The sequence below is a fragment of the Thermohalobaculum sediminis genome (assembly GCF_023487995.1).
Lineage (GTDB): Bacteria > Pseudomonadota > Alphaproteobacteria > Rhodobacterales > Rhodobacteraceae > Thermohalobaculum > Thermohalobaculum sediminis.
In genome coordinates this window covers 169,184-225,258 of sequence record NZ_JAMFKN010000004.1, presented here as the reverse complement: position 1 = coordinate 225,258, position 56,075 = coordinate 169,184, and the positions used below count along the sequence as shown (strand labels likewise).

50 protein-coding genes and 6 pseudogenes (2 of these 56 running past the window's edge) are annotated in these 56,075 nt (G+C 68.5%); 25 read left to right on the top strand and 31 right to left on the bottom strand.

Annotated features, from left to right (window positions below):
- From M1105_RS10785 to M1105_RS10765, 5 genes are all read right to left on the bottom strand, one after another.
- Positions 1-716, bottom strand: partial view of an isoprenyl transferase gene (locus M1105_RS10785; protein WP_249580370.1) — the 5' portion only. 28 nt of this gene lie to the left of the window's left edge; the window shows 716 of its 744 coding nt (coding positions 1-716); its start codon is at positions 714-716; its stop codon lies off the left edge, out of view.
- Positions 717-788: 72 nt separating this feature from the next.
- On the bottom strand, positions 789-1,352 hold the full coding sequence (frr, locus tag M1105_RS10780) for a ribosome recycling factor (protein ID WP_249580369.1): 564 nt from the start codon (positions 1,350-1,352) through the stop codon (positions 789-791).
- A gap of 36 nt (positions 1,353-1,388) precedes the next feature.
- Complete coding sequence (gene pyrH / locus M1105_RS10775; protein WP_249580368.1) at positions 1,389-2,129, bottom strand: UMP kinase; 741 nt, start codon at positions 2,127-2,129, stop codon at positions 1,389-1,391.
- Between the two features lie 83 nt (positions 2,130-2,212).
- Positions 2,213-3,160, bottom strand: a complete 948-nt coding sequence (locus M1105_RS10770) for an aminotransferase class IV (RefSeq protein WP_249580367.1) — start codon at positions 3,158-3,160, stop codon at positions 2,213-2,215.
- Positions 3,161-3,196: 36 nt separating this feature from the next.
- A complete protein-coding gene (locus M1105_RS10765) occupies positions 3,197-3,595 on the bottom strand; it encodes a hypothetical protein (protein WP_249580366.1) in 399 nt (132 codons plus the stop codon).
- 137 nt (positions 3,596-3,732) lie between these two features.
- Here M1105_RS10765 and M1105_RS10760 point away from each other — a divergent pair, with 137 nt between their 5' ends.
- From M1105_RS10760 to modC, 5 genes are all read left to right on the top strand, one after another.
- A complete protein-coding gene (locus M1105_RS10760; RefSeq protein WP_249580365.1) occupies positions 3,733-4,749 on the top strand; it encodes an Ldh family oxidoreductase in 1,017 nt (338 codons plus the stop codon).
- Positions 4,746-5,117, top strand: a complete 372-nt coding sequence (locus M1105_RS10755; RefSeq protein ID WP_249580364.1) for a winged helix-turn-helix domain-containing protein — start codon at positions 4,746-4,748, stop codon at positions 5,115-5,117. The genes M1105_RS10760 and M1105_RS10755 overlap by 4 nt, the downstream gene beginning before the upstream one ends.
- Before the next feature lie 66 nt (positions 5,118-5,183).
- Positions 5,184-5,966: a molybdate ABC transporter substrate-binding protein gene (gene modA / locus M1105_RS10750; RefSeq protein WP_249580363.1), complete on the top strand. Its 783-nt coding sequence runs from the start codon at positions 5,184-5,186 to the stop codon at positions 5,964-5,966.
- Between the two features lie 16 nt (positions 5,967-5,982).
- On the top strand, positions 5,983-6,660 hold the full coding sequence (gene modB / locus M1105_RS10745) for a molybdate ABC transporter permease subunit (RefSeq protein ID WP_249580362.1): 678 nt from the start codon (positions 5,983-5,985) through the stop codon (positions 6,658-6,660).
- Entirely contained in the window at positions 6,660-7,778 is a 1,119-nt protein-coding gene (gene modC, locus M1105_RS10740; RefSeq protein ID WP_249580361.1) for a molybdenum ABC transporter ATP-binding protein, read from the top strand. Before modB ends, modC begins: the two co-directional genes overlap by 1 nt.
- Here the strand turns inward: modC and M1105_RS10735 are convergent.
- On the bottom strand, positions 7,766-8,215 hold the full coding sequence (locus tag M1105_RS10735; RefSeq protein ID WP_249580360.1) for a MaoC family dehydratase: 450 nt from the start codon (positions 8,213-8,215) through the stop codon (positions 7,766-7,768). The two genes, modC and M1105_RS10735, sit on opposite strands and share 13 nt — an antisense overlap.
- The gene (locus M1105_RS10730) at positions 8,212-8,982 is read right to left on the bottom strand and encodes an SDR family oxidoreductase (RefSeq protein WP_249580359.1); all 771 of its coding nucleotides are present in this window, start codon (positions 8,980-8,982) and stop codon (positions 8,212-8,214) included. The genes M1105_RS10735 and M1105_RS10730 overlap by 4 nt, the downstream gene beginning before the upstream one ends.
- A gap of 171 nt (positions 8,983-9,153) precedes the next feature.
- On the opposite strand from M1105_RS10730, the gene M1105_RS10725 reads away from it, so the two are divergent.
- Together M1105_RS10725 and M1105_RS10720 are read left to right on the top strand one after the other, a co-directional pair.
- The gene (locus M1105_RS10725) at positions 9,154-9,612 is read left to right on the top strand and encodes a c-type cytochrome (RefSeq protein ID WP_249580358.1); all 459 of its coding nucleotides are present in this window, start codon (positions 9,154-9,156) and stop codon (positions 9,610-9,612) included.
- A complete protein-coding gene (locus tag M1105_RS10720; RefSeq protein WP_249580357.1) occupies positions 9,609-9,932 on the top strand; it encodes a c-type cytochrome in 324 nt (107 codons plus the stop codon). The genes M1105_RS10725 and M1105_RS10720 overlap by 4 nt, the downstream gene beginning before the upstream one ends.
- 10 nt (positions 9,933-9,942) lie before the next feature.
- On the opposite strand, the gene M1105_RS10715 is transcribed toward M1105_RS10720, so the two are convergent.
- Positions 9,943-10,410, bottom strand: coding sequence for a DNA polymerase III subunit chi (locus M1105_RS10715; protein WP_249580356.1), 468 nt, complete (start codon positions 10,408-10,410; stop codon positions 9,943-9,945).
- Between the two features lie 8 nt (positions 10,411-10,418).
- On the bottom strand, positions 10,419-11,909 hold the full coding sequence (locus M1105_RS10710) for a leucyl aminopeptidase (protein WP_249580355.1): 1,491 nt from the start codon (positions 11,907-11,909) through the stop codon (positions 10,419-10,421).
- Positions 11,910-12,095: 186 nt separating this feature from the next.
- Between M1105_RS10710 and lptF the strand changes: the two genes are divergently transcribed.
- From lptF to M1105_RS10680, 6 genes and pseudogenes are all read left to right on the top strand, one after another.
- The gene (gene lptF, locus M1105_RS10705; protein ID WP_249580354.1) at positions 12,096-13,244 is read left to right on the top strand and encodes an LPS export ABC transporter permease LptF; all 1,149 of its coding nucleotides are present in this window, start codon (positions 12,096-12,098) and stop codon (positions 13,242-13,244) included.
- On the top strand, positions 13,241-14,368 hold the full coding sequence (gene lptG, locus M1105_RS10700) for an LPS export ABC transporter permease LptG (protein ID WP_249580353.1): 1,128 nt from the start codon (positions 13,241-13,243) through the stop codon (positions 14,366-14,368). Before lptF ends, lptG begins: the two co-directional genes overlap by 4 nt.
- Before the next feature lie 54 nt (positions 14,369-14,422).
- Positions 14,423-16,663, top strand: a complete 2,241-nt coding sequence (locus M1105_RS10695) for an LPS-assembly protein LptD (RefSeq protein ID WP_249580352.1) — start codon at positions 14,423-14,425, stop codon at positions 16,661-16,663.
- 227 nt (positions 16,664-16,890) lie between these two features.
- A protein-coding gene (locus tag M1105_RS10690) for an IS630 family transposase (protein ID WP_249580351.1) occupies positions 16,891-17,948 on the top strand; the annotation gives its coding sequence in 2 pieces (ribosomal slippage) (positions 16,891-17,383 and positions 17,383-17,948; 1,059 coding nt in all).
- A 69-nt stretch (positions 17,949-18,017) separates the two neighbouring features.
- Positions 18,018-19,007 (top strand): annotated as a pseudogene (locus M1105_RS10685) (IS481 family transposase).
- Between the two features lie 256 nt (positions 19,008-19,263).
- On the top strand, positions 19,264-20,334 hold the full coding sequence (locus M1105_RS10680; protein WP_249580350.1) for a glycosyltransferase family 4 protein: 1,071 nt from the start codon (positions 19,264-19,266) through the stop codon (positions 20,332-20,334).
- Between the two features lie 18 nt (positions 20,335-20,352).
- Here M1105_RS10680 and M1105_RS10675 read toward each other — a convergent pair.
- A pseudogene (locus M1105_RS10675) lies at positions 20,353-20,649 on the bottom strand (integrase core domain-containing protein); the annotation flags it as partial.
- Here M1105_RS10675 and M1105_RS10670 point away from each other — a divergent pair.
- Positions 20,648-20,848: pseudogene (locus M1105_RS10670) on the top strand (IS110 family transposase); the annotation flags it as partial. The pseudogenes M1105_RS10675 and M1105_RS10670 sit on opposite strands and share 2 nt — an antisense overlap.
- A gap of 341 nt (positions 20,849-21,189) precedes the next feature.
- On the opposite strand, the gene M1105_RS10665 reads toward M1105_RS10670, so the two are convergent.
- From M1105_RS10665 to M1105_RS10655, 3 genes and pseudogenes are all read right to left on the bottom strand, one after another.
- Entirely contained in the window at positions 21,190-25,962 is a 4,773-nt protein-coding gene (locus M1105_RS10665; RefSeq protein WP_249580349.1) for a glycoside hydrolase family 99-like domain-containing protein, read from the bottom strand.
- A 388-nt stretch (positions 25,963-26,350) separates the two neighbouring features.
- Positions 26,351-26,569 (bottom strand): annotated as a pseudogene (locus M1105_RS10660) (transposase); the annotation flags it as partial.
- A gap of 89 nt (positions 26,570-26,658) precedes the next feature.
- Positions 26,659-26,784 (bottom strand): annotated as a pseudogene (locus M1105_RS10655) (IS3 family transposase); the annotation flags it as partial.
- 207 nt (positions 26,785-26,991) lie between these two features.
- Here M1105_RS10655 and M1105_RS10650 point away from each other — a divergent pair.
- The 4 genes from M1105_RS10650 to M1105_RS10640 all read left to right on the top strand — a co-directional run bounded on the left by M1105_RS10650 (position 26,992) and on the right by M1105_RS10640 (position 30,578).
- Positions 26,992-27,717: a class I SAM-dependent methyltransferase gene (locus M1105_RS10650; protein WP_249580348.1), complete on the top strand. Its 726-nt coding sequence runs from the start codon at positions 26,992-26,994 to the stop codon at positions 27,715-27,717.
- The gene (locus M1105_RS20960) at positions 27,714-27,806 is read left to right on the top strand and encodes a cytidylyltransferase domain-containing protein (RefSeq protein WP_406600616.1); all 93 of its coding nucleotides are present in this window, start codon (positions 27,714-27,716) and stop codon (positions 27,804-27,806) included. The genes M1105_RS10650 and M1105_RS20960 overlap by 4 nt, the downstream gene beginning before the upstream one ends.
- Positions 27,807-27,882: 76 nt before the next feature.
- Entirely contained in the window at positions 27,883-29,439 is a 1,557-nt protein-coding gene (locus M1105_RS10645) for a methyltransferase domain-containing protein (protein WP_249580347.1), read from the top strand.
- Positions 29,436-30,578 (top strand): acyltransferase family protein, encoded by a 1,143-nt coding sequence (locus tag M1105_RS10640; RefSeq protein WP_249580346.1) that lies wholly within the window; start codon positions 29,436-29,438, stop codon positions 30,576-30,578. The genes M1105_RS10645 and M1105_RS10640 overlap by 4 nt, the downstream gene beginning before the upstream one ends.
- 68 nt (positions 30,579-30,646) lie before the next feature.
- On the opposite strand, the pseudogene M1105_RS10635 reads toward M1105_RS10640, so the two are convergent.
- Positions 30,647-31,238: pseudogene (locus M1105_RS10635) on the bottom strand (IS3 family transposase); the annotation flags it as partial.
- 359 nt (positions 31,239-31,597) lie between these two features.
- Here M1105_RS10635 and M1105_RS10630 point away from each other — a divergent pair.
- A complete protein-coding gene (locus tag M1105_RS10630) occupies positions 31,598-32,452 on the top strand; it encodes a glycosyltransferase family 2 protein (protein WP_249580345.1) in 855 nt (284 codons plus the stop codon).
- 170 nt (positions 32,453-32,622) lie between these two features.
- Positions 32,623-34,392, top strand: coding sequence for an ABC transporter ATP-binding protein (locus M1105_RS10625; protein ID WP_249580344.1), 1,770 nt, complete (start codon positions 32,623-32,625; stop codon positions 34,390-34,392).
- Between the two features lie 16 nt (positions 34,393-34,408).
- On the opposite strand, the gene rfbA is transcribed toward M1105_RS10625, so the two are convergent.
- Genes rfbA through rfbC form a run of 4 tightly spaced genes read right to left on the bottom strand, consistent with a single transcriptional unit; the run spans position 34,409 to position 37,837 of the window.
- A complete protein-coding gene (gene rfbA, locus M1105_RS10620; RefSeq protein ID WP_264759585.1) occupies positions 34,409-35,341 on the bottom strand; it encodes a glucose-1-phosphate thymidylyltransferase RfbA in 933 nt (310 codons plus the stop codon).
- Positions 35,338-36,219: a dTDP-4-dehydrorhamnose reductase gene (gene rfbD / locus M1105_RS10615; protein WP_249580343.1), complete on the bottom strand. Its 882-nt coding sequence runs from the start codon at positions 36,217-36,219 to the stop codon at positions 35,338-35,340. The genes rfbA and rfbD overlap by 4 nt, the downstream gene beginning before the upstream one ends.
- Positions 36,216-37,268 (bottom strand): dTDP-glucose 4,6-dehydratase, encoded by a 1,053-nt coding sequence (gene rfbB, locus M1105_RS10610; protein WP_249580342.1) that lies wholly within the window; start codon positions 37,266-37,268, stop codon positions 36,216-36,218. The genes rfbD and rfbB overlap by 4 nt, the downstream gene beginning before the upstream one ends.
- Positions 37,268-37,837 (bottom strand): dTDP-4-dehydrorhamnose 3,5-epimerase, encoded by a 570-nt coding sequence (rfbC, locus tag M1105_RS10605; protein ID WP_249580341.1) that lies wholly within the window; start codon positions 37,835-37,837, stop codon positions 37,268-37,270. The genes rfbB and rfbC overlap by 1 nt, the downstream gene beginning before the upstream one ends.
- Before the next feature lie 694 nt (positions 37,838-38,531).
- Here rfbC and M1105_RS10600 point away from each other — a divergent pair.
- From M1105_RS10600 to rsmA, 3 genes are read left to right on the top strand one after another with little or no spacing between them, the layout of a single operon-like run.
- Positions 38,532-39,485 (top strand): peptidylprolyl isomerase, encoded by a 954-nt coding sequence (locus M1105_RS10600; protein ID WP_249580340.1) that lies wholly within the window; start codon positions 38,532-38,534, stop codon positions 39,483-39,485.
- Positions 39,482-40,486, top strand: coding sequence for a 4-hydroxythreonine-4-phosphate dehydrogenase PdxA (gene pdxA / locus M1105_RS10595; RefSeq protein ID WP_249580339.1), 1,005 nt, complete (start codon positions 39,482-39,484; stop codon positions 40,484-40,486). The genes M1105_RS10600 and pdxA overlap by 4 nt, the downstream gene beginning before the upstream one ends.
- Positions 40,483-41,328 carry a 16S rRNA (adenine(1518)-N(6)/adenine(1519)-N(6))-dimethyltransferase RsmA gene (gene rsmA, locus M1105_RS10590; protein ID WP_249580338.1) on the top strand — a complete coding sequence of 282 codons (846 nt, stop codon included), beginning with the start codon at positions 40,483-40,485 and terminating at the stop codon, positions 41,326-41,328. Before pdxA ends, rsmA begins: the two co-directional genes overlap by 4 nt.
- A 7-nt stretch (positions 41,329-41,335) precedes the next feature.
- Here rsmA and M1105_RS10585 read toward each other — a convergent pair whose 3' ends face one another.
- The 6 genes from M1105_RS10585 to M1105_RS10560 form a co-directional block, all read right to left on the bottom strand.
- Positions 41,336-41,887 carry a GNAT family N-acetyltransferase gene (locus tag M1105_RS10585; RefSeq protein ID WP_249580337.1) on the bottom strand — a complete coding sequence of 184 codons (552 nt, stop codon included), beginning with the start codon at positions 41,885-41,887 and terminating at the stop codon, positions 41,336-41,338.
- A gap of 3 nt (positions 41,888-41,890) precedes the next feature.
- A complete protein-coding gene (sseA, locus tag M1105_RS10580) occupies positions 41,891-42,742 on the bottom strand; it encodes a 3-mercaptopyruvate sulfurtransferase (protein WP_249580336.1) in 852 nt (283 codons plus the stop codon).
- A gap of 88 nt (positions 42,743-42,830) precedes the next feature.
- Entirely contained in the window at positions 42,831-43,553 is a 723-nt protein-coding gene (locus tag M1105_RS10575; RefSeq protein ID WP_249580335.1) for an alanyl-tRNA editing protein, read from the bottom strand.
- 42 nt (positions 43,554-43,595) lie between these two features.
- Complete coding sequence (locus M1105_RS10570) at positions 43,596-46,118, bottom strand: mechanosensitive ion channel family protein (protein WP_249580334.1); 2,523 nt, start codon at positions 46,116-46,118, stop codon at positions 43,596-43,598.
- 58 nt (positions 46,119-46,176) lie between these two features.
- Complete coding sequence (locus M1105_RS10565) at positions 46,177-47,220, bottom strand: cysteine synthase A (protein WP_249580333.1); 1,044 nt, start codon at positions 47,218-47,220, stop codon at positions 46,177-46,179.
- Between the two features lie 94 nt (positions 47,221-47,314).
- Entirely contained in the window at positions 47,315-48,451 is a 1,137-nt protein-coding gene (locus M1105_RS10560; protein WP_249580332.1) for an NUDIX domain-containing protein, read from the bottom strand.
- 191 nt (positions 48,452-48,642) lie between these two features.
- Here M1105_RS10560 and M1105_RS10555 point away from each other — a divergent pair, with 191 nt between their 5' ends.
- Entirely contained in the window at positions 48,643-49,344 is a 702-nt protein-coding gene (locus M1105_RS10555) for a ChrR family anti-sigma-E factor (RefSeq protein WP_249580331.1), read from the top strand.
- A gap of 48 nt (positions 49,345-49,392) precedes the next feature.
- On the opposite strand, the gene M1105_RS10550 is transcribed toward M1105_RS10555, so the two are convergent.
- The 3 genes from M1105_RS10550 to M1105_RS10540 form a co-directional block, all read right to left on the bottom strand.
- Positions 49,393-49,866 (bottom strand): hypothetical protein, encoded by a 474-nt coding sequence (locus tag M1105_RS10550; RefSeq protein ID WP_249580330.1) that lies wholly within the window; start codon positions 49,864-49,866, stop codon positions 49,393-49,395.
- Positions 49,867-49,961: 95 nt separating this feature from the next.
- On the bottom strand, positions 49,962-51,170 hold the full coding sequence (locus M1105_RS10545) for an SAM-dependent methyltransferase (RefSeq protein ID WP_249580329.1): 1,209 nt from the start codon (positions 51,168-51,170) through the stop codon (positions 49,962-49,964).
- A gap of 83 nt (positions 51,171-51,253) precedes the next feature.
- On the bottom strand, positions 51,254-52,711 hold the full coding sequence (locus M1105_RS10540) for a cryptochrome/photolyase family protein (RefSeq protein WP_249580328.1): 1,458 nt from the start codon (positions 52,709-52,711) through the stop codon (positions 51,254-51,256).
- A gap of 174 nt (positions 52,712-52,885) precedes the next feature.
- Here M1105_RS10540 and M1105_RS10535 point away from each other — a divergent pair, with 174 nt between their 5' ends.
- The gene (locus M1105_RS10535; protein ID WP_249580327.1) at positions 52,886-53,134 is read left to right on the top strand and encodes a hypothetical protein; all 249 of its coding nucleotides are present in this window, start codon (positions 52,886-52,888) and stop codon (positions 53,132-53,134) included.
- A gap of 139 nt (positions 53,135-53,273) precedes the next feature.
- Here the strand turns inward: M1105_RS10535 and rlmJ are convergent, their stop codons facing one another.
- The 4 genes from rlmJ to M1105_RS10515 all read right to left on the bottom strand — a co-directional run.
- Positions 53,274-54,050 carry a 23S rRNA (adenine(2030)-N(6))-methyltransferase RlmJ gene (gene rlmJ / locus M1105_RS10530; protein ID WP_249580326.1) on the bottom strand — a complete coding sequence of 259 codons (777 nt, stop codon included), beginning with the start codon at positions 54,048-54,050 and terminating at the stop codon, positions 53,274-53,276.
- 143 nt (positions 54,051-54,193) lie between these two features.
- Positions 54,194-54,781, bottom strand: a complete 588-nt coding sequence (locus M1105_RS10525; protein ID WP_249580325.1) for a GNAT family N-acetyltransferase — start codon at positions 54,779-54,781, stop codon at positions 54,194-54,196.
- Positions 54,778-55,179: a ketosteroid isomerase-related protein gene (locus M1105_RS10520; RefSeq protein ID WP_249580324.1), complete on the bottom strand. Its 402-nt coding sequence runs from the start codon at positions 55,177-55,179 to the stop codon at positions 54,778-54,780. Before M1105_RS10520 ends, M1105_RS10525 begins: the two co-directional genes overlap by 4 nt.
- Positions 55,180-55,266: 87 nt before the next feature.
- A protein-coding gene (locus M1105_RS10515; protein WP_249580323.1) for a hydantoinase/oxoprolinase family protein crosses the window boundary here: on the bottom strand, positions 55,267-56,075 show its end. 1,315 nt of this gene lie beyond the right edge of the window; the window shows 809 of its 2,124 coding nt (coding positions 1,316-2,124); the start codon falls outside the window, past its right edge; it ends in the stop codon at positions 55,267-55,269.

Genomic DNA, 56,075 nt, shown 5'->3' with positions numbered 1-56,075 from the left:
CGGCGCTCGCGGGCCGCGAAGTCCTCGAGCACCTCGCGGAACCGCTCGGGCGTGAAGTCGGGCCAGCATTCCTCGACGAAGGCGTATTCGGCATAGGCCGACTGCCACAGCAGGAAGTTCGAGATCCGCATCTCGCCGCTGGTGCGGATCACGAGGTCGGGGTCGCCGACCCCCGCGGTCCAGAGATGGCGCGCGATCGTCTCCTCGGTGATCGCCTCCGGATCGAGCCGGCCCTCTGCCGTCTCGGCGGCGATGGCGCGCATGGCGTCGAGCAACTCGGCCCGCGAGCCGTACGAAACCGCGATCTGGAGCACGAGCCCCGGGTTCCGTGCGGTCCGCATCTCCAACTGCGCCATGGTGCGCCGCAGATCCGCGGGCAAGCGGTCGCGCTGACCGATGAAGCGCACGCGGGCGCGCATTTGGTCGAGTTCGTCCACCTCGCGCACGACGAAGCGCCGGAAGAGGCGCATGAGCACCTGCACCTCGTAGTCGGGCCGCCGCCAGTTCTCGGTCGAGAAGGCGAACACCGTGAGCGAGCGAAGCCCGAGGTTCGAGGCCGTGCGCACGATCTCGCGCAGGCGGTTCACGCCGGCGAGATGCCCTGCCGAGCGCGGCAGGCCGCGCCGCTGCGCCCAGCGCCCGTTGCCGTCCATGATGATCGCGACATTTGCCGGCATGCCGACCTTGCCCGGCGCCGCGGTCTCGTCAAGCTGCATCCTGCCCACCCTGGTCCCGGCCCGGCCGCCTGCACCGACGCCGACCGCGAGGGCCGGGCGATGCGCGAGGCGTCAGACCTGCATGATCTCGGCCTGCTTCGTCTCGAGCGCGTGGTCGACCTTCTTAATCGCCGCATCGGTCATGGACTGGATCTCGTCGTGCCACAGCTTCTGGTCGTCCTCGGACATGCCCTGCGCCTTGGCCTTCTTGATCTGGTCCATGCCATCGCGGCGAATGTTCCGAATCGCGACACGCGCCTGTTCGGCATACTGGCCGGCAACTTTGGTCAATTCGCGGCGGCGCTCCTCGTTCAGCTCGGGGATCGGCAGGCGCAGCAGCGTGCCATCGACCACCGGGTTGATCCCGAGGCCCGAGGCGCGAATAGCCTTCTCGACCTTGCCGACCAGAGACTTGTCCCAGACCGCGATGGTGATCATGCGCGGCTCGGGCACGTTGATGGTCGCCACCTGGTTGATCGGCGTGGTCGCGCCATAGGCGTCGACGGTGACCGGATCGAGCATGCTAGCCGAGGCACGGCCGGTGCGCAGGCTCGCGAACTCGGTGCGGAGCGCCGCGAGCGCCCCGTCCATGCGGCGCTCGAGGTCGTCGGTGTCGATCTCGATGTCTTCGGACATGCCCGTCTGTCCCCTTCTGTCGTCCCTCGCGCCCGGTCAGGGGCCTACCACCGTGAAGCGTCCGCGGCCATAGAGCACATCGCTCATCGCCCCCTCCTCGCGCAACGAGAACACCACGATCGGCAGGGTGTTGTCACGCGCGAGCGCGATGGCCGAGGCGTCCATCACCTTCAGGTTCTTCGCCAGCACCTCGTCATAGCTGATGCTGTCGTAGCGCTCGGCCTTCGGGTTCAGCTTGGGGTCACTGTTATAGATGCCATCGACGCTGGTGCCCTTGAAGATCGCGTTGCAGTTCATCTCCATCGCCCGCAGCGTTGCCGCCGTGTCGGTGGTGAAATAGGGATTGCCGGTGCCGGCGGCAAAGATCACGACGCGGCCCTTCTCGAGATGCCGGATCGCCCGGCGGCGGATATAGGGCTCGCAGACCGTGTCCATCGGGATCGCCGACTGGACGCGGGTGTGGATGCCGATCCCCTCGAGCGCCGACTGCATGCCCAGCGCGTTCATCACCGTCGCCAGCATCCCCATGTAGTCGGCCTGCGCCCGGTCCATGCCCTGCGCCGCGCCCGACAGGCCCCGGAAGATGTTCCCACCGCCGATCACGAGGCAGAGCTCGATACCCCGCTCATGGGCCCGCTTCACCTCGAGCGCGATGCGCTTGACGGTGGGCGGGTGCAGGCCGAAGCCCTGGTCGCCCATCAGCGCCTCGCCCGAGAGCTTGAGCAGGACGCGGGCGTAGAGGGGGGCTGTGTCGGCGGCTGCGGCGCTCTCGGTCATGCGGCTCTCCCCCCCTCGCGTGCGGTCGCGCGGACCATGTCCGAAAGCGGTCCCCGATGCAAGGCGGCTGACGCGCCGGCGTCTCAGGCGTAGGCCACCTGGTCGCGCAGGGCGGGGCGGCGCGTCATCTCCCAATAGCGTGCGCGCAGCGCCTCGCTCGCCGGGCCGGGCGCGCCGTTGCCGTAGACGCGGCCATCAACCTGCACCACAGGCACCGGGCCGCCGGCGGTGGTGGCGGTGAACACCTCGTCGGCCTCGATGAACTCGGCCAATGGCAGATCGCGCACCTCCGCCGGGATGCCGAGCTCGGCGGCGGCCTCGAGCACGGTCTGCCGCGTGATGCCCTCGAGACAGTGCCCGCGGGGCGTGATCAGCCGCCCGCCCGCGATGCAGAACACGTTGAAGCCCGGCCCCTCAGAGAGGTTGCCCGCGTGGTCGGTCAGCACGGCACTGTCCGCGCCGTGGTCATAGGCCTCGAACAGCGCCTGCGTGAAGTCGCCCCAGTGGTAGTTCTTCACCCGCGGGTTCACGCTGTCCTCGGGGATGCGGTGGACGGACTTCGAGACCCAGAGGCGGGCGCCGCGGGCCTCGACCTCGGCCGGAATCACCCGCAGATAAGGCACGCACCAGGCGTAGAAATGGTTCGCGCAGGCGCGCGGGTCGCGCGCGCCGGGGATCGCGGGCGTGCCCCGGCTGGCAACCATCGCGACATAGGCGTCGCGCAGCCCGGCCCGCGCCACGATGGCGTGAAGCGCCGCGCGGATCGCCGCGTCGTCCTCGGGGATCGCGAGCCGCAGCGCCGCGCGCGAAGCGGCAAAGCGCTTCAGATAATCGGGCAGCCGGAAGAAGGCGCCGTCCAGCACCGGCACGACGTCATAGGTGATGTCCGAGCGGGTCAGCCCCCAGTCGGTCACGCCGATCCGGGCCTCGGCAATGGGCACGATCTCGCCGCGGATGATGGCGGCGCCCTTCGACCAGTCCTGCATCCCCCGCTCTCCCTGCCGCTGCGTCTGCGGGAGGGTGAGCGGCATCGCCGGTCGCTGGCAAGGGTTTCGTCGCGGGTGGGCTCAGCGCCGGCGGGACTCGAGCTGCGCGAGGATGCGGCGTGCGGCGATCAGCCGGGGGGCCTGCCGCGCCAGCGCCGCGGGGGCCGAGGCCATCGCCGCCGCCATCGCGGCCGCATCGAGCGCGAGTCCCGCGCCGCCGATCGCGAGCCCCGCCCCCTCGCGCGCACCGCGCCGGGCTTCCTCGGCCCAGAGCGCCCCGTCGATCGCGAGGCAGGCAAGCGCGAGCGGGATGCGTGCCGGGGGTGGCGCGACCATCACCACCGCGGCGCCAAGCCGACGCGCCGTCGCCAGCGCCTCGCGGTTGCGGCTCACCCAGCCGGGGCCTCGCACGCGGCGCGCCTCTTCGCCTCCCGGGGTGCCGGGGGGCAGGGTCTCGGCGGGCTCGGCCTGACCATGCATCGCGCTGGGGCTCCTGCATCCATTCGGGGCAATGTAATGCCGAAGCGCGGCGCATGGAAGCCGGGCCCCGCGCACATCCTTGCGGGGCCGGGCAGGCAATGGTCTAGTCGGTCGCGCAGGATGAGGGAGGTCGGGCGATGGCGAGCGCGCGCGAGACGATCACGCTGGACGAGGCGCGGGAGCTGGCGCTGTCAGCGCTGACCCGGCACGGCTGCGACGCTCCGAATGCCGAGGCGGTTGCAGGCGTCATGCTGGCGGCCGAGGCAGACCGGGCCGAGAGCCATGGCCTGTTCCGCCTGCCCGGCTATGTCGCCTCGCTGAAATCGGGCAAGGTCGATGGCGGGGCCCGGCCGTCCGTCACCCGCCTCGCGCCGGGGGTCGTGCGGGTCGACGGGCGCGGCGGCTTCGCGCCGCTCGCGATCGAGATGGGCCGCGCGCCGCTGATCGAGGCCACGCGCGAGCAGGGCATCGCGGCCCTCGCGCTCGTCGACATCCACCATTTCGCGGCGCTCTGGCCCGAGGTCGAGGCGCTGGCCGAGGCAGGGCTCGTGGCGCTTGCCTGCACCTGCGCGACGCCGATGGTGGCACCGGCGGGGGGCACGAAGCCCTTCTTCGGCACCAACCCGCTCGCCTTCGCCTTCCCGCGGCGCGACGCGCCACCCGTGGTGTTCGACCAGGCATCCGCCGCAATGGCGCGGGGCGACGTGTCGATCCATGCCCGCGAGGGCAAGCCGGTGCCCCCCGGAACGGGCCTCGGCCCCGACGGCCAGCCCACCATCGACCCGGCCGAGGTGCTGAAGGGCGCGCAGCTTCCCTTTGGCGGCTACAAGGGCTCGAACATCGCGCTGATGATCGAGCTGCTGGCTGGCGCGCTGATCGGCGAGGTGTTCAGCTACGAGGCCGGGCAGCGCGGCCCCAAGGATGGCGGCCCGCCGGTCGGGGGCGAGTTGATCCTTGCGCTCGACCCCGACCGCTTCGGCGCGGGAGCCTGGCGCGACCGGGTCGAGAACCTGCTGGCCGAGATGCTGGCCCAGCCGGGGGTGCGCCTGCCCGGTGCCCGGCGACACCGCAACCGGCGCGAGACCGGACGCACGGGCATCGACGTGCCTTCGGCGCTGCTCGCCGAGATCCGCGCGCTTGCGGGCGGGGAATGAGGCGGGGCAATCGCAGGACGGGCATCAGGCTGCGCGTCGTGCTCGCGCCCGGCATCGCGCTCGGCCCCGGCAAGGCAGACCTGCTCGAGGGCATCCGCGACACTGGCTCGATCGCCGCGGCGGGGCGCCGGCTGGGGATGAGCTACAAGCGCGCCTGGCAGCTCGTCGAGACGCTGAACGGCTATTTCCGCGAGCCGCTGGTCGAAGCCTCGAAGGGGGGCAGCCATGGCGGGGGCGCGGCGCTTACGCCAATGGGCGCCGAGGTGCTGGCGCGCTTCCGCCGGATCGAGGCCAGCGCCGCCGCAAGCGGCGCGGCCGAGATCGGGGCGCTGGGCGTGCTGCTTCCCGATATGTCCGAATGGAAATAGCGATTGCCCCCGACTGCGGTTCGCGGCACGCTCGGCCCCGGAATCGAGGGCGAGGGAGCTTGCTCAATGGGCCGCAACGGCGGCAATCCGTTTCTGCACCTCGCGGGCGCCCTGATCTTGGCGGCGGCGCTCGCGATGGTGCCGCAGCGGGCCGGGGCTGCCGACGCGCTGATCGCGGTCGCGACCAACTTCCTCGACACCGCCCGGGCCGTGGCCGAGGGGTTCGAGGCGCGGACCGGGCATCGCGTGACCTTCACGGCGGGCGCGACCGGCAAGCTCTACGCGCAGATCGCGGCGGGGGCGCCGTTCGACGTCCTCCTCGCGGCGGATCAGGCGCGGCCGGCGCTGCTCGAGGCCGAGGGCCGGGCAGTGGCCGGCTCGCGCTTCACCTACGCGACCGGACGGCTTGCGCTGTGGAGCGCCGATCCCGCGCGGGTCGGCCCGGACGGCGCAGCGGTACTGGAGGCGGGCGACTTCCGGGTGCTCGCCATCGCCAATCCCGACCTTGCGCCCTACGGGATCGCGGCCCGCGAGACGTTGCAGTCACTGGGGCTCTGGGACAGGCTCGGCCCCCGGGTGGTGATGGGGCAAAACATCGGACAGACGCTGGCGCTGGTCGCGACGGGAAATGCCGAGCTTGGCCTCGTCGCGCTCGCAGCCCTTCGGGCGCCGGGCTCGACGCTTGGCGGCAGTGCGTGGGAAGTGCCGGCGGACCTGCACGCGCCGATCCGCCAGGACGCGGTCCTGCTGGCCCGGGGTGCGGAGAACCCCGCGGCGCGGGCGTTCCTCGACCACCTGCAGGGCCCCGAGGCGCGCGCCGTGATCGCCCGCTTCGGCTACGGCGGTTGAACGGACGGGGCGCGGCATGGAGCTGAGCGACCTCGGGCCATTGTGGCTGACCCTGCGGCTCGCGGCTGTCACGACGCTCGCGCTCCTCGTGATCGGCACGCCGCTTGCGTGGTGGCTCGCCTTCACCCGGGCGCGCATCCGCCCGGCGGTCGAGGCGGTCACTGCGCTGCCCCTGGTCCTGCCGCCGACGGTGATGGGCTTCTACCTGCTGGTGCTGATGAGCCCCGACACGGCGCTGGGCGGCGCGTGGGTGCGGCTCACCGGCGACACGCTCAGCTTCAGCTTCACCGGCCTCGTGGTCGCCTCGGTGGTCTACTCCCTGCCCTTCATGGTCCAGCCCCTGCAATCGGCCTTCGAGGCGGTCGGGCGCGCGCCGGTCGAGGCCGCGGCGACACTGGGCGCGGGGCCGCTCGACTGGTTCCTGACGGTGGCCTCGCCGCTCGCCTTCCGCGGCTATCTCACCGCCATGGTGCTGACCTTCGCGCATACGATCGGCGAATTCGGCGTCGTGCTGATGGTGGGCGGCAACATTCCCGGCCAGACGCGGGTGATCTCGATAGCGGTCTACGAGCATGTCGAGACGCTCGACTACGCCGCCGCGCACGGGCTTTCGGCCATCCTGCTGGGCTTTTCCTTCGTCGTGCTGCTCGCGGTCTACGCGATGAACGGCGGGCGGCTGGCGCGGGCGCGCTGATGGCGGCGGGGTTGCGCATCGACGTGCGGGCGCGCCTCGGGGGGTTCGGGCTCGACGTTGCGCACGCGTTTGCGCTGTCGGGCGTGACCGCCCTCTTCGGGGCAAGCGGGTCAGGCAAGACCACGCTATTGCGCATCATCGCGGGGCTCGAGGACGCGGCCGACGGCGAGGTCTCCTTCGCGGACGAGATCTGGCTTGCCACCGCGCGCGGCATCCGCGTGCCCGCCCACCGGCGCGGCGTCGGCGTGGTGTTCCAGGACGCGCGGCTGTTCGCGCATCTCGATGTGGCAGGGAACCTGCGCTACGCGTTGCGGCGCGCACGCCGCAACGGCCCGGCGCCCGGTCTCGAGGCCGTGGCGGCGGCGCTCGACCTCGGGCCGCTGCTGGCGCGCCGGACGGGCGCTCTCTCGGGCGGCGAGCGGCAGCGGGTGGCGATGGGGCGCGCGCTCCTGTCATCGCCGCGCCTCATGCTGCTCGACGAGCCGCTGGCCGCGCTCGACAACCGCCGAAAGGCCGCGATCCTGCCCTACATCGAGCGCGTGGTGCATGAATTCGGCGTGCCCGCGATCTATGTCACCCACGCGATCGACGAGGTGGCGCACCTGGCCGACCGCATCGTCGTGCTGGCCGAGGGGCGCGTCGCGGCGACCGGCGATCTGCCCGAGGCGCTGGAGCGGCTCGACCTCCAGCCCCTGACGGGGCATTTCGAGGCGGGCGTGGTGCTGGAGGTCCGGGTCACGGCGCAGGACCTCGCGCACCGGCTGACCCATGTCGATTTCGGCGGGCAGCCGCTGGTCATGCCGATGCTGGACCTGCCGCTCGGCGCCGAGATCCGCCTGAGGGCGCGGGCGCGCGACGTGTCGGTGGCGACCGAGCGGCCGCGCGGCCTCTCGATCCGCAACGTGATCGAGGGTCGGGTCGCCGCTATTGCGCTCGAACCGGACACGGCCTTTGCCGAAGTCGTCCTCGAGACGCCGGGCGGGCCGTTGCGCGCCCGGCTCACGCGCCTCTCGGTCGAGGAACTGGGCCTCGGGGTCGGCCAACCCGCCTTCGCGCTGATCAAGTCGGTGGCCTTCGACCGCCGCGTGCTGCCGCGCGGACCCGGTCAGGCGGGATAGACCAGCAGCACGTTGCGCGCGACGAAGGCGGGGCGCGAGGCGCCTTCCAGCTCCATCACGCTGTCGATGCCGAGGCGCAGCCCCTCGCCCGCCGGCTCGACCGACGCGAGCGTCTGGCGCAGCCGCACCCGCGCGCCCGCGGGGACGGGCGTGACGAAGCGCAGCCGGTCGAGCCCGTAGTTGATCCGCCGCCCCTCGCCCCGCAGCCGCCAGCGCGATTCGGCCAGCCGCGGGATCAGCGAGAGGGTGAGGTAGCCATGCGCGATGGTGCCGCCGATCTCGGCGGTCGCGCGCGCGACGTCGACATGGATCCACTGGTGGTCGCCCGTCGCCGCCGCGAAGGCGTCGATCATCGCCTGATCGACGGTCAGCCAGCCCGAGAGGCAGATTTCCTGCCCGACCAGCCCCGCGATCTCGTCGAACCCGATAAGTCTCACATCTTCACCGACATGCCGCCATCGACCGTGAGCACATGGCCCGTGACATAGCTCGCCCCCGGCGCGCACAGGAACACCGCGGCCGCCGCGATCTCCTCGGACCGGCCCCAGCGGCGCATCGGCGAGCGGGTGGCGAGATAGTCGCCGACCGTGGCATTGCCGACCCATGCCTCGTTCGCCTCGGTCGCGAAGAAGCCGGGCGCGATGGCGTTGACCCGGATGCCCTGGGCCGCGAACTCGACCGCATGGCTGCGGGTGAGCGCGGTCAGCGCGCCCTTGGCCAGCGTGTAGCCGGGATCGCCGCCCCCCGCGAGCGGCCCCGCGATCGAGGCGATGTTGAGCACCACACCGCCACCCGACCGGATCATGCCGGGCACGGCGAGGCGGGTCAGCGCATAGGCGGCGGTGGCGTTCACGGCGACCAGCCGGTCGACATCCTCGGGCGAAAGCTCGGGCGTCGGCCGGCGGTCGCGCAGGGTCGCGTTGTTGACGAGAATGTCCGGCGCCGAATGCGCCATCTCGAACCAGCGCGCGGCCGCGGCATGGTCGGTCACGTCGAACGGTGCCGCGGCTGCCGACAGCCCCTCGCCCGCCAGCACCTCGACGCGCCCCTCCAGCCGCCCCGCATCGCGGCCGTTCAGCCAGACATGGGCGCCCGCCTCGGCCAGCGCGCGGGCGATCTCGAAGCCGAGCCCGCGCCCCGCGCCGGTCACGAGCGCGGTGCGGCCGGTCAGGTCGAAACGGGCGAGATGCGCGAGATGGGTCATTGCCTCAGGGATAGCGCGCCCGCCCGCCGCCGCAAAGCCCCGGTGCGGCAGCCCGCGGGTCGGGCGTATCTCCGGGCGCGAAATTCTCGCGGCGGGCCTTGACGTGAATCATGGCCCGGCCCCGCGGATCGCGGCAATCCTGCTCTGAAGCCACCCCAGACGGAGACCGCCATGCGCCTGAGGCCCGCCCTTTTCCTTGCTCTCGCCGCGACGTTGCTGCCCGCCCTCCAAGCCGCCGCCGAGGGCGTCCAGCCAGCCCGCGCCATGAGCATTCCCGTGCCCGATGCCGAGCGCGGCCGGATCATCTTCGTCGCCAAGGGCTGCGTGGTCTGCCACGCCGTCAACGGCGTCGGCGGCAAGGCGGGGCCTGCGCTCGATGCCAGCGAGCCCGCGGGGGTGTTCGACCCGCTCGACTTCGCCGCCCGGATGTGGCGGGGCGCGCCCATGATGATCGAGTTGCAGGCGCTCGAGTTCGGCTACCAGATCGACCTCACGGCGAACGACATCGCCGATCTCGCGGCCTTCGCCGAGAACCATGAGATTCAGCGCAGGTTCACCGAGGCCGAGATCCCCGAGATCATGCGCGGCTGGACGCTCGAGGGCTACGAATTGCTGGAGAAGGCGGAATGAGACTCGTCACGCACCACATCGCCTGCCTGCTCGCCCTTGCTGCCGGAGCGCCCGCGATGGCGCAGGAGCCCGACATCGGTCGCGGACGCGAGCTTGCGGTCCGCTGGTGCTCCGACTGCCATCTGGTCGGCGCCGACGCCCCGGGCGGCGACGCGGGCCCCGCCTTCGCGACGCTTGCCCGCCAGCGCTCGGACGAGGGGCTGAGGGCATGGATCGCCGAGCCGCATCCGCCGATGCCGCAGATGGACATCTCGGCGCGGGCGGTGGACGAGATCTCGGCCTATATCCGAAGCCTCGGCGCCTGCGAGATCGGCTGCTGACGGGCAAGGTTCAACCGCCCGAGGCGGCCTTGCGCACCCAGCGCCCGCCGCTCTCCTGCGCCCAGTAGACTGCGGCGAGGCCCGCGCCGGTGACTGCCTTCCACTGCGCCCGGGCGCGGTCCACGGCCCCGGGGTCGTGGCCGTCGAACAGCACGGCGACGCTTTCCAGCGCGGCCATCTCGTCGGCGGGCGCCTCGGCCCCGTCGATCAGGAACAACGCCACGGCGCCATTCGGGATGGCCGGGCCGCAGGTGAGCCAGACCGGCTGGCGCTCCGCCATCGGGTCGCCGTCCCGGCCATGCGGCAGGAAGCCGTCGTCGCGCCAGGTCCAGAGCCGGGTGTCGAGCGATTCGATCCGCTCGGGCAGCGTGCCGCGCACCACCGCCCGCCAGCCGCGCTCGAGACAACGTTCCAGCATCACCGGCAGCGCCGCGTCGAGCGGCTGCTCGGTCAGGTGGTAGAAGCGGACCTCAGCCACGCGGCCCCTCAGCCCTCGTGCTCGGCGCGGATCAGGGCGTCGAGCGCTGCCACCCCCCAGCCGGTCGCGCCCTTGGGCGCGAGGTGGGTCCCGCTCGACGTCTCGGCCACGCCGGCGATGTCGATATGGATCCAGGGCATGCCGTCCTTGATGAATCGCGCGAGGAACTCGGCCGCCGTCACCGACCCTGCGGGGCGCCCGCCGGTGTTCTTGACGTCCGCCTTGCGCGACTTGATCTGCTCGGCATAGGGCTTGCCCAGCGGCATCCGCCAGGCGTCGTCGCCGGTGGCCTCGCAGGCAGCGGCGAAGGCCGAGGCGAAGCCGTCGTCGTTCGAATACCAGCCCGCCCGATGGTGGCCAAGCGCGATGATGATGGCCCCCGTCAGCGTCGCGAGGTCGATCACGCCCTTGGGCTGGAAGGTCTCCTGCGTGTACCAGAGCGCGTCGGCCAGCACGAGGCGGCCCTCGGCGTCGGTGTTGATCACCTCGATGGTGTCGCCCTTCATCGACTTGACGATGTCGCCGGGCCGCTGGGCGAGGCCGTCGGGCATGTTCTCGACGAGACCGACGACGCCGACGACATTGGCCTTGGCCTTGCGCAGTGCCAGCGTGCGCATGACGCCTGCAACGACGCCTGCGCCGCCCATGTCCATCGTCATTTCCTCCATGCCCGCGGCGGGCTTGAGCGAGATGCCACCGGTGTCGAACACGACACCCTTGCCGACCAGAGCGAGCGGCGCCTCGTCGGCCGCACCGCCCTGCCATTTCATCACGACGATCTTCGACTCGGACGCCGAGCCCTGCCCCACGGCGAGCAGCGCCCGCGCGCCGATCTTCTCGAGCTCGTCCTCGCCGAGGATTTCGACCTCGAGCCCCAGCCCCTGCATCGCCGCGAGCCGCGCCGCGAACTCGTCGGTGGTCAGCCGGTTCGCGGGCTCGTTCACCAGGTCGCGGGTGAAATAGATCCCCTCCGCCAGCGCCGCGTGGGGCGCTGACAGGCGCGCAAGAGTCTCGGGCCGGTCGGCCAGCACGGTGATCTCGCGCGGCGCCTTGGGGGCGTCGTCGTCGCTCGCGGTCTTGTATTCGCGGAAGTCGTAGAGGCGCAGCGCCACCGCTAGCACCAGGTCCGCGACCACGGCGTCGTCCGCGATGCCGCCCGTGGCGATCGTCACCGCCCCCTTTGACAGCGCCTTGGCGATGGCGCCACCGGTCTTGCGGGCGGACTGTCCGCCCGGCTCGCCCCCCAGCGAGGCCAGGATCACCGCACGCGCGGCCACGCCGCCGGGATAGGCGAAGGTTACCGCCATGCCGGCCTTGGCCTTGAAGTCCTCGTCTTCGATGGCGCGCGCGAGGGCCCCGCCCATCGCCTTGTCGAGCCGCACCGCGCCCGGCGCGAGCGCGCCCTCGCCATCGACGAAAACGACGACCGTGCCCTCGGCTGCGGCGAGATCGGCATCGGCCTCGGGCGCGAAGCGGATGGCGGGGGGCGTCGTGGTCATGATGGGAACTCCTCGGGGTCTGCCTCGCGACCAGACCTAGCCTGTCGCGCCGGCTCTGACCAGAGGGTGCGGCACCGCCGCGCGGCGCTTCGCATGAGCGGCGCGGACGCCATTCGTCCTTGCCCTGCGGGGGTCCGCGCACCATGATCCGCGCGACCCGAACAGACCTGACCGGAGCCCGACCGCGTGGCGCGCCTCGACACCTACATCATCCGCCAGATGATCGGCCCGTTCCTGTTCTTCGTGCTGGTCTTCACCGGCGTGATCTGGCTGAGCCAGTCGCTCAGGGTGATCGACACGGTGGTGAACAACGGCCAGTCGGGCTTGGTGTTCCTCGAGTTCACCGCGCTGCTGCTGCCCCGGGTGATGACCATCGTGCTACCGGTGGCGGCGTTCGCCGCGACGCTCTACGCGATCAACCGGCTCGACGCCGAGAGCGAGCTTGTCGTGATGTGCGCCGCCGGCGTCTCGCGGCTGCGCTTGCTGCGTCCCGTGGCGATCGCGTCGGGCGCGCTGATGGTGGTGGCCGCGGCGATCACGCTGTGGCTGGTCCCCGCGACCCAAGGTGAGCTGCGCGACCGCATCAGCCAGGTGCGGGGCGACGTTGCCGCCGCCTTCATCCGCGAGGGCGCGTTCCTGACACCCTCGCGCGGCGTCACCGTCTACATCCGCCAGATCGGCCGGCGCGGCGAGCTTCTGGGCGTGTTCGTCCACGACAAACGCGACCCCTCGCAGATCGCGACCTACACGGCCGAGCGGGCGGTGCTGCTGGACCACGGGTCGGGGCTGCGGCTGGTGATGTTCGACGGCGTCGCACAGATCGCGCGCGAGGGGACCGAGGAGGCCCTCTCGGTCCTGCGCTTCAGCCAGTTCGGCTATGACCTGTCGCAATTCACCGACACTGGCCCCGAACGCGACCGCAAGCCGAGCGAGCTCTATGTCGGCCGCCTGCTGACCATCGGCGCCGACGAGACCGGGGGACGCACGCTCGGCGAGTTCCGGGCCGAGGGGCACGAGGCGCTATCCTCGCCCCTCTACGTGCCGGCGCTGATGCTGCTCGCGGTCGCGGTCGTCGTGGTCGCGGGCTTCCGCCGGCGCGGCTTCAGCCGCCGCGTCGTCGTGGCGGTGGGGCTCGCGCTGCTGCTGCGGGTCAGCGGCCTCGCGATCAAGAGCATGGTCGCGGCCCAGGCGGCGTTCTGGCCCCTGCTCTACCTGCCGCCGCTCGCCGGCATCGCGGCTGCGATCTGGTTGATGTCGCGGCACGGCGCGCGGATGCCTGGGGCCGAATTGCAGGCCGCCCAGTCAACCGGCCTCGCGGCAAGGAGCCGCCGATGAGCCAGACCCTCTCGCTCTATATCCTGCGGCGCTTCCTCGGCATCGCGCTCGCGGCGTTCCTCGCGGTCTTCGCGCTCGTGGCGATCGTCGATCTGGTCGAGCTGATGCGGGCGAACCGGGCGGGCAGCGCGAGCTTCGCCGACCTGGTGATGATGGCGGCGATGCGGGCGCCCGCGATCACCATCACCGCCGCGCCCTTCACGGTGCTTCTGGCGTCGATGGCCTGCTTCGCCTGGCTCGCGCGCAGCTCCGAGCTCGTCGTGATGCGCGGCGCGGGCGTGTCGGTGTGGGTGATCCTCGCGCCGGTGGTTACGGCGGGCGTGATGCTGGGGGTCCTGTCGTTCGCGGTCTACAACCCGGTTGCCTCGGCGCTGGCGGGGCGCTTCATGCAGCTCGAGGAGCGGTTCTTCGGCCGTTCGTCCTCGTCGCTGTCGGTCTCGGCCGACGGGCTCTGGCTGCGGCAGGGCGACCAGGTTGGGCAGACGGTGATCAATGCCGCCCGCGCCTCGGGCCCGGTCGACCGGCTGTGGGACGTCTCGATCTTCCAGTTCGACACCTCCGACCGGCTGATCCGGCGGATCGACGCGCGTTCGGCGGCGCTGGGGGACCGTGTCTGGCGCCTCTCGGGCGTGCATCGCTGGGATTTCGGGACCGATGGCGCGATCGACGACACCCAGACAATGCAGCGCGAGACCGTGGCCGTCGTGACCGACGAGATGACAATCCCCACCGACCTCACGACCGAGCGCATCCAGGAAAGCTTCGCGCCGCCCGAGACGATCAGCTTCTGGAAGCTGCCCGAGTTCATTGCCGTGCTCGAGGATTCGGGCTTCTCCTCGGCACGGCACCGGCTGCACTGGCACGTGCTGCTCGCGGTGCCGGTGGCCTTCGTCGCGATGGTGCTGGTGGGCGCCGCGTTCTCGATGCGGCATGTGCGCTTCGGCGGCCTCGGGATGATGGCACTGGGCTGCGTCATCGCGGGGTTCGGCTACTTCTTCCTGTCCGACATCGCCCGCGCGTTGGGCGCATCGGGCGTGGTGCCGGTCACGCTCGCAGCCTGGGCCCCGCCGGCATCCGCGATGCTGCTCGCTCTCAGCTTGCTGTTGCATTTCGAGGATGGCTAAAAGGGGGCGCGGCCCGGCGCGGCCGCCGCAGAATCCGGGGGGATGGGTATGCCGATGACGCGCCGAATGAGCAGCCTCGCCGCGGCAGGCATTGCCATCTGCACGGCGACGGGTGCCGGCCATGTTCCGGCGCTGGCGCAATCCCCGATCGCTGCGCTCGGAGATGTGGCGATCGAGCGCGACCTGCCGGTCGCGCTGATCGCCGACGCGGTGGAATACGACGCCAACACTGGCCGCGTGATCGCGCGCGGCAATGTCGAGGTGTTCTATGGGGAGCGCACGCTGACCGCCGACGAGCTCATTTACGACAGCCGGGCCGAGCGGATCGAGGCGACCGGCAACATCATCCTGCGCGACCCCACGGGCGCAACGGTCTATGCCGATCTCGCCGATCTCGATGCCAACCTGCGCGACGGCCTGGTGCGCGGCGCCCGCGCGGTGCTGGGCGAGCGGGTGCGCCTCTCGGCGGTCGAGGCACGCCGGATCGAGGAGCGCTACAACACCCTCTCGAAGGCGGTCTACAGCCCCTGCGACGTCTGCGAGGAGGACCCGACGCCGCTGTGGCGGATCCGGGCGCGCAGGATCATCCACGACGAGGTCGAGAAGACCATCCACTACGAGAACGCAACCTTCGACCTGTTCGGCGTGCCGGTCGCCTGGCTTCCATACTTTCAGCACCCCGATCCGACCGTCGAGCGCGCGTCGGGCTTCCTCATGCCTTCGTTCAGGCAATCGGGGAACTACGGCTTCGGCGCGAAGCTGCCGTATTACGTCGTGATCGACGAACAGTCGGACATGACCCTCACCCCCTTCCTCACCACGAAAGACGGCGCCATCGGTGAGTTCGAGTATCGCCGGGCGTTCGAGCAGGGCTCGATGCTCTTCTCGGGCAGCCTGACACATACCGACTACACGGGAGATGCCGGCTTTCAGGGTCACGTCGACACCCGCGGGATCTTCCGGGCGGACTGGCTCGACCAAGGCGCGCGCTGGGGTTGGGACGTGCGGACGACCTCCGACGACGCCTATCTGCGCCGATTCGACTTCAGCGACGACGACACGCTGACCAGCGAGGCGTTCGTGCGGAACTACTGGAATTCGGGCTTCTACGACCTCTCGGGCATCTATTTCCAGTCACTGCGCGACAACGACCCGGCAGGCCAGATCCCGCGCGTCCTGCCGCGGGTCGAGGCGCGAAAGGAATACCCCGACCCCTATCTGGGCGGCGAGGTCGGCTTCTTCGCCGACACCCAGACCCTGTTCCGCAACAACGGACGGGACGTCACGCGCCTATCGGTCGGCGCCGACTGGGCACGCGAGGAGATCCTGCCCGTGGGCCTGGCGCTGCGAGGGTTTGCCGAGGTCCGGGGCGACCTGTTCGTGGTCAACGACGATCCCACCGTGGGCGACGAGACTTCGGTCCGCCTCGCGCCGCTGATCGGCGCCGAGGCGCGCTACCCGCTGATCTGGGAAGAAGCCGACGGCGGCAGCGCCCATATCGTCGAGCCGATCGCCCAGATCGTCGTCGCCCCGACCGGTCTCAACGACGCCAAATACGTGAACGAGGACAGCCAGCAGACCGAATTCGACGAGACCAACCTGTTCGACACCAGCCGCTTCTCGGGCATCGACGGCTTCGAGGAGGGCTCGCGCGCGACGCTGGGGCTGCGATACGAGCGGATCGTCGACGACGGCGTGCGCGTCGATGCCACCCTCGGACGCATCCTCCGGTTCGAAGAGGCCGACGAGTTCGACGCCGGGACTGGCCTCGACGGCCTGCGGTCGGACTGGGTCGGGGCGTGGTCGATGTCGTTCGGCAGCGCCTTCACCTTGCGGCAGAGGCTGCGCGTCGATGACGACCTGGACGTCAACCGCAACGAGCTCTCGGCGAACTTGTCCTACTTGGGGCACTCGGTGTCGGCGCGCTATGCGTTCCTGAGGGCGGACCCCGCCTCCGGAACGCCGGACGATCGCGAGGAAGTCGCGGGGTTCGTCGGTGTCCAGCTTACCCCCGAGTGGCGCGCGCGCGGCTATGTGCAGCGCGATCTGGAAGTGAAGGAATTCGTGCAGGTCGGTGGCAGCCTCCTGTACCAGAACGAATGCTGCGCGGTGGGGCTTTTCGTCAATCGCCGCTTCACGAACTCCGAGAACGCGCTCGCGTCGACAACGTTTGGCATCGAGATCGAGCTGCTCACGCTGGGCAGCGGCCGCTCGCTCCAGCCGCGCGATCCGTCGCCTCGCTTCTCAGGGCCGCGCAGCACGACCACGGAATTCGCCAAGATCAGGGGCGAATGAACCGCCGCGGCGGGCGTCCCCGAGCCGCGGACGAGAAAGGCCGCGAACATTCCGCACGCGCGCGCGGTCGGCTCCGCCTTCGCCTCACCGGCCAAGGCGTCGTGCCCGCAATGTTGTGGCGCGCCCGCTCAGATGTTTATACCGCGGCTCATTGACTCAGACTCTCCGGAAGGGGTTCTCCGCCGGTCGCGAGGGTGATTCACCATGGAAAACGGAGGAGGTTTTCCATGGCGGCAGCGCTTCCCTTGCGATCGGATCATTCTGCAGATGATCTGCGGCGCATTGCGCGCGACAGTGACGACGCGGATCAGACGCGGCGGCTGCTGGCGCTGGCGGTGATCCTCGACGGCGGGTCGCGCGGCGAGGCGGCCCGGACGGGCGGGGTCGGGCTCCAGGTCGTCCGGGACTGGGTGCTGCGCTTCAACGTCGGCGGCCCGGAGGCGCTAAGGACGCGGAAGGCGCGGGGCAAGCGGCCGATCCTGACGGACGAACAGCGCACGAAGCTGGCCGCGGCGATAGAGGCAGGGCCGAAACCCTATCTGGACGGCGTCGTGCGTTGGCGGTTGGTCGATCTGGCCCAATGGGCGCATGATGAGATGGGCGTCTCAGTGAGCCGCCAGACTCTGGGGCGGGGGCTGCGCGCCATGGGATTCCGGAAGCTCTCGGCCCGCCCGCAGCACTACGCCCAGGACGAGGACGCCCTCGCGGAGTTCAAAAAAACTTCCGCAGCGTCGTCACCGCCATCCGTATCGAGCATGGCTGGCCGCCGATAGAGATCTGGTTCCAGGACGAGGCAAGGGTCGGCCAGAAGAACAAGCTGACGAGACGGTTGGCGCGACGCGGGACCCGCCCTCGTGCGCCTCACGATCAGCGCACGAAATGGGCCTACGTCTCCGGCGCCATCTGCCCGGCGCAGGGAAAGGGCGCAGGCCTCGTCATGCCCTGGTGCGACACCCACGCCATGGCAGAGCATCTGAAGCTCATCAATGCCGAGGTCGCGCCAGGCGCCTACGCCATTCTGCTTCTCGATCAGGCTGGCTGGCATACGTCATCGAAACTCGCCGTCCCCGACACCATCACCCTCGTCCCGATCCCGCCGAGGTCGCCGGAGTTGAACCCCGTCGAGAACGTCTGGCAGTTCCTCCGGGACAATTGGCTCTCGAACCGCGTCTTCAGGAACGACGACGACATCATTGCCCACTGCTGCGACAGCTGGAACAAGCTCATGGAGCAGCCGTGGCGCATCTCGTCGATCGGGCGACGGACTTGGGCGCATGAGTTCTGATCAATGAGCGCTGGTATTAGTCCCGGAGTATAATGGGGTATCGTTCTGCCGTCACTCCAGCGAGGGGCTATGGGCGAGACACTCCACGGAAGCGCCGCGACCACGCACGCCGTCCGAACTGCGAAACAGCGACCGTCGTCTTCGATCTCGGAGCTGAGCCGGCGGCACGGGATCAACCCGAAGACGGTGGGGAAGTGGCGCAAGCGCGAGATCGTCGACGATGCGCCGATGGGGCCGAAGGAAGGCCGCTCGTCGGTTCTCAGCAAGGAGTAAGAGGCGCTGGTCGTTGCCTTCCGCCGCCATACGCTTATGCCGATCGATGACTGCCTCTACGCGCTCCAGGCGACCATCCGGCATCTGACCCGCTCCTCGCTTCATCGCTGTTTCCAGCGTCACGAGATCAGCCGATTGCCGGAGCTGGAGGGGACGAAGCCGAAGGCGGCGTTCAAGGCCTATCCCATTGGCTTGTTCCATATCGACATTGACGAGGTCCGGACCGAGGAGGGCAAGCTCTATCTGCTCGTCGCCATCGACCGGACCAGCAAGTTCGCCTTCGCCGAGTTGCATGAGAGGGTGACGCGTCGCGCCGCCGCCGCCTTTCTGCGCCGCCTGGCAGGGGCAGTTCCCTTTCGGATCCATACCGTTCTCACGGACAACGGCACGCACTTCACCGAGCCGACGGGCGACGGCTGGCGACCCGCGGAGATCAGGCGCATGAGAGCCGCCGGCGAGCTGTTCCGCTGCCACTCCTTTGAGCTCGCCTGCGCCGACCGCGAGATCGAGCACCGGCTCACCAAGCCGAACCACCCGTGGACCAACGGCCAGGTCGAACGGATGAACCGAACGCTCAAGGAGGCGACCGTGCGCAGATACGATTACGAGACGCACGACGCGCTGCGTCCGCATCTCAGCACCTTCCTTGACGCCTACAACTTCGCCAGGCGCCTGAAGACGCTTCGAGGCCTCACGCCGTTCGAGTTCGTCTCCCAGAAATGGACATCAGAGCCGCACCGCTTCAGACGTCATCCAGACCATCTCATCCCGGGACCGAACATCTAGTTCGCGTCCATGATGTTCGGCCCATCGGAAAACCCGCCGCAGCGGCACAGCTTAGGATTGAACCCGCAACCAAACGGTGGAAGAAGGTGATGATCCCAGTCGCGAGTGGGCGTCCTGCAATCCCCGAAACGCGTGACGCAAACTCGGTCACCATCAACGCGCTGCGGCGGAAGCGGCGCCTCGCCGCCGACACGTTGGTGGAACCCCACATCGCAGCATCGGACCCAACGCCATAGAATGCTGTACAGAGGCCGGCATGAACCAAAAATATAAAGTCCTTATCATTCTTCCACGCAATATGGACTTCAGTATTGAGCACGCATCGTCGATCGACTTGGTGGCGTATGATTTCGCGCGTCACAGTGTTTTCTCAGCCGAAACTGTTGTTTGCGGCATGACTAGCGGGACGCGCCTGCCCGGCATAGATTTTGTCGAGATGCCGGCGGGGATGTCGTCCAGAGACGGCGTGAAATTCTGCGTGGACCTCGTGCGGCGTTTCGATCCCCGGGTCATCGTCGTCCATCAGCATATTCCGACTGCCGTGCGCCTTTGCCGGGCGGTCCGGGACAGGGCCATCATACTGCACCGTCACAACTACATCCGGCATAAGCGGTTGAGCTTCTTCAAGCGCATCTACAAAAGCTACCTGCTCAATTGCCTGGATCATTTTGTCTTTGTGAGTGACTCAGTAAGAGATAATTTCACCGAGCACTTCGGCAAACTCGGGCCCAAGTCGATCACGATTCACAACTTTCTTGATTTTTCCGAGTGGAACCCTAACCCCGAGCGCAGGAAGGAAATCGTCTTTGCCGGCCGGTGTGTGCCAGAGAAGGGCGTGCTCGAAGCCGTTCGCGCCCTCGAGATTCTGAAGGAACAAACGGAATGGCGCGCGAAATTCATCCTGTCGAGATGCGCCGAGCAACCCGACTACGCCGAAACCGCCCGTCGGCTGATCGCCCACAACGATAAAATCGACGTTCTGACCGAGCAGCCCTTTCACGTCGTGAAACGCACTATGGAGCACGCCGCCATCGCGCTCGTGCCGTCTCTCTGGAACGAGCCTTTTGGACGGACGGCGCTCGAAGCACATGCGGGCGGGGCGGCGGTCATCAGTTCCGGCCGGGGCGGCCTGCGCGAAGTCAGCGGCGATTTCGCGGTGTATGTCGATCCGACCGACGTTCGGGCCTTCTCCGAAGCGATCCACGGGCTGATGCATGATGCGTCCGCGCGCGACTGGTACGCCGTTTCGGGACACCGTGTCGCGCACGAGCATTTCTCGAAGTCCGCGGTCCTCCCGCGCTACGACAGGCTCCTTCGACTGACCTGAGCCCTCAGGGTCTCTCGATCAAATGGAGAGTCCTGCGGGTTGATAGTCCAGACTGTTGGTCTTTGCGAGCGCGCCGGGCTTGAAGCCTTCATCCAGCTCGAGCGCACCGCGCGCGGCGGGCGTCAGCCCGCCCAGGGAGGAATGCGGGCGGACGTGGTTGTAGTCGTGCCGCCGGAGCTGCAGCCGGCGCATTGCGTCGGCGAGCGTCTCGAAGATCTCCTCGTTGAGCAGCTCGTCCCTGAGCCTTCCATTGAAGCTCTCGATGAACGCGTTCTGAGTAGGCTTGCCGGGCGCGATGTAGTGCCAGGCGACGCGCCGCCTGCTCGTCGTCGGCGCCACCTCCGTCACCCGACGAGCGCCAACCATCAACACCCGAACCGGCGCCTGGGTGCGATCGCTCCTCGAACGCAAGCCACCGCGGCTCTTCACCGTCGCGATCGCCAACAAGACCGCTCGGACGGCATGGGCGCTGCTGACCCGAGGTGAAAGTTACGAGGCCCCGACCGCGGCCTGAGATGGCGCGACGAACCGCGGCGCCACAGGCCGCGGCGAAAGGATGCAAGGGCAGACGTGAGTGATGATGATCGACCGGGATCGCTGCCGGGACACCCCGAGGTGCTGTGAGGGCGTCAAAGCTCGGTTGTCTGATCGGGACTCGGTACGCGGACCTCATCAGGGCCAGCGGTCAAATGCACCGTGCACAAAGGCCGGACACATGACCGCTCCCCGCTCCGATCGCCACCCGCTCAACTCAACCCTTTCACAACCGGAGCCGTCCACACATGACAGCGCCGGCGAGTGGCGCCGCGACGCGGACCGTTCGTCGACCTCGCCGACGTGACGGCCTCGCCGACCTCAAGCGACCGCGGTCGATCCCGAACGGTCCGCCTCCGGCTCCCGCCGCCACAACTCGGCCGACTCGCCGCGGAGCCGCTCGAGGACAGGCTGCTCGGCGAGCACCTCGATCGCGCTCATGAAGCGGTCCCTCCCGTGGCGCTCGTAGAGCTTCTCCTGGGAAATCTCGGACAGCTCGTGGCGCTTCTTTTCCGAGTAGCTCTTGGACTTCGCGTGGAACACGTAGGTGTGCGTCGCGACCACGAGGGCGAAGCCCGCATCGACGGCCCGGAAGCAGAAGTCGTTCTCCTCGCCATAGCCGCGCGGGAACGCGCCCTCGTCGAACGGGCCGACGGCGTTCCACGCCTCGCGCGTGATGCCGAAGCAGAAGCCGTGCACCATCGGCACGCAAGGCGGCGACGCCGGGCTGCGAGCCTCGCACCACGCATTCATGTCGTCGGCCGAGAACCCGTCCGGGAGCTCGTTGACCGCCGTCTGGGTCGAGGTGCCGGTGACGCCCGGGATCGACTGGTAGCTGGCGGCGTTCGAGAGCGGTCCAACGACGCCCGCTCCCGGCACGGACGAGACCGCGTCGAGGAGCTTCTCGGCCCAGCCGGCGGTCACCACCGTGTCGCTGTTCAGGAGGACGAAGAACTCCGCCGTCGCGAGACCGACACCGGCATTTGCCGCGCGGGTGTAGCCCTGGGCGGTCTCGTTCCGGTGGAGCGTCGCGAAGTCGTTCGACCGCGCGAAGTCGGCAAGATAGGCCTTCGTCTCCTCGCCCGAGCCGTCGTCGACCAGGATCACCCGGTGCTGCGGACCGCGATGGCGGACGACGGAGTCGAGGCACCGCCTGACATCCTCGAGCGCATTGTGAACGCAGATCACGATGTCGATCTGCCGGTCGCGGAGAGGGGCGAGCCGCTCCTCGCGCAGCTGCGAATAGGGACGGGCATCGGTCTGGCCGGCCGCCACCGCCGCGCGGACGGCATCGCCGATCCCCTGCGAGAAGGCCTCCCAGCGGGAGATCGACTGCGCCCGCTCGCGAGCCGCCTTGCCCATCCGCAGGATGGTCTTCGGGTCGCAGAGCGCATTGACGAACTCGACCGCATCGCCCGTCTTCCTGTAGGGTACCAGGAACCCGCTCACGCCGTGCTCGACCAGCTCCGGGAGAGCGCCCCAGTCATAGACGATGCAAGGGCGGCCCGCCGCCAGCCCCTCGAGGACCGTGCGCCCGTAGGACTCCTTGAAGTGCGAGAAGTTGAGCACGACGTTGACGCCGGCCAGCGCCTCCTGCGGAGACGCCGTGTAGTCTACAAATTCCAGGTTGTCCGGCACCGGCGCGGTCCCGCCAAGGTAGTCCTGGACCAGCGGCCGCGAGAGCGGGCCGATGATCCGGAAGCGCGCGGCGGGCGCGCGGTCGCGGCAAAGGCGCGCCAGCTCGACCACGTCCTCGATGCCCTTCTTGGCATAGTTGCTGCTGATCAGGCCAAAGACGACGTTCTCTCCCACCTCGTTCGGCATCTCGAACGCCGCCACGTCGACCACGTTAGGCACCAGATCCGTCTCCGCCGAGCTGCCGAGGCACCCGGCCGTCGCCTTCGAGTTGGCGATGAGGCGCGTGGCCGACCGGGCGACCCGGGCCACGATCGCCGCCGCATCGAGGCCGATCTGGCGCTGCAGCTCCTTGTCCTCGCTGATGATCTCGCGCACATGCACGACGCTCGGCACCCCGCACATCCGAGCGGCGAGAAGCGGGGCGACCACGACCAGCGTGTTGACGTAGACGATGTCGGGGCGGGCCTCCTCGATGATCGCCCGGAAGACGGGCTCGGACGCGAGGGACGCCGCCATGTCGGCGGTCCACTGGTTGTAGGGGAAGACGCGGATCTCCTGCGCCAGGCCCCGGATCGTGTCGACATAGGCCTCGTTGGTGGCTTCCTGCAGCGTCACGACGACGTTGAACCCGTTCCCCCTGAGGGCGCGGAGCACATCGAGAAAGCTCCGCTCTCCGCCGAAGATCTGCTTGCCCGCATGGTGGGAGCACAACAGCACGGTCTTCGCTTCCTCGTCCCACTCCGGGGCGCCGGGGATGATCTCGACCGGAACGGGCAGGTTCTGGATATGCTCGCGCACGACGGACGCGCAGGCGTCGAGGAAGGCGTAGCCATATCTCCGGTCCGGCTCGAGATAGGTGCCCTCGGCCCATTCGTTCCAGGCATTGACGAAGACGAGCCGCTCGCCAGCGCGATTTGCCTGCGCGCGCGAGAAGCACTGTTTCATCCACTCCTTGAAGAGCGCGGGCGTGGCGCCGTGGATGATCTCGCCGTTCGCCGGGCGCCGGGCGCTGTTGTCCCACGAGGTCATGATCCCCGGATGGACGGTCGCGCCGACGACCTTGCGCGACTTCTCCGTCTCGACGATCTCGGCGTACGAGCGAATCCGCCAGCCGGTCCGGAACTTGGACAGCTCGAACTCGTCCTGCACGTTCGACGCCCGCACATGGTGCGGTGGGAACTCGGACAAGGCATCGAAGCCGAAGCTCTCGTAGTCGGTGAAGGCGAAGGAGTTGGTCGCAATCAGATAGAGGTCCGGATAGCCGAGTTCGCGCGCCAGGTCGCGCCAGCGCGCCACGGTCGCGGCCGCGTCGGGCAGCAGCGACGGCCGGTAGACGGTGAGGACGGGGCGGCCGTCGATCTTCAGGTAGCGCTCGTCGCGGAAGTACCTGTCGACATATCGCAGGAAGGCGAGATCGTCCTCCGGCGAATGCGACTGCGCGATCAGGATCTCGTGCTCGCTGCCGTCCCAGCGCCTCGACCAGTTCTCGTTCGCCCAGCACAGGCAGAACGGCAGGTCCATGTCCTTGTTCTCAAGGTAGTTCTTCAGCGGCGTCTCGAGCAGCGTCTTGCCGCCGAACCAGTAGAAGTGGAAGCAGAATGCGCTGATGCCATAGAGCTTCGCCAGCTCGACCTGGCGGCGCATCACGTCCACCACCCGCAGGTCGTAATAGCCGAGCTCGCCCGGCATCCGCGGCTGGTAGTGCCCTTCGAAATGCGGATAGGCCCGCGTCACGTTGCGCCATTCGGTGAAGCCCTTGCCCCACCAGGCATCGTTCTCCGGGATCGGATGGAACTGGGGAAGATAATAGGCGATCAGCCAGACGTCGGATTTCGCGACCGCGGGCGCGGTTCGCGCCAGCGGGACGAAGTCCGACTTCGGATACTCGCACATCGCGTTGTGCACCCACTGGTCGAACAGCCGGGCATGCAGCGTCGTCTCGCCGCCTGCGGGTGCGGTCACGACTTCGGAGGAAGTTGCCGCGGCGGCCCGCTGGGACGCCCGCGCCGGCGCGACCGCGGGGCGCACCTCGGGATGGTTGGCGGCCCGCCATTTCCGCCGTTTCTTGCTGGAGAAGGGATGCCGCACAGCGGCCTCGCTCCGCCAGGCAAGACGCTCGAGCTGCTCGCCAAGGCGCAACGTTCCGCGAGACTTCGGGGCTTTCGCCAGCGTCTCCTTCAGGCCGGCCCTGAAGGCGCGCCGCTTGGCGGCGTTCACTGGGTGTCGCAGCGCCGGTTCCAGGCGCACGCGAAGCGACCTCATGTAACCACCGTCAAGCCTCGGAATCTGCAGCATCAGGGATCGCTCCACCTGTGAATTCAGCGTCTGAATCGACGACTGGACCTCCTCGAGCCGGCTCTGGAGCCGCTTCTCCCGCTCGGAACCTTCCCTGAGACGAGCTTCGAGGCTCTGAACGCCGCGAACCACATCTCTCTGAAGCCCGTCGGCGCGCTCGGCTGCCTGTCGCAGCATGGATTCGAGGTCGCCCATCCTCTCGAGCGCGGCCCCGTAGAGGCGCTCATCGCGTTCGGCGCCCGCTTCCAGCCGCGCCTCGAGATCGCCCATCCGCGCGACAATGTTCGCCTGGAGCTGCTCTTCGCGCTCGACGCTCCGCCGCAGACGCGCTTCGATCTCGTTCGCTCGCGAGGACGCCTCATTGTGCATCCTCTCATAATATCGCGCAGCCGAATGCAGCGTGCCGACATAGCTGTCATTCGAGAGGAGGCTACCCGCGGTCTGCTCGAGGGCGGAATCGGAGGCCAGCGCGACGAAATACTCCGAGGACCAGAACCCGTCTTCGTGGGCGTATCGCAGGCCATCCTCGGTGTCGAAGAGCGCGAGATCCGAACCATCCGCTTCCTGCGGCACCAGATACGAGCCGCAGATCTTGCGCTGCCCAAGCATCTGGACATGTTTGAAATGCGTCTTCAGCAATTCATCGAACTGCCCGAAATCGAGCTCCCGAACGTGGAACGGGTTATCGTATCCGGGCTTGTCCGAATAGATCGGCCGGTTCGGGGACGATATGATCAAGAGCCCGCGCGGCCGGAGGACACGGCGGATCTCGGCCAGAAACGCCTCGTGCTCTGCAAAGTGCTCGATCGTCTCGAAGCTGACGACGACGTCGAAGCTGCCATTGTCGAACGGCATGCGCGTCGCGTCGCCCTGCCTGAAGGTCAGGTTGTCTCTGTCGTAGTTCCGGCGAGCAAAGGCGATCGTCTCTCCATCGACGTCGAGCCCGGCAACCGAGGACGCGGCGGAGGCCAGCAAGCTCGCGCCGTATCCCTCGCCGCAGGCAACGTCCAGAACATCCTTGCCCGAGCAAAACTGTAGAGCGAACAAATATCGGTGGTAATGCGCGTGCTGCGTGGGCCCCTCGTGCCCGGACACATATCTTTCCCCGGTGAACGTGAGTTTTTCATCGGGGTTCGGAAATTCAACAGGCGTTCTTTTCATTCTGCACCGCAGCGACTTCGGAGACTCTCGTTTTCTGTTATTTTCCTGCAAGAGAACGCGACAAATAGTCGATATCACCACCAGCAGTCAGAGCCCCCAAGACCACCGGTTCCGCTTAGCAGTTTCCGCCCCTCGGCACAACGCTGGAGAGCGCGCGCGGCCGCGCCGGCGCCGCTCGGATCGCGCCGTTCCGGGGCCAGTGCGCGGATCCGCGACTACGCCCGCCACGCGATGTACTCGCCGGCCATCACCCGCTTGACAGCCTTCATAAAGTTCAAGGCGATGCTGCCGTCGTTCTCGAACGGCCCTGTCATGTGTGGACGTATATGGACCCCGCCTCATTGCAACGGTTTGGCTGGTTGTGGTCGGGTGTCACGATTGCTGACGTATAGCCGTTCCCCATCTTCGACACGCGCCCCAGTCGCTCCTTGCCGCCCGACGAGTTCTGCCGCGGCACGAGGCCCAGCCAGGCTGCAAACTGACGACCGGATCGGAAGACGGACGGATCCGGCACACTGGCCGCGAGCGCGGTGGCCGTGATGATGCCCACGCCGGGGATCGTCTCGAGCCGCTGGCTTGTCTGGTTCTGCCGGTGCCACGACATGAGCTGGCGTTCGATCTTGCGGATCTCATCCGCCAGGCTCTCCAGTTGCGCGACCAGCGACAGAAGCGCCGACTGAGCGAGAGCCGGCAGGCCCAGGTCACCTCGCTCACGCCGATCGACCGGATCGCTTCGGTCAATGGCGTTCCCTGCGCCGTCATAACGTCGATCTGCCGCAGCTTGGGGACGATCTCCTCGGGCTTGTGTCTCTTCCTCGGCATGGATCCTCCTTCTCGGCTCAGCCGACATTGCAGGTGGATCCGTTCAAGGGGGTCGGGCCAGAGCGCACGCCATTTTTTGACAAACTTGTCAATTCTTGCTCTCGACAATCCGCGCGACCGGTTCCGCGTTGTGTCGACGGCCTCCCGGTGCTAGGTGGCCGCCGGGACGGAGGCGCCCGTGACCGCGCGAATTCCCGGGGGAGAGCTATGGAAACGAGGTGCTCGATCTGCGGCCACGACCAGTTCGGCCAGCGCAAGGTGCTCTGGGACGCCTTGGTGAACGAGTGGCAGCTTTCGCCGCGGGAGCGGGAGTACGTCGACCGCCAGCAGGGGATGCACTGCCTGTCCTGCGGCGCGAACCTTCGGGGAATGGCGCTTGCGCTCGCCGTGCAGGACGCGATCGGAAAGGATGCGCCCATCGCGCAACTGGTCAAGGACCCCGCGGTGGCCGCTCTCCGCGTCCTCGACATGAACGTAACGTCGATTTCCTCCTCCTTCCGAGGCCTGCCGAACTACGTCGACGCACGGTATCCGGATGTGGACATGCACAGCCTTCCTTATCCGGACGGCACCTTCGATATTGTCGTGCATTCGGATACGCTCGAGCATGTACCGAACTTCGTCCACGCGCTGGGCGAATGCCGCAGGGTGCTGAAGCCGACCGGGAGCCTCTGCTACACGGTGCCGATCATCGTGGATCGCCTGACGAGAAGCCGCGCGGGTCTGCCGCCGAGCTATCACGGCAAGGCCGAGGGCCTCCGGGACGACTATCTCGTGGTGACGGAGTTCGGCGCGGATGCCTGGCGATACCCCTTCGAGGCGGGCTTCGGGAGCGTGCGGTTCCACACCCTACGGTTCCCCGACGCGATCGCGATCACCGCAAGCCAGAGCGGGGTGGGGATCGCCGGATCGTCGAGCGGGAGAGCCGCATGATCATCGGACACATCGGGGCCCGGAAGGGGTCGAAGGGGGTGCCGGGCAAGAACACGCGCCCCATGCTCGGCAAGCCGCTCGTCGACTGATCGCTCGACCAGCTCTTCGCCTGCCCGCGCATGGACGTCATGGTCGTCTCCATGGACGACGAGGTGCTGCGCGACCATGCGCTGGCAAAGGGGGGCGCTGGACACCGGGCTCCGCCCGGCTCATCTCGCCACCGACACGGCGGGCAAGTGGGGCGTCTGGCAGCACGCGCTCGACGAGACGGAGAAGCGGGTCGGGCCTGAGACCGCGTTCCTCGACCTCGACTGCACGAAACCGCTTAGGCTCCAGGGCGACATCGACGCCGCGCTCGACCTCTTCGCGCGGGAGCGGCCGGACATGGTGGAGTCCTGCACCGAGGCGCGGAAGAACCCCTACTTCAACCTCGTGGAATCCGATGCCTCGGGCGCGCTGCACGTCTCGAAGCCGCTCCCGGGCGGCGTGCTCGCCCGCCAGCAGGCGCCGGTCGTCTACGAGCATGTGGGCGTCGTCTACGACGCGGCGCCCGACTACCTGAAGCGGTCCGGGTCGCTTTACGAGGGCCGGGTCGCTTTACTAGGGCCGGGTCATCCCGCTGGTCCTGCCCTACGAGCGGGGGGTCGACATCGACAATCCGCACGACTGGGAGATCGTGGAGTTCCTCATGTCCCGCCAGATCGCGAGGGGGGAGCGGCCCGTGTGAGCCGCTACGCTGCGGTTCCCCCTGTGCATCGGCACTTGCCGCACCGCGCCCGTCCAGATAACAACCTCACTACCTGTTCTACCCGTGTCGCGCGGAACACCACCCGGCTGCGGGAACGACGCTCCATGCCGAGGTGCGACATGACCCAGAACGCCAGGGAACGCTTCAAGCTCTCCAAAGACGATGACTGGCTCGCCTTGCTGTCGCGCAGCGTGCATGAACCGCTGATCGATGGGTTCGAGATGCCGAGATTCCCGCACGGGCGGGTCCAGCGCCAGTTCATCGGCTCGGCCGATGGCGCTGCCCTGAATGAGGGTTTCGCCTTTTATCGCAAGTGCAGATCCTACTTCGACCGACACGGACTGCGCCTTGCGCCGGATGCACGATATCTCGACTTCGGCTGCGGATGGGGCCGATTCCCGCGAATCTTCTGGTATGACTTCGACCCCGCGAACATCCACGGCGTCGACGTGGATCCCGAAATCCTGGCCGTGTGTCGCGCGCTTGGCTGTCCCGGAACCTATACCCGCATCGAGCCGAGGGGGCGCCTGCCCTTCGACGACGGTCACTTCGATTTCGTCAGTGCCTACTCTGTCTTCAGCCACCTGCCCGAAGAGATCGCGGGCCACTGGATGAGCGAACTGTCCCGGGTGACGAAGCCCGGCGGCATGATGGGCTTCACGACGGAAGCGCGCCGCTTTCTCGACTTCATCGAGAGAATAGAGGACACCTCGAGATCAAACTGGCACTTCACGCTGGCAAAGCACAAGGCGCGGGTTCCCGAGTATCGCGACATCTTCGACCAGGGGCGGTTCGTCTACATCCCTACGGGCGGCGGCGCGTACCGCAGCGAAGACGTCTACGGTGAGGCCTGCATTCCCGAATCCTACATCCGGACCGCGTGGTCTGAACACTTTGCTCTCGTCGACTACGTGGACGACCCGTCGAAGTTCTGGCAGGCGTTCGTAATCGTCCAGAAGCCGGGCGCTCGGTGACTGACACGGCGTCGAGCGCTTCGCAGTGCTCCGCACATTCGGCACCGCAGCCCCGCCTGCCAGAGCGGATCACCGGCCTCGACACGCTCAGGGGCTTCGCGGCCGTGGCAGTGATCTTCTACCACTTCCACGCGCTCCTTGCGCTCGAGATGTGGCCGGCCTGGACGGGCTATTTCTCGATGGCCGTGCCGTTGTTCTTCGCGTTGAGCGCCTTCTCGCTTTGCCTGCGGTACAGTGGCCGGCTCGGCGTCACGGATACGGTCGGGAACTTCTATTGGCGACGCTATCTCCGCATCGCACCGCTCTTCTACCTGATGCTTTTCGCCTACATCGCGCGCCGCATCATCAAGGGATGGAGCCTGCCTCCCGTCGAGGACATCCTTCTCAACCTGACGTTCCTTTTTCCCTTCGATCCCGCGAAGAACGAAAGCCTTGTCGCGGCGGGATGGTCGCTCGGGCTCGAGATGATCTTCTATGCCATGTTCCCGCTGATCGTCGCCCGCACGACCAGCCTGAAGCGCGCATTGGTGTTCTTCGTGGCGGCTGTCCTCGTTCAGGCTGCGTCGGGCTACGTCTTCTTTCGGATACTGCCCGAAACGAACTTCTACTGGCTGTCCTTCCCTACCCAGTTCGCCTTCTTCGCGGGCGGAATCCTCGCTTACCACTCCTACCTTGGCGTGCGGTCGATGGACGCCAGCGCGACGTCCCTGGTCACCGGCGTCCTCCTCGCGTCCAGCGCGCTGGCGCTCGTCTTCGGAACGCGCCACGGCCTGTTCGAGGTCAGGGTGGGGGGCTGGCCCGCGTTGCGGCCGCTCATCGGCTTCATTCTGACGGTCATGGTGGTGGCGCTCGCTCTGAAGCCGTTTCCCGTGCTCGTGAATCGGGTCACCGTCTTCCTCGGGGAGATCAGCTACGGTCTGTACCTGATTCATCCCTTCGTGATCCTCGTCATCGGCAAGCCTCTCTTCACCGCTCTCGGAGAGGCCGGGTTCTCCCGACCGGACGCGGCCTCCATCACGATCGCGGCCGTGCTTTTGGTCACTGGCGTCGCGGCCACGGCGAGCTTCTACTGGCTTGAACAGCCGATGATGAAGTTGCACCGGTTCGTCCGCAGGAGACCCGTCGCGTCGCGTCCCTGACTGTCCGGGCGGCCCGGGATCTGCGCCCGCGAAACCGGACGATGCAGGGACCTAGATGTTTAGTCCCGAAGTATGATGTCCGACACTGCCGCTCGCTCGCCTGTGTCCTTCGGCAGCCCACGCCGCCGCGGTCGGGCACGCAGCCCATTCTCCCGCATCAGCCGCTCGACACGGTGCAGGCCGCAGGAAAGCCCCTCGGCCAGAACGTCGTCCCAGACGCGTCGAGCACCGTAGGTGCGGTCGCTGCTCCTGAAGCTCCGGTCGATAACGCCGAGGAGCCCCTCATCGTGCCAGGAGCGGGCACTGGGACTGTGGTTGAGCCAAGCATGGAAGCCCGACCGGGAGACATCCAGCGCGTCGAATAGCCATGCCACCGGCCAGATGTTCCGGTGCTTCGCGATGAAGGCGAACTTCATGTCGCTTCCCTCGCGAAGAAGGCCGCGGCCTTTTTTAGGATGTCGCGCTCCGCCTTCAGCTTCGCGACTTCCTTCCGGAGCCGAGCAATCTCGAGCTGCTCCGGCTTCATTTGACCATGGCCGGGAAAGGCGTGCTGCGCATCGGTAGCGAACTCCTGATCCATTTGCGCAGCACGTTCTCGTGCAGATCAAGATCTCGGGCCGCCTGCGCAACGGCAACGCCCCGTTCCCTTACCAGCCTCACCGCCTCAAGCTTGAACTCGCGGCTGAACTTCCTTCATCGCATTCCAATCCTCCGGTTCCCTGAAACACCCTAGCTCGGTGTCCACGAGACCGGCAGCAGGCCAAGGTTTGTCCACGGAGCCTAGGCTTCGTTCTGCGACTAGACGATTTCATAGTTGGTCAGCTCGTTCCTGAGCGTCGATTTAAAGTGACCCTGCCCCTTCTTCGCCCTTAGAGCCCCCCTTGCGTCGGCCCAGTTGGAGCGTTTAGTCGAACAGCGAGGCCCACGTGTCCTAGAATCTCTTTGTCTCCGATCACAGAGTGGACTCCTCGAGCTATTTGCGCGCATCTGGGCTTCGGACTGAGTAGGGCAGCGTTGGCATGAGCATCACCACTTCGCCAGAACATCACAGCGTCTGCGTCGCAATCATCACGCACAACAGCGAACTGCTCATCCGTGAGGCGCTCCAATCGGTGCCCGATTGGGCCGAGAAGATCGTCGTGGACAATGCGAGCGATCGCAGGATTGCCGACTATCTTACCGATATTGATGTCAGGGTCATCGAGAACCCGAGCAACGCGGGCTTTGGCGCGGCATGCAACATCGCGGCCAAGGCGGCGCGGTCGGACTACATCTTCTTCATGAACCCGGATGCACGGCTGACCGACGGCGCACTAGAGGAGCTGCTGAGGGCGGCGGAAGAGATGGGAGCGTCCGGTGGTGCCTACGGGCCGTGCCTCACCGGGCCGGAGGGCCCCATCCCGCCTCGCGCGGGCACCATGCTCGATACCGGCGGATCGACCTATATCGCCGACCCCGGCGAGGCACCGCGTGCCATCTACTTCCTGTCCGGGGCGGCATTGCTGATCGAGCGCGAACTCTTCCTCGAACTTGGCGGGTTCGACGAGAAAATCTTTCTCTATCTCGAGGATGATGATCTCTGTCTCCGCCTGCGGCGCATCGGGCGCCCCCCGGTGCTCGTGCCGAAAGCGCAGGTCTTCCATTTCGAGAAGGATCAGTCCCAAACCTCCTCGCGGGTGATACGTTTGAAGAACTACCATGCCACCCGCTCCTATCTTTATCTCCTCGAGAAACACAGTCGAGCCACAAATCTGGCTCGCCTCAGGCTGAAGGCCCTCCGCCGGTTGATCTGGGCAGCGATCACGCTGGACCGGGTCAGGTTCGCCAAGAACGCCGGTCGATTGATGGCGCTGCAGGGACTGCCACTCGTGTAGACGCGGCGCAGGGGCTTGGGAAGCTGCTCGGCAGAGGCTGTCGGGCTTGGCCGGCCGTCAGTGTCGCAGCGGGGGAAAGAATGCTTGCAAGCTGGGGCTCTTGTGCGCAAACCCGTCCGCAGCGGCGCCGGCAGCGGCCGCACCCCTGAGGCCAACCGCGGGATTGAACGATGCCCCAGTCAGCCGTCGGCGTACTCGTGAAGCGGGATTCGTGGTCCCTCATCTATCGGCTGATGAAGGAGAACGCGGCCGACAAGTGGCAGAACTACGCGACCGGGTTCGCACTCCTCATGGTCGTCTCGGGCGCGACCGCGCTGAGCGCCTACATCATGCGCGACGTGATCAACGAGATCTTCGTCGACCGGCGCGAGGACATGGTCATCTACATCGCGCTGGCTGTGACTATCATCTTCGGCGTGAAGGGCGCCGCGGCATACGGGAGCTCGATCATCCTTGCACGTGCCGGCAATGCGATCGTAGCGCGCCTACAGCGAAGGCTTTTCGACGCGATCCTCTCGCAAGATCTCGCCTACTACCAGTCAAGCCAGCTCGGCAATGTGCTGATCCGCTTCCAGAACGGCGTGCAGGGGGCGCGCGCGGCGATCGAGACCCTCGTCCTGTCGATCGGGCGGGACGTGTTCTCGCTGATCGGCCTTGTCGCGGTCATGGTCGTGCAGGATCCGTTCATGTCGCTCCTGTCGCTCGTGATCGGCCCGCCTGCCGTCCTTGGGGTCATGCACCTGATGCGGCAGGTCAAGAAGGTCGCCCAAAGCGAGTTCGCCTCGCTCGGGCGGATCATGGGCCTCGTCAAGGAGACCTTCCTCGGAGTGAAGGTCGTCAAGAGCTTTCGCCTCGAGGGCTACCTGACGGGCGAAATGGACAGCGCGGTCGCAGCCGTCGAGCGCCTGCAGAACCGGATGGCGCGCATCAATTCGCTCACCATCCCGCTGATGGAAACCCTCGGGGGTTTGGCAATCGCGACGGTCATCCTCTATGGCGGGTCGTCTGTGATCAGCGGGCGGAGCGATCCGGGCGCATTGTTTTCGTTCATTACCGCCCTGCTCCTTGCGTACGAGCCGGCGCGGCGGCTCGCCCGCTTCAACGTCCAGTTCCAGCAATCCATGATCGGCGTCACGATGGTCTACGAGATCCTCGACCGCGCCGAGGGCGAGACCGAGCGGGAAGACGGACCTGCGCTGGGGCTCACCGAAGGCAGGATCGATTTCGACAGCGTCGTCTTTTCGTATGGCAGCGCACCGGCGCTCAATAGTCTGAACATCTCCTTCCCCGCGAAGAAGGTGACAGCCCTCGTCGGACCGTCCGGCGGAGGCAAATCAACAATTATCGCCTTGATCACGCGTCTTTGGAACCCGACATCTGGACGCATCCTGATCGACGGGACCGACATTCGGCACGTCTCGGCGCGCTCGCTGCGGGAGTCCGTGTCGCTGGTCACGCAGGACTCGTTCCTCTTCGAGGGGAGCATTCGCGAGAATCTGAGGATGGGGAACCTCGCGGCCACAGACGAGCAGATCGTTGCGGCGGCGAAGGCTGCACATGCGCATGGTTTCATCCTTGAGCAGCCAAACGGCTATGATACCGAGGTCGGCGAAGGAGGCTCGCGGCTCTCGGGAGGACAGCGCCAGCGCATCGCGATCGCGCGCGCGATGCTCGCGGACGCCCCAATCCTGCTGCTCGACGAAGCGACCTCAGCGCTCGACAGCGTGTCGGAGAGTAAGGTCCAGGCAGCTCTCGAGCAACTGATGGAAGGGCGCACAACGGTCGTGATCGCGCACCGGCTGTCGACCATCCGCAACGCCTCGATGATCCACGTCATCGATCAAGGCCGGTGCGTCGAGAGTGGAGCCCACGATGACCTGTTAAACAAGGCCGGGCTCTACGCGCACCTCTATCAGGTTCAGTTCTCGGTCCAGAGCTGATCCGGACGAGGCTGGCTCAGGAGCGCGGCGATTCAGCTTGTGCTGGTTGCTCCGAAGTTTTACGCGGCGAGCCCATGGTCTCATCGGCAAGCTTCAATAGATATTGGCCGTATTCGGTCTTCATCATGGGGCGCGCGAGGCTGACCAGCTTTTCATTGTCGATAAATCCCATGTGGTAGGCGACTTCTTCCGGGCAGCCGACCTTCAGGCCCTGTCGCTTCTCGAGCGTGCGCACGAACTCCCCTGCTTCCATCAGGCTGTCATGTGTGCCCGTGTCGAACCATGCAAAGCCGCGTCCCATCAGGGCCACGGTCAGCATGCCATCGACGCGGTAAAGGTCTAGGAGGTCGATGATCTCGAGCTCGCCTCGGGTAGAGGGCCGAAGCTGCCGGGCGCGTTCCGGCGCCTGGCCATCGAGAAAGTAGAGCCCCGTGACGGCATAGTCCGACTTCGGAACCGCGGGCTTCTCCTCCAGGCTGACCACGCCGTCCGCGTCGTCGAACTCGACGACGCCGTAGCGTTCGGGGTCCGAGACTTGATATCCGAACACGGTGCCGCCCTGTGCTTGTGCGTTTGCCGCGAGCAGAAGGTCCGAGAGGCCGTGACCGAAAAAGATATTGTCGCCAAGGATCAGAGCCGAGGGAGCACCGTCAAGGAACTCCTCGGCCAGGAGGTAGGCTTGCGCGAGCCCATCCGGCGACGGCTGCACGATCCACTCCAGCGAAAGGCCGAAATCGGCCCCGTCACCTAGAAGCGCCCGAAACTGCGCCTGATCATGGGGCGTCGTGATGATGGCGATCTCGCGAATCCCGGTCAGCATCAGAACGCTGAGCGGATAGTAGATCATCGGCTTGTCGTAGAGTGGGAGCAGCTGTTTCGAGACCGCTCGGGTGATCGGATAGAGGCGCGTGCCCGATCCGCCGGCGAGAATGATTCCCTTGCGCTTCATGATCTGCTTCCTTCCGCAAGTTCGGACAGAATGCCCCCGAGCGTGCTGCGCCAATCCGGCTGGGCGATTCCATAGACGCGCTCGATCTTGCTGGAATCGAGCACCGCGTAGCGCGGCCGGGCCGCGGGCGTCGGCCAGTCCTGCGTGCCAATGGCGACAACCTGTGGGCGGGTCGTTAATGGAGCCTGCCGGAAGATCTCCCGCGCGAAACCGCACCATGTCGTCGCCGGGGCGCCTGAAAAATGAAAGATGCCACCCTGCCCCTGACCGGCCATGAAGGCGCGGGAAATCCGCCACAGCGCCTTTGCGACATGGCCTGCTGGCGTCGGACCTCCGAACTGGTCGTCGACGACGGAAAGCCTTGGCCGCTCCGCGCCAAGCCGGAGCATCGTCCGGACGAAGTTGGCGCCATGCCCGGCATGGACCCACGAGGTGCGGAGGATCACATGCCTCCCACCGGCTGCGGCCACCGCCCGCTCGCCTGCGAGCTTCGAGCGGCCGTAGGCGCTGAGCGGGCCGACCGGGTCATCCTCGACCCAGGGACGATCGCCGCGGCCGTCGAAGACGTAATCGGTCGAGATGTGCAGGAAAGGCAGGCCCCGCTCGGCGGCCGCGCGCGCCATCGCACCCGGGGCTTCGGCGTTGATCACGGTCGCGAGGCCTTCCTCGCTTTCCGCCCGGTCGACGGCGGTGTAGGCGGCGGCGTTCAGCACGACCTCCACGTCCGCGCGGCGCACGCATTCGGCGCAGGCGGCGGGATCGCTCAGGTCCGCGTCGGCCCGCCCGAGCGCCGTCACGGCAACCCCGGGTCCGGCATGGCGCAGCACCTCGGTCGCGACCTGTCCGCTCCGGCCGAACATCAACAGCCGCAACGTCATGCGCGCGCTCCGAGACCGAGACGCTGTCGGACGCCGTCGCGCTGAAGCAGGGGGCGCCACCAGGCCTCGTTCTCGAGATACCAGTCCACCGTCCGGGCCAGCCCCTCATCCAGCGTGACGCGCGGCAACCAGCCCAGGTCCTGGCGAATCTTCGTGGCGTCGATCGCATATCGGAAATCGTGACCCGGACGATCCGCGACGAACCGAATCAGCCGCTCGTGCGGTGCCCGCAGGGGGCGCCGATTGTCGAGCTGGCGGCAGATCGCCCGCACGATATCGATGTTTCGCGCTTCGGCGTTGCCGCCGATGTTGTAGGTCTCGCCCACGCGCCCCTTTGCGACGACGCCAAGAAGCGCCACGGCGTGATCATCGACGAACAGCCAGTCTCGCACGTTCTCGCCCTGCCCATAAACGTCGATGGGCTGGCCGGCGAGGCCGGCAAGGATGGTCTTCGGAATCAGCTTCTCGGGGAAGTGGAACGGTCCATAATTGTTCGAGCAGTTCGTGATCAGCACGGGAAGACCATAGGTCTCGCCCCAGGCGCGCACGATGTGATCGGACGCAGCCTTCGATGCGGCGTATGGGCTACGCGGCGCATAGGGCGTCGTCTCGGTGAACGCCCCGGTGGGGCCGAGACTTCCATAGACCTCGTCGGTCGAGATGTGGTGGAAGCGAAAGGACGCGCGCGCGTCATCCTCAAGACCGGACAGATATGCGCGCACGGCTTCCAGAAGCTGGAACGTCCCTTCGATATTGGTCCTGATGAACTCGGCCGGTCCGTCGATCGAGCGGTCGACATGGCTCTCGGCCGCGAGGTGCATCACGGCATCGGGCCTGAAATCTGCCAGGAGCGCCACCATCTGCGCCCTGTCGCAGATATCCCCACGCTCGAAGCGATACCCGCCCTCACTGGCTACTGAGGCGACATTTGCCGGGTTCGCGGCATAAGTCTGCTTGTCCAGGTTCAGGACGCTGTGTCCCTTCGCGACCGCAAGTCGCACGACCGCCGAACCGATAAAGCCGAGACCGCCCGTGATCATCAGCCGCATCATACCGCCTCGTATGCGAAGGGGGTCGCGAAGTCGCCGAAAGCCGGCGCAGACGCATCCTTGCCGGAAAGGATCGCATCTGCCGGATCTATCCCCCAATCGATGGCGAGCCGGGGGTCGTCGAAACGCACAGCCCGGTCGCACGCGGGATCGTAGAAATTGTCGACCTTGTAGAGAACATGGGTGTCGGGAACGAGCGTGATGAACCCGTGCAGGAAACCAACCGGGATCAACAGCTGAATGCCATTTTCCGCCGACAACTCCTCGGCAACCCAGCGCCCGAAGGTCGGCGATCCGCGCCGCACATCGACCGCAACGTCCCGAATGGCTCCGCGCGCGACGCGAACCAGCTTGGTCTGTCCCATCGGCGGAGATTGATAGTGAAGGCCGCGCACCGTTCCCGGCGCGGCCGAATACGAGTGGTTGTCCTGCACGAAATCAATGAATATCCCCGCTTCTTCCATGCCGCGGCGATTCCAGGTCTCAGAGAAAAAGCCTCGGGAGTCGGCGAAACGCTTCGGCGTTATCCGCTTCACGTCTGGAATTTTGGTCTGAATGACTTCTAACAAACGACACCTCGTCGGCTCTCACCGCATAGTGGCCCGGGCGCCCGTATCCTCAATGAGAACGCGCAAGCACACTGTCGGCAGCCGGACTCGCAAGATTATCACGTCCGTTAACATTGAATTTATCAGCAACTCAATCTCTATATGCACGGCGTGACCACGGGTTCCAGCGCTGGGCACGTCCGTTCCGGACACCACGGCCCCGTGCCGCTTGATCGGGGCATGGGCTGCAAAACCGCTGAATGGTATCGAATCCCCGCGGCATGCCGCGGAAATTCCGGGACTACTGAAATATAGAGATGGCTTGATGTGGACGCAGGAGCCGGCGAGAGGGAGCAGGGCACCGATGAGACTCGGATCGCCGAATGCCGACATCCTCGCACCGGCCTTCTTGTTCGGTGCAGGGACATGGCTGGCGATGATGCCGCAGACTGTTCCTGCGGCCACGGATCCGCCTTGATGCGGCGCGATTGCTGAAGGCTCACCGCAAACCGCGCATGCGAAGGGCGCAAGATGATCGAACCTGCCGAAGACCGCCGATCGAGGGCCGGGCGCTGCGCACACCGACGCGTGCGCGCCGCGACACCGACACACGCGCGCAAGTCGGATCGAGGCTTGCGCCTCAGGGCCCGAGTGCGCGATCAGCGGAAAGCCGAATTCGCCCAGATCGGCGCGGACTGACATGTGGAGACACGGAATGCCCCATCGCGTGATGCTGCCGCTCGTCTTCGGCCTCGCCCTCCTCGTGGGGCTGGGCCAGCCGGCGGCGGCGCAACAGACGATCTTTCGCCCCGTGGCCGTGGTGAACGACCAGGCGATCACCGGCTACGACCTTCAGCAGCGCATGCAGATCCTGCAGACCCTGGGCGTTTCGACCGCCAGCCCCGAGGCGCTGCGGACAGCGGCACTCGACCAGCTCATCGAGGACCGGCTGAAGCTTCAGGAGGGCAAGCGGCTCGGGCTGAGCGCCAACCCTGAAACGATTGAGCAGGCGCGCGCCGACATGGCCGAGCGCCTGGGCACGACGCCGGACGCGCTCAGCGCGCTCCTCTCGGCGCAGGGCATCGGCGAGGGAGCGGTCGAGGACATGCTGGCGGCCGACGCGGTCTGGCGCGAGGTGGTGCGCGCCCGCTTCGCGCGGCGCCTCGAGCCCGGCGAGGCCGAGATCGAGGCCGAACTCTCACTCCTGCAGGGCCGCGGCGTCACCTCATGGCAGGTCCGTGAGATCGGCCTGCCCTCGGCCGAGAACCAGCGCGGCGAGGAGGCCACGCGCGAGCTGGCCGAGCGGATCATCGCCGAGGTCAGGGCCGGCGCGGATTTCGAGACGCTGGTGCAGCGCTACTCGCGGGCGCCGAGCGCGCAGTCGAGGGGCAATGTCGGCTGGGTGACCGAGCGGAACCTGCCGCCGCAGCTTGCCGGCGCCCTGTCGGGGCTCGAGCCGGGCGGCGTCACCGCGCCGCTGCCGGTGCCGGGCGGCTTCTCGATCCTGCAGGTGGTCGACAGGCGGGTCGAGACGCCGCAGGGCCTCGATCCGAGCGACCCGGAACTGCGCGAGCGGGTGCGCCGCGGTCTGATGGCGCAGCAGAGCGCGCGGCTCTCCGAGGGGCTGCTGCAGGAGCTGCGCCGCGACGCGCTGATCGAGCTGCGATGAGCCGCAGCACCGCGCTCCCGCTTGCCGTCAGCATGGGCGATCCGGCCGGCATCGGCGGCGAAATCACGGTCGGCGCCTATGCCTCGGGCGCGCTGCGCCGGAACTTCTTCCTCGTGGGCGACCCCGACGCACTGGCCATGCCCGCTGAGCGGGTGGGGGTGCGGATCGAGACGATCGGCTCGCCGGCCGAGGTGGCGGCGATCTACCCCTGGGCGCTGCCCGTGCTGCCCGAACGGCTGGCCGCGCCGGCGCCTCACGGCAAGCCCCTGCCGGCGAACGCGCCCGCCACGGTCAGGGCGATCGAGCGCGCAGTGGCCCTGGCGATGGCGGGCGAGGCCGCGGCGGTGGTCACGAATCCGATCAACAAGAAGGCGCTCTACGACGGCGCCGGCTTCGCCTTTCCGGGGCACACCGAGTTCCTGGCCCATCTGGGCGGCGTCCGGCGGCCGGTGATGATGCTGGCAGGTCCCTCGCTGCGCGTCGTGCCGGTGACGATCCACATTCCGCTCGCCGCCGTGCCCGCGGCACTGGACGCCGACCTGATCGTCGAGACGGCGCGCATCACCGCCGAGGGCCTGCGCCGGGACTTCGGCATTCCCGCGCCGCGGCTCGCGGTGTCGGGCCTCAACCCCCATGCCGGCGAGGGCGGCTCGATCGGGCGCGAGGAGATCGAGATCATCACCCCTGCCATCGAGAGGCTACGCGCCGAGGGCATCGACGCGGCCGGTCCCTACCCGGCCGACACCATGTTCCACGCCGCCGCCCGGGCGCGCTACGACGCGGCGCTTACGATGTATCACGATCAGGGCCTCATCCCGATCAAGGCGCTCGATTTCGAGCGCGGCGTGAACGTGACGCTGGGCCTGCCCTTCGTGCGCACCTCGCCCGATCACGGCACGGCCTACGACATCGCCGGCACCGGGCGCGCGGACCCCACGAGCCTGATCGAGGCGATGAACCTCGCCGGGCTGCTCGCCGACAACCGGGCGCGCGCGGCGTGAGCCTCGCCCCCGACGGGCTGCCGCCGCTGCGCGAGGTGATCGCGCGGCACGGGCTCGCGGCGAAGAAGTCTCTGGGCCAGAATTTCCTCCTCGATCTGAACCTGACCGCGCGGATCGCGCGGGCCTCGGGGCCGCTGGAAGGGGCCGAGGTGATCGAGGTGGGGCCCGGTCCGGGCGGCCTCACGCGCGCGCTGCTGTCGCAGGGCGCCGCGCGCGTGGTGGCGATCGAACGGGACGCGCGCTGCCTCGACGCGCTGGCCGAGATCGCGGCGCATTACCCCGGCCGGCTGATCGTGATCGAGGGAGATGCGCTCGAGGTCGACCCGCGCCCGCATCTCACGGGCCCCGCGCGCATCGTGGCAAACCTGCCCTACAACGTGGGCACCGAGCTGCTGGTGCGGTGGCTGACCCCGCCCGACTGGCCGCCGTTCTGGGAGAGCCTGACGCTGATGTTCCAGCGCGAGGTGGCCGAGCGCATCGTGGCAGCGCCGGGGAGCAAGGCCTATGGCCGGCTCTCGGTCCTCGCGCAGTGGCGCGCGACGGCGCGGATCGTCTTCGACGTGCCGCCCTCGGCCTTCGTGCCGCCGCCGAAGGTCACCTCGTCGGTTGTCCATCTCAGGCCGGTCGAGCCGCGCGCCGCGATCGACCCGAAGGTGCTGGAGCGGGTGGTCGCCGCCGCCTTCTCGCAACGGCGCAAGATGCTGCGCCAGTCGCTCAAGGCGCTGGGACGCGACCCCGCGCCCCTGCTCGAGACGGCCGGCATCGACCCCACGCGCCGGGCCGAGACCCTGAGCATCGACGAGTTCCTCGCGCTCGCGCGGGTGGCGCAGTCCCTGGGCTGATGGCCGCTCAGACCTCGCGCGTCCGGCCGAGGATGCGGCTTGCTTCCTCGCGGCGCACCGGCACGAAGCCGACCCGCTGGTAGAGGCCGAGCGCGCGGGAATGGTCCAGCGTGTTGGTGTTCACCGTCATCCGCTGCACGCCGGGCCGGTCCCAGCCCATGTGCACGGCGGTGGCAAGCAGCCAGTGCCCGAGGCCACGCCCCACCGCCTGCGGCACCAGCCCGAAATAGGCGAGATCGCAGACCCCGTCCTCGCGCGTGTCGAGCACGAAGAAGCCACCGGGCCAGCCGTCGAGCATCAGCGTGAACAGCTCGGTCCTTGGGTCGGACACGAAGGTGTCGAGCTCGGCGCGCGGGCGGCGGAGCCAGTCGGTCCATTCATAGGCCGCGCCGACCTGGCCGTAGAGGTAGAGGAAATAGTCCGCGGGCGGCGCCTCGGCGCGGATCAGCGCGAGCGAGCCGCCGACCGGCATGTGCGGGATCGGCGCGACGGGGCGCGCGTTCATTTCGAGATAGGTCACCACGTAGTCGATGCGGTCGCCTGCGTCCGCGCGCGCCATGCCTCAGCCCTTCTCGACGGCGAGGTCCGGGTAGCTGCCCCATTCCGCCCAGGAGCCGTCATAGAGCGCGTTCCTGCCGTGCCCCATGCGGTGCAGGGCAAGCGTCAGGATCGCCGCCGTGATGCCCGAGCCGCAGGTGGTGACGACGGGCTTCGACAGGTCCACTCCCGCGGCCTCGAAGATTGCGCGCGTCTCGGCCACCGGCTTCATCGTGCCATCGTCCTCGAGGAGCGACCTGTAGTGCACGTTCTTCGAGCCCGGGATGTGGCCCGCCCGCAGGCCGGGCCGCGGCTCGGCCTCCTCGCCGCGGAAGCGTCCGGGCGAACGGGCATCGACGATCTGCTCGTCCCTCAGCTTGGCGTGCCCCGCGATCTGCGTCACGTCGCGCACCATCGAGGCGTTCTTGCGGCCGGTGAAATGGCGCTCGCGCGGCTCGGGCGCCTCGTCCTCGACGGGGCGGCCCTCGGCCAGCCATTTCGGCAGGCCGCCGTCGAGCACCGAGACATCGCTGTGGCCGAACACCCGGAACATCCACCACACCCGAGCCGCCGAGAACAGGCCCTGCTGGTCGTAGGCGACGACGCGGTGGCCATCGCCGATGCCCATGCGCCGGACGCGGGCCACGAACTTCTCGACCGGCGGCAGCATGTGCGGCAGGTCGGAGCGCGCATCCGAGATCTCCTCGATGTCGAAGAAGCGCGCGCCTGGGATATGCGCCTTCTCGTAGAGCGCATGCGCGTCGCGCGGATCGCCCGGCAGGTAGAGCGAGCCATCGAGGATGCGGATGTCGGGGGCGCCGAGGCGCTCCTCGAGCCAGGCGGTCGAGACGAGGGGGCTCGGATCACTCGCGGACATTCGGGGCCGTCTCCTGGATCGTGCGGATGTTCTTCGTCGTAGACGCGCAGCCGGACGGAATCAACCGCACCCAGCGCGCGGCCGCGGCTCAGGCGTCGATGAGCACGGTCACCCGGCGGTTCTGCTTGCCCTTCTTCTCGATCTTGCCGAGGCTCACCGCGCCCACCTCGGCGGTCGAGCGCACATGCGTGCCGCCGCAGGGCTGGAGGTCGATCGTCCCCTCGCCCGCGCCGATCCGCACCAGTCGAACACGGCCCTGTCCCATCGGGGGCTTCACCGCCATGGTCTTGACGAGGCCGGGATTGGCTTCGAGCTCGGCGTCGGTGATCCACTCGGTCGTCACCGGGTGGTCTGCCCCGATCAACTCGCGCAGCCGCGCCTCGATCCCCTCGCGGTCGTCGAGCGGGTCGGGCATGTCGAAATCGAGACGGCCCTTCTCGTGGTTGATCGAGCCGCCTGTGACCGGCAGCGGGATGATGACCGACAGGAGGTGCAGCGCGGTGTGGACGCGCATGTGCCGGTGCCGACGGGGCCAGTTCAGCGCCGCGCGCACCGTGGCGCCCACGGGCGGCAGGGGCTCGCCCTCGCGCGGGGTGTGGACGATCTCGCCCGGCGCCTCGCCCTTCACCGCGGTGACGATCCAGCACTCGGCCCCGTCCCAGCTGAGCGTGCCGCTGTCGCCCGGCTGGCCTCCGCCGGTCGGGTAGAACACGGTGCGGTCGAGCACGATCCCGCCCTCGGGCGTGATGGCCGTCACCCGCGCCTCGCACTCGGCGCGATAGGCGTCGTCGCGGAACAGGGGTTCGGTCATCGGCGGGCTCCTCGGCTTGCTGAATGTTCGGGCACGGGCGTGTCAGCGGCCGTCGCCGGCATCGGTGTCGCCACCCGATGCGTCGTCGCTGGCCGGATGCGGCGGCGCGTCGCCCTGCGCGGCGCCCTTGCGGCGCCGGGGCGCGGGCGGCGCGGCCTGCGGCGCCAGCGCCGCCGAGATGGCCGCGGGGTTGCGCAGGTGCAGGTCGCGCTGCGGGAAGGGGATCTCGATCCCCTCGGCGGCGAAGCGGCGCGCGATCTCGTGATTGAGGTCGCTGCGGACATTCACCACCCAGTTCACGTCGCGCAGGATCGCCCGGATCTCGAAGTTCAGCGCGCTGTCGCCGAAGCCCGCGAAATTGATCCACGGCGCCGGGCGGCGCAGGACCATCGGGTGGGCGCGAGCGATCTCGAGCAGGATGGCCTCGACCTTGCGGGTGTCGCTGCCATAGGCCACGCCCACCTTGGCGATCATCCGCCCCTGGAGGTTGTTGTGGGTGTAGTTGGTGACCGTGCTCGAGATGAGCTCCGAGTTCGGCACGATCAGCGATGAGCGGTCGAAGGTCTCGATCTCGGTTGAACGCACGTTGATCTGCTTGACATAGCCCATGCCGGACGGGATCTCGACCCAGTCGCCGGCCTTGATCGGCCGCTCGATCAGCAGGATCAGCCCGGACACGAAATTGTTGACGATGTTCTGCAGGCCGAAGCCGATGCCGACCGACAACGCGCCCGCGACAATCGCGAGGTTCGACAGGTCGAGCCCGGCGGTCGAGATCGCGACAAGCGCGGCGATCAGGATGCCGATATAGCCCACCCCGGCGATGATCGCGGCGCGCGCGCCAGTGTCGAGCGCCGTCAGCGGCAGCACCGAATGGCGCAGCACCCCCTGCAGCAGCCGGGTGAGGAGGAAGCCGATCGAGAAGACGATGCAGAAGGACAGGAACTCGACCGGCGAGAGCCGCAGGTCGCCCACCATGAAGCCTTCGCCGATCTGCCGCCAGATGGTGACCAGATCGACCGTGTTCGCGCCCCAGATCATCGCGAGCAGCGGGATCGCCAGCACCGTCAGAAGGAAGCCAACCGCGACGGGGATGAGCCGCAGTCGCCGCTGCGTCGACGTCGCCGCCGCCGAGGGGGCGAAGATGCCTTCGACGATCTCGCGCACCACCGAGTAGAGCAGGACGAAGAAGCCGATCAGCGCGAACGAGGCGATCGGGGGATGGAACACGAAGCGCGACGCCGCGAAATACCCGCCCAGCGCGAGGCTGGGCGCAAGCACGGCGACGGCGCGCATCACGATGCCCGCCAGCCGCAGCAGGATCGGTACCAGCACGGCGTCGGTGTCCTCGGCCTCGGCGCCGCCATCGTCGAAGTCATGCCCCCCCTCGGCGCCTTCACGCGTGTCCCCGCCGTCCCGGCGATGGATGATGCCGACGAGGTTCCACAGGGCGACCCCGCCAAGGATCTGCAGGGTCGTGTTGTAGACCGTCAGCAGCTCGATGCCGACGCCGATGCTCTTGCCCTCGACGACAAGGATCCAGTCCACCGAGTAGATCGCCGCAAGGGCGATCAGCCAGCGATGCGCCCGCGTTGCGTCCCGGTCACCCAGCGCCGAGATCCGCAGCTCCGGCGCGTGGGGCGAGAAATAGGCGCTGCCCAGCGCGTAGGCGCCGACCGCGAGGCTGGTCGCGATGCCCAGCGCCATGAGGATTCCCAGCCCCTTGACGCCAAGCAGTCCCGATGCCGCCGCGGCCAGAAAGACGACGGCGAGCGTGAGGATCGGCAGGAACAGCCGCGTCGCGGTCAGCCCCGCCGCGATCGCAAGCCGGCGAGACGCCGTCACGTTCGGACTGATCCGCCTCGAGAGGCCGCCGATCAGCACATCCCGCACCCGTCGGAATCCGAAAAACGCGGCGACGATCACCATGAGCGGCGTGATGATCCGGACGGCGAGGCCCTCGCCGCCCTTGAGGCCCTGCTCGGCAATCCGCTCCCGGCTCTCGGCGAACAGCACGCCGACGCCACGGCCGACCGCGGAGACGGCCGTCGCGAGGGTCTGCGGCTCGAGCACGCTGGGGCCTCGGTTGAGAAGCGCCTCGCTGAAGATCTGCCTGCGTTGGGCGAGCAACCGGTCGATCTGGGCCGCAGCGCGGGCGGACGCCTGCTGCGTGCGGCGCTTGGCGCCCTCGAGTTCCTCGATGGCCGCGTTCAGCCGGGCGCGTTCCTTCGCCACGTCGGGCGCCTCGGACGCCCCCTCGGCCGGTGCCGGGCCCAGCGCTTCGCGCTGCCGCAATAGCGGCGCAAGCTCGGTCTCGAGGCGCGCGGCCAGTTCGCCCATGCGCCCGATCTCGGCCGAAAGCTGGCCCCGCAGCTTGTCGATGCGCTCGAAATCGAGTTCGGCATCGTCGATCTCGCGAGCGACCGCCTCGGCGCGCTGCTCCCATTGCTCGAGCAGGACGCGCGGCGGCTCCGGCTCCTTCTCGGGCCGCTGCGCGTGGAGCGGGCCGGCGAGGGCGAGCGCGAGAAAGGCCCCGATCAGGGCGCCGAGGATGGAAGCTCTCATGCGACAGGGCTTAGCGCGCGCCCGGCGGCTGCGCCAGTGCACTGTTGCCGCGACCGCCTCAGGCGTCCTCGAAGACCCGGGGGATCGCCGCGTCGGGCCCGCGGTCGAGCCAGGCCGGAACCGGCAGCCCCTTCTCGCGCAGGAAGGCGGGGTTGAACACCTTGGACTGGTAGCGCGAGCCATAGTCGCACAGCACGGTGACGATGGTGTGCCCGGGCCCCATGTCCCGCGCCATGCGGATGGCGCCCGCCACGTTGATCCCGGTCGAGAGGCCCATGCACAGCCCCTCGCGCTGCAGCAGGTCGAACACGACGGGCAGCCCCTCGGCGTCCGGGATCTGGTAGGGATGATCCACCTCCAGCCCCTCGAGGTTCGCCGTGATGCGGCCCTGCCCGATACCTTCCGAGATCGACGAGCCCTCGGCCTTGAGCGCGCCGTTGCGATAGTATTCGTAGAGTGCCGCCCCCATCGGGTCGGCGAGACCGATCCTGATCTGCGGGTTGCGGGCCTTTAGCCCCATCGCCACGCCCGCAAGCGTGCCGCCCGACCCCACGGCACAGATGAAGCCGTCCACCTTGCCGCCGGTCTGCTCCCAGATTTCGGGCGCGGTCGAGTCGATGTGGGCCTGGCGGTTCGCCACGTTGTCGAACTGGTTCGCGAAGACCGCGCCGTTCGGCTCGGTCCGGGCCAGCGCCTCGGCCAGCCGGCGGGCGTAATGGACGTAGTTGTTGGGGTTGCGGTAGGGCACCGCCGGCACCTCGACCAGCTCGGCTCCGGCAAGCCGCAGCATGTCCTTCTTTTCCTGGCTCTGCGTGTCGGGGATCACGATCACGGTCCGGAATCCCATCGCCGCGCCGACAAGGCTGAGGCCGATGCCGGTGTTGCCCGCGGTCCCCTCGACGATCGTGCCGCCGGGCCGCAGCTCGCCGCGCGCCACCGCGTCGCGGATGATCCAGAGCGCGGCACGGTCCTTGACCGACTGGCCCGGATTGAGGAACTCGGCCTTGCCGAGGATCTCGCAACCGGTCAGCTCGGACGCCTGCCGCAAGCGGATCAGCGGCGTGTGGCCGACCGCGTCGGGGAGATCCTTGAAGACATGCATTTTCCACACTCCTCAGCCGCAGAAATTCGCGTTCCACACCGAATCCCCACTTAAGCGGAATGCTCACGGCGCTCAACCCCGTGCGGCGCGGGGCTCAGGCCCAGGCGGCGCGCAGCCTCTCGCGGTGGCGGGCGAGCCAGAGCAGCGGGATCATCGCGGGCCCGGTGTTGACGCCGCCGCTCTCCAGCGCGTCGAGCGCGGCGTCGAGCGGAAGGACGATGGTGCGGATGTCCTCGCCCTCGGCGGCCAGCCCGTGCAGCCCGCCCTCGCCCGCCAGATCCGCCTCGCCCACGAATGCCGCGAGATATTCCGACGCGAGGCCGGGCGTCGGGTAGTAGCCCGGCAGGCGGATGATGCGGCCGATCGTCAGCCCCGCCTCCTCCATCGCCTCGCGCCGCGCGGTCGCCTCGGAATTGCCATCCGCGTCGATCCGGCCGGCGATGACCTCGATGCACCACGGAGTGGGATCGCCGCGGGCGGCCGGGCCGGGGCGGAACTGCTCGATCATGAGCACCCGGTCGCGCCGGGGGTCGTAGGGCAGGATGGTTACCGCATCCCCCCACGAGACGGTCGTGCGCGCCAGCGGCTGCGTCCAGCCGCCGTCATGGCGGCGATGGCGCAGGCGATGCTCCTCGACGGCGAGATAGCCGGTCCATGCGGGACGCCGCTCGAGCCACTCGACATCGCGCGCCGCCGAGAAGCCCGTCCGCAACGCGTCTCCGGCCACGGCGCCCCCCTGCGCGGCGAGAACGCGCGCGCGGGCACGCGTCAGCATCGCGGGCCAGTGCCGGTGGAGCGCGCCGGGCGGCAGGCGGCCGTGATGCTCCATCAACTCGCGCGCCGCCTCGATCACAAGGGCGGCATGCTCGGCCTGCCACGCGGCGAGGTCCCACGGCTCGGCGCTTGCCGGCGCGCCCTCGCGGGGCCGGAAATAATCGGCCGCGACGAGGCCCGAGGCGGTCAGAACCTCGATGCCCGCGAGCTCATACTCGGCGGATTCGTAGAATTCGAGCCGCGCGCGCTCGGCCGGACCCGCAGGCCGGAACAGCGTGCCTTCCGCCGCCGCACCCGGCGCGGGCCATAGCAGCGGGTAATCCGCGCGCGCATGCCGCAGGGCCACGAAGCCCTCCGCCCGCGCCGGCAGGATGCAGGCCGGGCCGAGGGGGCGGCCGAGCACCACCTCGAGCAGCCCCCGATCGCGCAGCGAGCCATAGAGAAAGATCGGTTTCATGCCCGCACCCAAGCAGCCGGGCGCCCCCAACGGACCGCCATGCAATGCGGCACCTGTCCCGGACGCGGCCGGGCGCATCGGTGCCGCCGCTCCGGCGGGACGCGACATCGCGGGCCTTCTGGCGGCACCCGGCCTTTTCCTGCCCTCGGGACGGACTATCATGGTGATCCGAAGGCGGCGCAACCGCGTATATGACCACAACGGACGAGATGCCGCGCGGCCCGGCGGGCCCCGGCGAGCAGGTTGAGATGCAGGCGATGCCCAAGCACATGCCGACGACCGAGATGCTGGCCGACTACGCGAGCGGCGCGGCCTCGCCCGGCGTCTCGCTGCTGATTGCCGCGCACCTCACCCATGCGCCCGAGAGCCGGGCGCGGGTGGGTGCCTTCGAGGCCGTGGGCGGCGCCCTCTTGGCCGACGAGCAGCCGCTGCCGATGTCGGCGGCCGCGCTGGACGATGTGCTCGCCCGGCTCGACGGCGATGACGCGCAGGATGCGCCGGTCCGGCACGATCCGGGCCCCCTGCCAGGCCCGGTGATCGAGGCCGTGGGACGCGATTTCGACAAGATCGCCTGGAAGTTCCGCCTTCCGGGGGTGGCCGAATGCGAGCTCGACGGCTATCCCGGCGAGAAGGTGAGCCTTCTGCGGGCCCGCCCGGGCGCGCGCATGCCGCAGCATACCCACGAAGGGCGCGAGCTGACGCTGGTGCTCGCGGGCGTGCTTCAGGATGGCGACGAGGTCTATCGGGCGGGCGATGTCGCCATCAACACCGAGGACGACGACCACCGCCCCGAGATCATCGGCGACGAGACCTGCTATTGCCTGATCGTCATGTCGGGCGGCCTGCGTTTCACGGGCAGGTTCTCGCGCGCGCTCAACTTTCTCGCCGAGTGAACGGCTCAGCCTCGGCCCGGAGCTTGCGAGCGCCGGGCCGACGGGCCCTCAGGTCGTGCCGTCGGACGGCACGTCGCGGTTCTTGCGGAAGCGCACCAGCAACCAGTGAAGCAGTTCGGTGACGACGCCCAGGACGGCGGTGGTCGTGATTGTCAGCGTGAGGAGCGGGAAATTGATCACGAGATCGAACAGCGGCGTGATCTCGCTCTCCATGTTCCTCACGAAGCTCTCGTAGTCGTCGGACGGGCCGTTCCAGACTTGGATCGCCACGACCAGGGCATAGACCGTCCCCGCCACGATGATCGACAGCAGCCCGGCCCAGACGCCGTTCGCAACGGCGACGATGAGGCCCCAGCCCTGCCGTGTGGCAAGATTGAAGAACCCGACGAGCGCCCCGGCAATCGGGCTGATGATTGCCATGACGGGCAGCTGCTCGAGCACGGGCCGAGCCTCGGGATTCGACAGCACCCAGTTGATGGCCCACGCCATCAACACCGCGCAGATCAGACGAAATACCAGCATGTCGCGCCTTCGCTATGCAAGCCGAGCGGAATAACGCGCTCTCACATCAACACCCCGACGCAAGAATGCCCCATTTTGGCATATCAGCGCAAGATTCATGCAGGTCTTTGCAGCGAAATTTGCGTGACGTCCGTCGTCCGGGCCATGAAACAGGCGGCACAGCTTGCAAGGTAGAAGTTCCACATCCGGCTGAAACGCTCGTCGAAGCCAAGGGCGCGGATGTCGTCCCACTGGTTCTGGAACCGCTCGCGCCACTCCCGCAGGGTGCGCGAATAGCTCTCGCCGAACTCGATCGAGCCCAGCAGGGCAAGCCCCGCGCGCTCGGCCTCGGACCGCAGCGCCGCGGGCGAGGGAAGCATGCCCCCGGGGAAGATGTACTTCTGGATGAAATCCGTCTGCCGGCGATACTGCGAGAACAGCCCGTCCGCGATCGTGATGATCTGGAGACCCGCCATCGCCCCCGGGCGCAGCCGTTCGCGCAGCGTGCGGAAATATGCGGGCCAGTAGCGCTCGCCGACCGCCTCGAACATCTCGATCGAGGCGATGCCGTCATAGACGCCCCGCTCGTCGCGGTAATCGCGCAAGACGATTTCGGCCCGGTCGGCCAGCCCGGCCTCAAAGAGCCGCCGGCGGGCATAGGCCTGCTGCTCGCGCGAGAGGGTGAGGCCGGTCACGCGCGCCTCGCGCTCGCGGATCGCGTATTCCGCGAAACCGCCCCAGCCGCAGCCGATCTCGAGAATGTGGTCGCCCGGCTGCACCCCGATCCGGTCGCAGATCGCGGCATACTTGTTCGCCTGCGCCTGCGCCAGGTCCTCGCCCTGCCCCGTGAACAGCGCCGAGGAATAGGTCATCGAGGGATCGAGCCAGCGCGCGTAGAACTCGTTCCCCAGGTCGTAGTGGTAGGCGATGTTGCGCCGCGCGCCGCGGCGGGTGTTCGAGCGCAGCCAGTGGCGCAACTGCTCGTAGGCCCGCACCAGCGCCATGCCGGGGAAGCCGCGGCCGAGGCTGTCGTTGTTGACGAGGATGACGTCGAGGAGCGCCTGCAGGTCGGGCGTCTCCCACCAGCCGTCGAGATACATCTCCGAGAAGCCGAGGTCCCCCTCGCGCACCAGCCGCGCGAAGAAATCGCGGTTCAGCACCATGATCCGTCCGGCGGGGCCGGGTCGTACCCCCTCGGCGAAGAAGCAGCGCCCGTCCGGCAACGTGACCTCGAATGTGCCGGTCTCGATCTTCAGGGCGATGCCGAAGAAGGTCTCGAACCAGCGCGGAAGATCCTTCTGGCCCTCGACACTCGTCAACCGCATGTCGGTCTCCCTGACAACGTTCTCTCGGAAAATAAGGCAGAACGGCGGGGCCGGGCCAGAAAAATCGTGGCTCGGCCAAGACTTCAGCTGTCGGTGTGACGCGACCCGAAGGCCGCGAGCGCGCGCGCCCGCCCCTCTTCAAGGGCAACGACCGGCGCCGGGTAGGCCTGAGCGGGCGACATCCTCCAGCGCCGCGGGACTGCCTCGAAGAATGCCAGCGCATCCGCGTGCGGCCGCGCCCGCCCCTCGGCGATGAAGCGGTCGGCATAGCGGCCATCGGGGTCGAATCGGGTGGCCTGCAGGTCGGGATTGAAGATGCGGAAATAGGGCGCGGCATCCGGGCCAGAACCTGCGACCCACTGCCAGCCCATGGCGTTCGAGGCCGGGTCCCAGTCGATCAGGCAGTCGCGAAACCATGCCTCGCCCACTCGCCAGTCGGTCAGAAGATGCTTGGTGAGGAACGAGGCCACCAGCATCCGCGCCCGGTTGTGCATGGTGCCGGTGACATACATCTCGCGCATGCCGGCATCGACCATCGGGATGCCGGTCATGCCGCGCCGCCAGCGCTCGGCGTCGGGATTGTCCGGGCGCCATGGGAAGCCGTCCCAGTCGGCGCGCCAGTTCCGCGTCTCGATCTGCGGGGTGTGGAACAGCAGGTGATAGGCGAATTCGCGCCACACCAGCTCCTTCAGGAAGTGCTCGGCGCCCGCCTCGGCGCGCCCCCCGAGGCGCTGCATGGCCGCGAGGCCCGCATGCCAGATCGTGCGCGGCGAGATCTCGCCAAACGCAAGGTTCTCGGAGAGGCGCGAGGTCGCCTCGATGTCGGGCCGGTCGCGCTCGGCCTTGTAGGCGCCGATCCGGTCGGCGATGAAGCCATCGAGCCGGTCGCGCGCCGCCGCCTCGCCGACGCCCACGAAGCGCGCGACCACCTCCGCGCCGCGATTCATCGCGCGCGCCAGGTGCCAGTCCGCAAGGGCCTCCGAGGCCGGCCATGCGGCGGGCGGCGCAAGATCGCCCGGCTCGGGCAGGGGCGCCGCCACCTCGCGGTCGCGCACCGCGCGCCAGAACGGCGTGTAGACCCTGAAGAAGCCGCCCTGCGCGGTCTCGACCTGCCAGGGCTCGTGCATGAGCGCGGCGTTCGCGCTCGCGGCCTCGATGCCCGCCTCGCGCAGGGCCGACTTGACCGCCGAATCCCGCTCTCGCGCGCGGGCATCGTAGAGGCGCGACCACACCACGCGCCGCGCGCCCGTCTCGGCCACCAGCGCGCGCAGGACGTCAAGCGCATCGCCCCGGCGCAGCACGAGGCGCGAGCCGCGCGCCGACAGGCGCCGCCCGAGATCGTCGAGCGAGAGCCCCAAGCGCCACAGCGACGCCGCGCCCGTGGCCGTTTCGGTCAGCGGGTCGAGGATGAAGACCGGAATGACCGGCCCGCCCGCGGCGAGAGCCAGCTCCCAGCCCGGATGGTCGCCCAGCCTGAGATCGCGGCGCAGCCAGAGGATCGTCGGCGGGGTCGGAGGCGTCGGCGTCGGCGTGGCGGGCATCGGCGTGCGGGTGTCCGGGTGACTTCGTGGCCGAGGACGCTTGACATTCTCGCCCCCGTTCCGCCCGGGACGTGGCGCGACCCGCCGGGAGATCAACGCTTCCTTAACAATTTTTCGCCCGAATCGGCATCAACTCTCGCCGTGTGGGTGGAGTCGTGTGTGGTGGAGCAAGGCATGAGCGTGATCCCCTTTGACCCCGAGCATCCTTTCCCGGCGCGCCGGTCGCGCCCCGGTGCCGAGCCGGGCGCAGCGGTCGCGCGTGCAAGGGTGATCGAGCGCGCCCTCGATCTCGCGCTCCACGAATGCGCCCGCAACCTCGAGCGCGCCCGCCGCGCCGAGGCGAGGGTCGAGGAACTGACGGCACAGATGATGCGTGACCAGCTTGCCGAGCCGGCGGCGCCGACACTTTTCCGAGCAGGCTGAGCGGCGCGCGCACCGCGTCCCCATCACGCCGGAACGCCCGAGGCGATCCGAGCGACATGCACCGGGCGAAGCATCGACCAAACCTGCATGACATGCGCGGGCCGCTCCCGCGCCCCGGCGCAGTTGAGGGCCGTTCGCGTCAGGCGTGAAAGACCGTCGCGGCCTCGGCCCAGGCCGACCGCAGGGCATCGGCTGCGCCGAAGGGAAGGTTCGCGAACAGCAGGCCCGATCCGGTCATCCCCCGCTCCGGCCGCGCGGTGAAGCCGACCTCGTGTCGCAGGAAGCCGGGCAGCCGGGCGGCCTCGACGGGCCCGGTCAGTTCGACATGCCGTCCGGCGGGCAGGATCGGATACCAGACCATCACGATCCCCTCGGGCCAGCGGCGCAGCAGCGCCAGCGCCGTCTCGGCGCTGCGGGCGTATTCGTCCTTGACCTCGTAGCTCGGGTCGATCAGCGCAAGCCCACGGCGCGGGCGCGGTGGCGCGAGGGCCGGCAAGCCCTCGTGCCCGTCGCGGCGGTGGATGGCCACGCCCTCGCCGGCCATCGCCTCGCGCAGCGCAGCATTCTCGGCCGGGTGAAGCTCGCAAAGGATCAGCCGGTCCTGCGGCCGCGTGAGCAGGCGCGCGATCAGCGGCGAGCCCGGATAGGCGGCGGGCCCGAAGCGCGCGCGCGCCGCGTCGAGGGCGCGCCAGAACGGCCCCTTGCCGGGCGTGAGCCGGCCGATGCCCGCCGCCGCCTCGCCGGTCTTGAGCGCCTCGGGCGCACCGAGATCATAGAGGCCCCGCCCGGCATGGCTCTCCATATAGCTGATCGCGCGGGGTTTGGCCGTCAGGAGATCGAGAAGCGCCGCAAGCGCCATGTGCTTGTGCAGGTCGGCGGCATTCCCCGCGTGATAGGCGTGCTGGTAGGACAGCATCGCCCGTCAGACCCGTGCACGTGCATCTGCCCGCGCGGCCGCGTGCGCGGTGGTCTCGTCCGCCCGCCACGCGAGCGCCGCCTCGCGGGGATGCCTGCCGTCACACCGTTCCATCCCCGGGGCTGCCACCGCGATCCCGGCCATCAGAACTCACGCATCCAGAACTGCATCGGCTTTTCCGTTTCGGCCTCGCCCCCGATATCGCGCCAGGCGAAGCGCGTCACAAGGCCCTCGACCGGGCGATAGCCGCGCTTGCGCCAGAACGGGTCGAGCGGGGCGTAGCCGGAAGGACGCGCCGGGTGGCTCTCGGGACGGATGACCGCGCAGAAGCAAGACCAGCGCCGGCCCAGCGCCCGGCCCCGTGCTTCGCGATGGTCGAAGAAGGCATGGCCCGCGCCCTGCCCGCGATACTCGGGCAGCAGAACGGACTCGCCGCAGTAGAAGATCTGCGAGAGGTCGAAGCCGCGCCCGGCGAAAGGGCGGGCGAACTCGGCGGCGTGGTCCTCCATCGGCGCGCCGGTGGCTGCGCCCACCAGCCGGCCGCCGTCCCAGGCGCCGACGACGATCGCGCCGGGGCTCGCGGCATAGGTGCGCAGGTAGCGCTGCTCGTAGGCCATGTCGCCGTCGTAGAGATAGGGGAAGGCGCGGAACACCTCGATCCTGAGGCGGGCGAGTTCCGGCAGGATTGCCGGCAGGTCGCCCGCCGCGATGGGACCGACCGTGAGCGTCACGCCGAGACCTGCGCGATCCAGTCCGCGAGGTTGTAATAGGTCGTGACCCGCGCGATCTTGCCGTCGCGAAGCGCGAAGAAGGTGCCGGCGGGCAGCACATAGCGCTGGCCGTGGGCTTCCGGCAGGCCCTCGTCGGTCTCCAGGTAGGCGCCGTTCACGGTGAACTCGGCCGCGGCGCGGGTGCCGCAGGGGCTCGCCATCACCACGATGTCGGTGAGCCGTTCGCGATAGCAGCGCGTCATGTGGGCCGAGAACGCGGCAAAGGCGTCCTTGCCGGTGCGATGGCCGCCCTGGTTCACGTCGTGGCGCACATCGTCGGCCAGCAGCGCCAGCATCCCCTCGGCGTCGCCCCGGTTGAAGGCATCGTAATAGGCGGTGACGATCTCGGTCGGCGTCATCTGCGGTCTCCGGTCCTGGCCGGAGGTGGGCCCGGCCGCGTGGTTGCGGGTTTCTACTGCGGCGGCGCCGGGGGCGCCACCCCGGGATCAGAGGCCGGCGAAGCCCGGCGGCAGGCCGGGCGGTGCGAAGCCCGCGGCGATGCGCGGGCGGCCCGTGGCGGTCGCGATCAGCTCGGCCTCGACGATCACGCGGCGGCCCTCGATCTCGGCCTCGCGGACCTCCCAGCGGCGGGTCAGCGCCACCTCGGCGGCGCCGGCAAGCGTCGCGGCGGCGCGGACCTCGGCCTCGAGCGCCGTCTCCGCTGCGCGGCGGGCGTCCTCGAACCCCGCGAAGTCGCGCGTGCCCGCGGCGAGGTGCAGCCGGAAGCGGTCCTCGGCCGGCTGGGTCAGCGTCGCTTGGCGCGTGATCCGCACCTGCCCGGCGACCGCGCCCACCGCATTCGCGACATCGGCGTGGCCGGGGATGACCGGCGGGGCATCGAGCATCTCGGCGACCCGTGGATAATAGACCGGGGCCGATGCGCCGAGCCCGACCAGCGGCACCGAGAGCGAGAGCCGGGGGCAGACGAGGCCCGCGTGCCGGCGCAGCGCGGCCTGCGCCAGCGTCGCCCGCGCGAGGCCCGGCTCGCCGAAACCGTCGGCCGCGAATGCCGCGTCCAGCACATGCTCGGCCGAGCGCGCGATCAGCGCCTCGATCACCGCGCGGGCGAGCACGAGGCCGTCGGCGGCGACCGGGCGGCCATCCACGCCGCGCCGGCGCGCCATCAGCGCCGCGCCCAGTTCGGCCGAGCGCGCATCCCAGCCCGCGTGCAGGCCAACGACATGGGCGGCGTCCGAGGGCGTGAACCCCGCGACGCGGACGAGGCCGCGCTCGACCAGCCGCTTCAGGGCGATGC

Coding starts and splice junctions, on each gene's coding strand:
- M1105_RS10520 (WP_249580324.1), bottom strand. CDS start 55,179: ATGACGCCGACCGAGATCGTCACCGCCTATTACGATGCCTTCAACCGG.
- M1105_RS10645 (WP_249580347.1), top strand. CDS start 27,883: ATGCGCTGGCAAAGGGGGGCGCTGGACACCGGGCTCCGCCCGGCTCAT.
- M1105_RS10730 (WP_249580359.1), bottom strand. CDS start 8,982: ATGACCCATCTCGCGCATCTCGCCCGTTTCGACCTGACCGGCCGCACC.
- M1105_RS10585 (WP_249580337.1), bottom strand. CDS start 41,887: ATGGCGCGCGCGGACGCAGGCGACCGCATCGACTACGTGGTGACCTAT.
- M1105_RS10650 (WP_249580348.1), top strand. CDS start 26,992: ATGGAAACGAGGTGCTCGATCTGCGGCCACGACCAGTTCGGCCAGCGC.
- modC (WP_249580361.1), top strand. CDS start 6,660: ATGGCGGCGGGGTTGCGCATCGACGTGCGGGCGCGCCTCGGGGGGTTC.
- M1105_RS10765 (WP_249580366.1), bottom strand. CDS start 3,595: ATGCATGGTCAGGCCGAGCCCGCCGAGACCCTGCCCCCCGGCACCCCG.
- pdxA (WP_249580339.1), top strand. CDS start 39,482: ATGAGCCGCAGCACCGCGCTCCCGCTTGCCGTCAGCATGGGCGATCCG.
- M1105_RS10755 (WP_249580364.1), top strand. CDS start 4,746: ATGAGGCGGGGCAATCGCAGGACGGGCATCAGGCTGCGCGTCGTGCTC.
- M1105_RS10535 (WP_249580327.1), top strand. CDS start 52,886: ATGAGCGTGATCCCCTTTGACCCCGAGCATCCTTTCCCGGCGCGCCGG.
- frr (WP_249580369.1), bottom strand. CDS start 1,352: ATGTCCGAAGACATCGAGATCGACACCGACGACCTCGAGCGCCGCATG.
- M1105_RS10575 (WP_249580335.1), bottom strand. CDS start 43,553: ATGACCGAACCCCTGTTCCGCGACGACGCCTATCGCGCCGAGTGCGAG.
- M1105_RS10680 (WP_249580350.1), top strand. CDS start 19,264: ATGAACCAAAAATATAAAGTCCTTATCATTCTTCCACGCAATATGGAC.
- rlmJ (WP_249580326.1), bottom strand. CDS start 54,050: ATGCTGTCCTACCAGCACGCCTATCACGCGGGGAATGCCGCCGACCTG.
- M1105_RS10555 (WP_249580331.1), top strand. CDS start 48,643: ATGACCACAACGGACGAGATGCCGCGCGGCCCGGCGGGCCCCGGCGAG.
- lptG (WP_249580353.1), top strand. CDS start 13,241: ATGAGCCAGACCCTCTCGCTCTATATCCTGCGGCGCTTCCTCGGCATC.
- M1105_RS20960 (WP_406600616.1), top strand. CDS start 27,714: ATGATCATCGGACACATCGGGGCCCGGAAGGGGTCGAAGGGGGTGCCG.
- M1105_RS10665 (WP_249580349.1), bottom strand. CDS start 25,962: ATGAAAAGAACGCCTGTTGAATTTCCGAACCCCGATGAAAAACTCACG.
- M1105_RS10710 (WP_249580355.1), bottom strand. CDS start 11,909: ATGACCACGACGCCCCCCGCCATCCGCTTCGCGCCCGAGGCCGATGCC.
- rfbA (WP_264759585.1), bottom strand. CDS start 35,341: ATGAAGCGCAAGGGAATCATTCTCGCCGGCGGATCGGGCACGCGCCTC.
- M1105_RS10600 (WP_249580340.1), top strand. CDS start 38,532: ATGCCCCATCGCGTGATGCTGCCGCTCGTCTTCGGCCTCGCCCTCCTC.
- M1105_RS10725 (WP_249580358.1), top strand. CDS start 9,154: ATGCGCCTGAGGCCCGCCCTTTTCCTTGCTCTCGCCGCGACGTTGCTG.
- M1105_RS10720 (WP_249580357.1), top strand. CDS start 9,609: ATGAGACTCGTCACGCACCACATCGCCTGCCTGCTCGCCCTTGCTGCC.
- M1105_RS10540 (WP_249580328.1), bottom strand. CDS start 52,711: ATGCCCGCCACGCCGACGCCGACGCCTCCGACCCCGCCGACGATCCTC.
- M1105_RS10695 (WP_249580352.1), top strand. CDS start 14,423: ATGACGCGCCGAATGAGCAGCCTCGCCGCGGCAGGCATTGCCATCTGC.
- M1105_RS10565 (WP_249580333.1), bottom strand. CDS start 47,220: ATGCATGTCTTCAAGGATCTCCCCGACGCGGTCGGCCACACGCCGCTG.
- M1105_RS10770 (WP_249580367.1), bottom strand. CDS start 3,160: ATGCCGCTCACCCTCCCGCAGACGCAGCGGCAGGGAGAGCGGGGGATG.
- M1105_RS10545 (WP_249580329.1), bottom strand. CDS start 51,170: ATGCGGTTGACGAGTGTCGAGGGCCAGAAGGATCTTCCGCGCTGGTTC.
- rfbB (WP_249580342.1), bottom strand. CDS start 37,268: ATGCGGCTGATGATCACGGGCGGTCTCGGCTTTATCGGTTCGGCGGTC.
- M1105_RS10760 (WP_249580365.1), top strand. CDS start 3,733: ATGGCGAGCGCGCGCGAGACGATCACGCTGGACGAGGCGCGGGAGCTG.
- modB (WP_249580362.1), top strand. CDS start 5,983: ATGGAGCTGAGCGACCTCGGGCCATTGTGGCTGACCCTGCGGCTCGCG.
- M1105_RS10570 (WP_249580334.1), bottom strand. CDS start 46,118: ATGAGAGCTTCCATCCTCGGCGCCCTGATCGGGGCCTTTCTCGCGCTC.
- sseA (WP_249580336.1), bottom strand. CDS start 42,742: ATGTCCGCGAGTGATCCGAGCCCCCTCGTCTCGACCGCCTGGCTCGAG.
- modA (WP_249580363.1), top strand. CDS start 5,184: ATGGGCCGCAACGGCGGCAATCCGTTTCTGCACCTCGCGGGCGCCCTG.
- M1105_RS10630 (WP_249580345.1), top strand. CDS start 31,598: ATGAGCATCACCACTTCGCCAGAACATCACAGCGTCTGCGTCGCAATC.
- rfbD (WP_249580343.1), bottom strand. CDS start 36,219: ATGACGTTGCGGCTGTTGATGTTCGGCCGGAGCGGACAGGTCGCGACC.
- pyrH (WP_249580368.1), bottom strand. CDS start 2,129: ATGACCGAGAGCGCCGCAGCCGCCGACACAGCCCCCCTCTACGCCCGC.
- M1105_RS10550 (WP_249580330.1), bottom strand. CDS start 49,866: ATGCTGGTATTTCGTCTGATCTGCGCGGTGTTGATGGCGTGGGCCATC.
- M1105_RS10560 (WP_249580332.1), bottom strand. CDS start 48,451: ATGAAACCGATCTTTCTCTATGGCTCGCTGCGCGATCGGGGGCTGCTC.
- M1105_RS10625 (WP_249580344.1), top strand. CDS start 32,623: ATGCCCCAGTCAGCCGTCGGCGTACTCGTGAAGCGGGATTCGTGGTCC.